Consider the following 57471-nt stretch of genomic DNA (forward strand, 5'->3'; position numbering starts at 1 on the left):
ACGGCGGCTTCGACCACAGTGTGGGAGATCGCGCCGATGCCGTCGGCCGTGATCTTGATGGCTACGGGGGCGGCGTAGATGATGCCGGCGATGATCGCGGTGAAGCGGGTGGCGCCGAAGAGTCCCAGGAACGGAACCAGGTACACAAAGGCCGGCATGGTCTGGCCTGCGTCCAGCACGGGCCGCATGATCTGGTCCACCCGCTCGGACCGGCCCATGGCCACTCCGAAGATGACGCCCAGGACCATGACCACTACTGTGGCCACCAGGGTTCCGGCCAGGGTGACCATGGAGTCGCTCCAGAGGCCGAGGTAGATGATCACGCCCAGGCAGGCCGTGGTCAGGGCCGCGAGCTTCCAGCCGCCGAGGGCGTAGGCGGCAATGGCTATGACGGCGCCGAGGATATAGAAGGGGGTGTCCGTGAGTAGAGACTGGAACGGGTTAAGGATCCCCGTGGTGACGGCTTCCCGGAAGGACACGGTGAACAGCGACAGGTTGGCCTGCATCCATTGGCTGGCCGAGCCGACGGCTTGGACGATCGCCGGGCCGATGTTGAGCTCTTTCGGGAACGCCGCAGCCCACAGCAGGGTCCGGGAGAACTGCACCATGACCAGTGCAAGCACCAGCGTGGCGCCCAGGAGGATGTACCTCGTCCTGCGGGAAACCCTGCGGTTCCGGGCCGCCCCCGGTTCCGCACGGCGGCTGGCGGCGGTGGTCACCCGGTCCAGCACGATCGCGAGCAGGACAATGGAGAGCCCGGCGTTGACGGCCGTGCCGACGTCGAGCGATTGCAGTGCCCGGACTACCACCTGGCCAAGGCCGGGTGCTGCGATGAGTGCCGCGATGGTGACCATGGACAGTGCCGCCATGGTGCTCTGGTTGATTCCCATGACGATGGTGCGGCGGGCCATGGGCAGCTGCAGGGTGACGAGCCGTTGCAGGCCCGTTGTGCCCAGCGAATCCGAGGCCTCGCGGGTGTTCTCCGGGATGCAGCGGATGCCGTGGGCCGTCAGGCGGATAACGGGCGGTGCCGCGTAGATGACGGTGGCGATGACGGCCGACGCCGGGCCGATCAGGAAGACCAGGGCAAGCGGGGCCAGGTACACGAACGTGGGCAGCGTCTGCATGAAGTCCAGCACCGGCGTGATCACCTTGGCAACCCGGCCGGACACGCCGGACACGACGCCGAGCGGGATACCGACCAGCAGGGTCAGCAGCACGGCGGTGAGGACGAGGGCGAACGTGTAGGTGGCCTCGAGGAACAGGCCCTGAAGTCCGAAGAACACGAAGACGGCGACGGTCAGCAGCGCGACCCGGGCGTTGCCGATCGCGAAGGCGATCCAGCCCAGCAGGCCCACGGTTCCGAGCCAGCCGATCTCCGGCAGGCGCAGGCCCGTGGAACTGGCGGCAAAGAGGGTGATGAACAGGTTGGCTACGGCGTCGACGGCGGCACGCAGGGGAGTGAAAACGTAGAGGAAGACAGGATTGTCCGCCCGGTTGGCTGCCACCCAGGCGTTGAACTGGTTTAGGGACCGGTGCAGGTCCGTCAGCTCTGAGGCGGGCAAGGTCAGGGTCGATGTTCCGCGCAGGACGAGGAACCCCAGGATCCAGACGACGGCGGCGCCCCCGAGCAGGATGGTGCGCCGGCTGGGCCTGCGGCGGGGTTCACGGGCGGGGGCAGGTGCGGGCTGCGCCGCTGCCCGATCCCGGACGAGTGTAGACATTAGGCCGCTGCTTCCGTGGGCTGCAGCACCGAAAGGATGCTGTCGCGGTCGATCTGCCCCGTGATCCTGCCGCCATCTTCCACCAGGACGGGGCAGGAGGAGTGCATGACCGCCGCAATGGCATCCCGGATTATCATCCGGGAGCTGAGGACCGGCGCATCGGCCGGTGTTCCGGCCGCCACGGGCCGGGTGATCCACTTCAGGGTCAGGACGTCTGCGCGGGGGACTTCGGACACGAAGTCCTCAATGTATTTGTCCGCCGGGGAGCCCACCAGTTCGTCTCCGGTGCCGCACTGGACCGTCTCGCCGTTGCGCATGATCAGGATGCGGTCGCCGAGCTTGAGCGCCTCGGAGAGGTCGTGGGTCACGAACACCATGGTTTTGCCCATTTCCTTGTGCAGCCGGATGACTTCGGCTTGCATGTCCCGTCGGATGAGCGGATCCAGTGCGGAGAAGGGCTCATCGAAGAGGATGGTGTCCGGATCGCCGGCCAGGGCCCGCCCGAGGCCGACGCGCTGCTGCATTCCTCCGGACAGCTGGTCCGGGTAGTGCTGTTCGTAGCCTTTGAGGCCAACGAGTTCGATGATTTCACGGGCCCTGGCGTAGCGTTCGTTCTTGGCAGTCCCGCGGATCTGCAGACCGTAGGAGACGTTGTCCAGCACGGTGCGGTGGGGGAGGAGGCCGAAATGCTGGAACACCATGGACATCTTGCGCCGGCGCAGTTCGCGGAGCTCGGCAACTCCTGCCTGCAGGACGTCCTTGCCGTCCACCAGGACTTGCCCGGAGGTGGGCTCGATCAGCCGGGTCAGGCAGCGGATCAGGGTGGATTTGCCGGATCCGGAAAGTCCCATGACCACGAAGACCTCGCCCTTGGCGACGTCGAAACTCAGGTTGCGGACGGCGGTCACGCAGCCGGTGCGCTCAAGCAGTTCCGCGGAGTTGAGGGCCGAGAGTTCCGGGTTGCCGGGGATCTTGTCACCCCCCGGGCCGAAGACCTTCCAAAGGTTGCGCACTGAGATATCGGGACTGTTCATTGCTGTACTCCTGCCTGTGGAGGCTTGAACCAGTGGCTGGGCTTAGGGTTGATGTTTTGCCAGATGTGCTTGGTTTCCCGGTACTCCGCCAGACCTTGGAGCCCCAGTTCGCGGCCGTTTCCGGACTTGCCGAAACCACCCCACTCTGCTTGCGGAACGTACGGGTGGTAATCGTTGATCCACACCGTGCCATGCCGGAGGGCCCCGGCCACGCGCTGCGCGCGCGACCCGTCCTGCGTCCAGACGGCGCCGGCCAGTCCATAAGCGGTGTCGTTGGCCAAAATGATGGCTTCGGCCTCAGTGTTGAAGGTCTCCACGGTCAGAACTGGTCCGAACGACTCATCCTGGACGACGTTCATCGAGGTGCGGCAACCGTCCAGGATGGTGGGAGGGTAGTAGCTGCCGAGTGCCATCGCCCCGGTGTCGGGGATATAGCCGCCGCACAGAAGCTTGGCACCTTCGTTTACGCCGGCCAGGACGTGGGCATGGACCTTGTCCCGGTGCGCGGCGGAGATCAACGGTCCGGTCTCGGCGAACTCGTCGAAGGGGCCGCCAAGCCGGATGGCCTGCGCACGTCGCACCAGTTCCGCCACGAATTCGTCGTGAATCGACTCTTCGATGATGAGCCTGGTTCCGGCCGAGCACACCTGACCCGAATGCAGGAACACGGCGGTGAGGGCGTTGTCCACGGCGGACTCGCGGTCGGCATCGGCGAAGACGATGTTCGGATTCTTCCCGCCCAGTTCCAAGGCGACCCGTTTCACCGTGGTGGCTGCTGCCTTCATGATGCTGATCCCGGTGGCCAGTCCGCCCGTGAACGAGACCAGGTCAACGTCCGGGCTTTCACTCAGGACTGCGCCGACGACGGGACCGGTGCCCGTGACGAGGTTGGCTACCCCGGCCGGCAACCCGGCCTCGAGGAGGGTATCCATCAGCAGGATGGAGGTGGAGGGCGTCAGTTCACTGGGCTTCAGGATGAAGGTATTGCCGGCCAGCAGGGCCGGGGCCACCTTCCAGGACGCCTGCAGGAGGGGGTAGTTCCATGGCGTGATGAGCCCGCACACACCCACAGGGGCGTGGACCACGCGGCTGATCGTTTCCGGTACCCCGGTATCGATCACGCGGCCGGCGTCCGTTCCGGCGACGCCGCCGTAGTACCTGAAGCATGCGGCGATGTCGTCGATGTCGTATTCCGCTTCGACGTAGCGTTTGCCGGTGTCGAGGGCTTCGGTCCGGGCGTAAAGCGCTTTGTCGCGTTCCAGCAGTTCGGCGGTGCGGAGCAGAACCTGTCCACGTTGCTTCTCGCTGGTGCCGGGCCACGCGCCGCCGTCGAATGCCCTGCGGGCGCTGGCAACCGCGGCCTCGGCATCGGCGGCCGTGCATTCGGCAACCTCGGCGACTTTTTTGGCGTCCGCTGGGCACGTGATGATCCGCGTTCTCCCGGCGCTCGATTCGCTCCACCGGCCGTCCACGAACAGGCCCCGCGGGAAGGCCGCTTCCTGGTCCAGCACGGTCGGGCCTTCGATCCCGGCAACCTGAACGCCGCTCATGCGCGGTCCAGGCTCTGTGCGGCTTCGGGAGCCATAGCGGAACCGTGCCGGTAGAAGTCCGCGTACTCTGGTGCCAGCGGAGCCCGTCCCAGGATGAGGTCGGCGCCCTTTTCGGCGAGCATCATCACCGGGGCGTAGATGTTGCCGTTGGTCACGTAGGGCATTGCGGAGGCGTCCGCGACGCGGAGCCCCGAGGTGCCATGGACTTTCATGGTCAGCGGATCCACCACGGCCAGGGGGTCCGTGGCCGGGCCGAGCTTGGCTGTGCAGGAGGGGTGGAGCGCCGTTTCGGCATCCCGGGCCACCCAGTCGAGTATCTCCTCGTCGGTCTGGACGGAGGGTCCGGGGGAGAGTTCGCCGCCGCTGTAGGGCGCGAGGGCCGGTCGGGAGAGGATGTCGCGGGTGACCCGGATTGCTTCCACCCATTCGCGCCGGTCCTGGTCCGTGGACAGGTAGTTGAACTGCATGGACGGGTGCGCGGCGGGGTCCGTGGTGGTGATCTTAAGGCTCCCTCTGGCGTCGGAGTACATGGGGCCCACATGGACCTGGTAGCCGTGCTTGGCGTCGGCTTTCTGGCCGTCGTAACGCACAGCGACCGGCAGGAAGTGGAACATCAGGTTGGGGTAGGCGACGTCGTCGTTGGAGCGGACGAATCCGCCTCCTTCAAAGTGATTGGTGGCCGCGGGACCCTTGCGACCGAGCAGCCACTGGAGTCCGATCAGCGGGTAGCGCCAGAGGCTGAGGCTCGGCTGCATGGACACGGGCAGTTTGCAGGAGTGCTGGACGTACACTTCCAGGTGGTCCTGGAGATTTTCGCCGACTCCCGGCAGGTCCACCACCGGCTTGATGCCCAGCGACAAAAGGTGTGCGGATTCTCCGATGCCGGAGAGCTGCAGCAGCTGGGGCGTGTTGATGGCGCCGCCACAGAGCACCACTTCCTTCGCGTTGACCGTGTGCAGCCGGCCGTTCCGGCGGTACGTGACTCCCGTGGCCGTGGTGCCGTCGAAATTGACCTTGGCTGCAAGCGCCCGGGTTCGGATCGTCAGGTTTTTCTTGCCCTTATTGGGGCGCAGGTAGGCACGTGACGCCGAGAGCCGCTGGCCCTTGTGCACGTTTCGGTCGAACGGGCCGAAGCCCTCCTGGCGGTAGCCGTTGACGTCATCGGTGCGCTGGTGTCCCGCTTCCTCGGCGGCACGGAAGAAAGCCTGGAACAGGGGATTGCGGGCGGGCCCGCGCTCCAGAACCAGCGGCCCGTCATGACCGCGCAGGTCGTCGTCCGGAGCTGCGGCCAGCGTGGTTTCCATGCGCTTGAAGTAGGGCAGGCAGTGCGCAAAGTCCCAGGTTTCCATGCCGGCGTCCGCTCCCCACCTTTCGTAGTCCAGGGGATTGCCGCGCTGGAAGATCATGCCGTTGATGGAGCTGGAACCGCCCAGCACCTTGCCGCGGGCGTGGGCGATCCTGCGGCCGTGCATGCGGGGTTCAGGGTCGGACTCGTATCGCCAGTCGTAAAACCTGTTGCCGCTAGGAAAGGTCAGCGCCGCCGGCATCTGGATGAAAAGGTCCCACGGATAGTCGCTGCGGCCTGCTTCAAGGACCAGCACCGTGTGCGTTCCGTCGGCGCTTAGCCTGTCCGCCAGGACAGATCCGGCACTTCCGCCGCCGACAATCACGTAGTCGTAGCTCTCGTTCGTCATGAGGTAAATCTCCTTGGGCGTGGTCTGGGAGTCATTTCGAAGGGCCAGGTGGTCCGGTTCAGCCGCGCAGGCGTTCCATCCCCGGATCCACCAGCGGCTCCGCGGTGACGGTTGCGGCGACCCGGGTGCCGAAGTATTCAATCTCCACGGCATCGCCTTCCGAGGTCGTGGCCGGGAGCCAGGCGTAAGCGATCGGCTGCTTCACCGTGTAGCCGTAGGCCGCGCTGGTCACGTAACCGGCGGCTTCACCCTGGACATACACGGGTTCCTTGCCCAGCACCACCGAGGTGCCGTCGTCGATCGTCAGACAGCGCAGCTGCATGACAGGCGGCTGCGCCCGGCGTTCGGCGAGAGCTTCGGCACCCACGAAAGAATCCTTGTTCTTGGCGATCGAGAAGCCCAATCCTGCCTGGTAAGGCTCGTGTTCGGGCGTCATATCCGTACCCCAGAGCCGGTATCCCTTTTCCAGACGGAGGCTGTTGAAGGCGCCGCGCCCAGCGGCGATGATGCCCTGTTCCTGGCCGGCTTCGAAGAGGAGATCCCACAACTTCAGACCATGTTCAGCGGTGGTGTACAGCTCCCAGCCCAGCTCGCCCACATAGGACAGCCGCATGGCCGTTACGGGGAGGCCGCCGATCCGCACTTGCTTGGTTCGAAAGTAACGAAGACCGTCGTTGGTGAAATCATCGGTGCTGACCTTGGCAATAACTTCCCGTGCCTGCGGCCCCCAGAGTCCTATGCAGCAGGTGGATCCCGTAATGTCGCGGATCTGGACCCACTGGCTGACCTCATCAGCGCTCTGCCTGCGGGCCTCCCTGGTGAAGTAGTCGAGGTCAATGTTGCCGTTGGCGCCCACTTGGAACGTCTCCTCGTCCAGCCGTGCGATTGTGATGTCGCTGCGCACCCCGCCGTCGTCGTTCAGCAGCAGGCAATAGGTGACGGCGCCTGGCTTCTTGTCGATCTGGCCGGCGCTGAGCCGCTGCAGCAGCGCCAGTGCGCCGGGGCCCGAAACCTCCAACCGTTTCAGTGCCGTCATGTCGTAAAGTGCGACGGCGGTTCGCGTCTTCCACGCCTCGGCCGAGGAAATGGGGGAACTGAACATGGCCGCCCAGGGGCCGCGGTCCGGCGCCTGCCATTCCGGCGGCAGCTCGTCCAGGAGCGGGCGGTTTGCCTCAAACCAGTGCGGGCGCTCCCAGCCGCTGGCCTCGAGGAAGAAGGCTCCCAGTTCCTTCTGGCGGCAATTGAAAGGGCTGACGCGCAGGTTCCGGGGGGACTCGCGCGGCTGCAGGGGATGCAGAATGTCGTAGATTTCGACGAAGTTCTGTTGGGAGGTTTCGCTGACGTAGCTCTCAGCCGTTTGGAGGGCCTCGAACCGCGATACCTCGCATTCGTGGAGCGGGGTGCGGGACTGGCCTTCGATCAGCAATTCGGCTACCGCGCGGGCTACGCCGGCGGAGTGCGTGACCCAGACCGCTTCTGCGACGTAGAAGCCCTCAAGCTCCGGCGCCTGCCCGATCAATGGGCCGCCGTCCGGGGTGAAGGAGAAGATGCCGTTGAAGCCGTCGGCGATCTCCGCGCCGCGGAGGGCGGGCAACAGTAGCCGGCTGTCCTCCCAGCAGGGCAGGAAATCCTCCTCGGTGAATTCGAGGCGGGAAGGCATGCGGTGCTCGGACATCTGCCCTGGCGCCACTTCTGGTAGCTGGTCCAAGTCCACGGGCATTGGGCGGTGGGCATAGGAGCCGATTCCGATCCTGTCCCCGTGCTCACGGAAATAGAGGTCCTTGTCCTGGTGCCGGAGAATCGGCATGCGGGCGCCGTCGGAGGGGTCCATGGGGTTAGCGCTCAGGTTGGCGCCCACGAGTTTCGGCACAGAGGTGGTCTTGACATACTGGTGGGCCAGCGGCAGCAGCGGCACGGCCATGCCTGCCATGGCGCCTATCTTTGGGCCCCAGAAGCCGGCACAGGAAACGACGATGTCCGCCGCGACCACGCCGTCGGGAGTCTGAACCCCCGATACTTTGCCACCGGACTGTTCGATACCGGTCACCGGAGTTGATCCGATGAACCTGACGCCGGCTGCCGTAGCTTTGCGGATCAGCAGCTGAACGGCGCGGGCGGCGGAGGCGAGGCCATCGGAGGGGACATGGAGGCCGCCTAGGACCAAGTCCTGGTTCAGTAGCGGATAGTGCTTGCTGCACTCATCGGGATCGATGATCCTGCCCTCGATGCCCCATGAGGTTGCGTAGCCGAGCTTCCGTTTGAGGTCCTCCAGCCGTTCTGGAGTGGTGGCAAGCTCCAGGCCACCCACTTGGTTGAAGCAGCCGACACCCTCGTCGCTCAGGGAGAGCAGCTTGTCCACGGTGTAGGCGGCGAATTGCGTCATCGTCTTGGAGGGGTTGGTCTGGAACACCAGTCCGGGCGCGTGCGACGTGGAGCCGCCGGCGAGGTTGAGCGGTCCCTGTTCCAAAACGGTGACGCTGGTCCAGCCTCGGGTGGCCAATTCATCGGCCAGATTCGCACCGACAATGCCGGCGCCGATGATTACGACGCGGGGTGTAGCGCTCATACGGAAGCTCCTGTTCTTTGCTTGCTGCGTGGTGCGTGGGGCGCCCCGTTTGAGGGCTTACGGGGTGGCTCTAACGGAAGACGACGGTCCGGGTGCCGTTGAGGAGGACGCGGTGCTGGCAATGCCACTTCACCGCGCGGGAGAGCGCGATCGCTTCGGCGTCGCGGCCTGCCGTTACCAGGGCATCCGGGTCCACGCCGTGGTCCACCCGGAAGACTTCCTGCTCAATGATGGGACCTTCGTCGAGGTCGCCGGTGACGTAGTGGGCGGTGGCCCCGACCACCTTCACGCCGCGTTCATAGGCCTGGTGGTAGGGCTTGGCCCCTTTGAACCCGGGCAGGAAAGAATGGTGGATGTTGATGGCCCGGCCGTGGAGTGCACCGCAGAGGCCGTCGGACAGTACCTGCATGTAGCGGGCCAGCACCACAAGGTCCGCGTCGTATTCGTCCACTAGTTCCAGGAGCCGGGACTCCGCCAGCGGTTTGGTGGACGCCGTCACGGGTACGTGGATGAAGGGAAGCCCAGCATTTTCCGCCATCGGGCGCAGGTCCTCGTGGTTGGAGATGACCGCGGCGATGTCCGCCCCCAGGCTCCCGGCGCGCCAGCGGAAAATGAGGTCATTGAGGCAGTGGCCGAACTTGGAGACCATCACCAGGATGCGCTGCGGCTTCTCGTCATGAAAGCTATAGGACATGCCGAACTCGCCGGCGATCTCCGCGAAGTCGGCGGACAGGGAAGCGGCGGTGTTGTGCCCGCAGTCCGCACCGGTACCCGTGGGGCCGGCGGAGCCGGTCAACGTGCTGGTAAAGGCGGTGCGCAGGAAGAGTGTGTTGCTGACGTGGTCGTCGAATTGCTGATGTTCGGCAATGTCAAAGCCGCGCATGGCCAAAAAGCTGGACACGGCGTGGACGATTCCGCTTCGTTCGGGGCAGGCAACGGTGAGGACGAACGGCGCCGCCCGCTGCCTGGCTGCTGCCGGTGGCTGGCCGGCGTCGGATGCGGGATGTGTCCGGTCCTGCAGCTCGTTGCTCAGTTGTAGGGTCAAGAACTTCACCTCTTTGCTTGAAAGGGAGCACTGCCTGGTGGTCTCTAGACGTGGCCGTTAACCGTTAGGCCGGGTGGAAGGTTGGGTGCCTCGTCGGATTCGGTGATCATGATGTCGCCGTCGATCACGCTGACTTCGTGCCGGCGGACCGGCAGCTTGGCCGGCGGGGCGTCCACGCCGCCTGTGCGCAGGTTGAACCGGGAAGCGTGCAGCGGGCATTCGACCCAGCAGTCCTCCACCCAGCCGTCGGCCAGGGAGGCGTCCTGGTGGGTGCACGTGTCGTCGAGGGCAAAAAGCTCGCCGTCTTCCGTGTGGAACACCGCGATAGGCGGGGACGTGTTCAGGCGGAGCGCTTCCCCCGGTGCCAGTTCGCTGAGCGGACATGCCTTGTGCATGGATGGACCTCATTTCCGTGGGGGGACCCTGTGCAACCGCCGGAGGGTTGTTCCGCAGTGATCAACAGCAATCGCAATAAGCAACAGAGTGCGGTAGCTCACATCGGTTGTCAAGACTTTTCACCTCTATTGCGGACCCTTGTCTTCCGGCGGAAGACCCTTGACAGTGCGCGTGGCATGGATCACTCTGTTGCATATAGCGATTGTTGTTGCGTAAGAAGCAATTGAAAGGGGGCGTCGAGTGCAGACGCTTGCGATTGTCGGAGCCTCCCTGGCAGGCCTTTCGGCCGCACGGGCAGCCCGCGCCCAAGGCTTCGCCGGACGGCTGGTCATCATTGGCGATGAGCCGCACCGTCCGTATGACCGGCCGCCGCTGTCCAAGGACTTCCTGCTGGGTACTGTCACGGCGGAGGATCTGTTCCTGGAGGCCGACGCCGACGAGCTCCAGGCTGAATGGGTCCTGGGCACAGAGGCTGTGTCCCTGGATGCTTCCTCGCGGACTATCCTCCTTATGGACGGCCGCACCGTGCAGGCGGACGGCATTGTCATTGCCACCGGCGCGAGGGCCAGGCAGCTGCCCACCCTGGCCGGGCTATTCAACGTCTTCACCCTGCGTACCCTCGCCGACGCACAGAGCCTTGCGCCCGAGCTAGTGTCCGGGAGCAGGATGGCCGTGATAGGTGCCGGTTTCATCGGCGCGGAGGTTGCCTCGGCCGCCGCATCGCGAGGCATGGAAGTCACCATGATCGACACCAAGCCGGTCCCGTTCGCGGGCCAGCTCGGTACGGAGATGGGCGGCGTGGTGGCGGGGCTTCACGCCGCCAATGGCGTGGAACTCATTTCCTCCGCAGTAATCGAGGACTTCTACAGTGGCGAAGGCAACGTCACCGGACTCCGGCTGGCCGGCGGACGCTATGTGGGCGCCGACGTCGTGGTGGTCGGCATTGGAGCCGAGCCAAACACGGAGTGGCTGAAGGGTTCCGGCCTCGAGCTTCGGGGCGGCGTTCTGTGCGACGCCATGGGCCGCACCGGTGTCCCCGGAATCGCGGCCGTGGGGGACTGCGCCGCCTGGTTCGATCAGGTAGCGGGCACGCACCGCCGGGTGGAGCACTGGACCGGTGCCCTGGAGCGTGCCGCACTGGCCGTTGAGGCGCTGCTGGACCCTGACGCCGCGCCGAGGCCGGCCAAGCCGCACTATTTCTGGTCAGACCAGCACGGCGTCAAGCTGCAGTTCGCAGGCCACTGCGCCGGCTACGACCGGCTGGAGATCGAAGTGGGCGACGTCCTGACGCATAGCTGTCTTGCCGTGTACTACCGCGGGGACGTCCCGGTGGCGGTCCTCGGGATGAACCAGCCGCGGCTGTTCACCAAGTGGCGGCGCCTGCTCGCCTCACCCGCCAGGTCACTGGGCGAGCCCAGCGGGCAGGCTGCCTGTGCGGACGCCTCCGCGCTGGTGGGGGCCGCCGTCGCGTCCTGAAGCCTGTCCGTATACAACCCGTCCCTACAAGTTCCAGCTTTCGTTGATCTTTGTTCGTTAGGAGGACAAATTGTCTCTTGAGGTAAGTGCCCCGAGTCTGATTCCCACGCTGCCCGGTTATACATATGTGGATGAGGCCGTGTTCCGGGCCGAGCAGGAGCGGATCTTCGAGCAGATGTGGTTCTGCGCCGTGCGGTCTGCCGACCTGGACAAGGCAGGCGCCTGGCGGACAGTCCAGATCGGGCGGGAGAGCGTGCTGATCAGCCGCACCCGCAAGGGCGGAATCCGTGCCTTCTACAATATTTGTCGGCACCGGGGCGTCAAGCTGTGCATGGAAGAGCAGGGCGAAGCCGCACGCTCGTTCCAGTGCCCGTACCACGCCTGGACCTACGACTTCGAGGGCAAACTCATCGCGGCCCCCAACCTGACCAAGATGCCGGATATCGATAGGGACGAGTACGGCCTGGTGAAGGTCCATATCCGTGAATACCTGGGTTACGTCTGGGTGTGCCTGGCCGACGAGCCGCCATCATTCGAAGATGAGGTCATGGGTGCCATCGAGGAGCGGCTCGGCGACCTCAAGGCGATCGAAGGCTACGACGTTGCCAACCTCAGCCTGGGCCGCCGCATCCGGTATGACGTGAAGGCAAACTGGAAGCTCATCATCGAGAACTTCATGGAGTGCTACCACTGCGCCACGATCCACCCCGAACTCACCGAGGTGCTGCCTGAATTCGCTGACGGCCTGGCTGCGCAGTACTTCGTGGGCCATGGCGCCGAATTCGGCGAGGACGTCAAGGGTTTCACCATCGACGGCTCGGAAGGGCTGGACCTGATTCCGGGGGTGGGGGAGGACCAGGACCGCCGGTACTACGCCATCACCATCAAGCCCACAGTGTTCGTGAACCTGGTTCCGGACCACGTGATCATCCACCGCATGTTCCCTATGGCAGCGGACCGCACGATCGTGGAGTGCGACTGGCTGTATGTGCCCAGCGTTGTGGAGAGCGGCAAGGACGTCAGCGCTTCTGTGGAGCTGTTCCACCGCGTGAACCAGCAGGATTTCGACGCCTGTGAACGGTGCCAGCCGGCCATGGGCTCGAAGGTCTACGCCAAGGGCGGCGTGCTGGTGCCGAGCGAGCACCACATCGGCGCCTTCCACGACTGGGTCCAGGAGAAGGTTGGGGACGTTACCCCCACTGGTCGTTGAGGCTTCGCCGGGTTGCGGCCCTTCGCCGTCGCTTAGCGCGGAGGGCCCTTCCCGATTCGGCTTGAGGGCCAATCACCGGCCGCCGGTGTAGCCCATATTCGCGCTGATCTGCAGTCCCGCCTGTTTCAGCGCTTCGGGGAGTCCCGGCGCCGTCTCCGGATCAAAACGGAAGGCTGGTCCGGAGATGCTGACGGCGCCGATTACGGCCCCCACATGGTTGTACACCGGCACGGACATCGAGTTGAGCCCGATTTCGAATTCCTCCCGGACCACGCCGTAGCCGTCGCGGGCGACGTCGAGGAGCTGGGTTTCGAGCTTGTTCCTGTTGGTGATGGTCCGCGGCGTCCGGGCCGGAAGCCCGGTCTCCTTCAGGATGCGGTCCCGCTCGTCCGCGGACAGTGCTGCCAGCAGGACCTTTCCGCTGGAGGTCGCGTGCAGCGGCGTCAGGCTGCCCACCCAGTCGTAGGTGGCCAGTGTTGACGGGCCCATGGCCTGGTCCACGTTGACGGCGTAGTTGGAGCGCAGGACGGCGAGGTTCACTGTCTCTTTGAATTCCTCCGCCAGGCTTTCCAGAACTGGCCGCGCCTCGCGGACCAGGCTAAGCCGCCCGGGGATCGAGCTTGCCAGCCTCAGGATGCCGAAGCCCAGCTGGTACTTTCCGCGCTCGCTGTTCTGGTGGACCATTTCCCTGCTCACCAGCGAGCCCAGCAGCCGGGAAACGGTGGACTTGTGGATGCCCATCTCGTCGGCGATTTCGCTCACGCCCGCATGGCCGTCCCGCGCCAGGATCTCCAGGACCATCAGGGCCCGGTCCACCGACTGGACGCCGCCGTGCTGGCCAGACTCCGCATCGACGTCGGACTCGGGGTCATTTTTCGAAGCCATGATTCATACTCTCAAGTAGTTTCTGCGGCTTGCTTACCCGCCACAAGGCCGCCTGTAGCGTCCTCTCGGTTAGTTCCACAGTTTCGATCCTATGCCGTGAGGTGTAACGGGGCCGACATTAGGTTAAGTCGATTGACACGACCAGCAATCAACGCAGTTCCAGGCGCATCAGCACGCGGGGGAAGCCCTTGATCACGGAGTCGGTGTCGGCAGCCCTGGTGAACCCGGCCCGTTCGACGAGCTTCTGTGTGCCAACGTAGGCCATGGTCAGGTCGATGAGGCCGGCCCAGCCCACCACCTCGTCGCCGTCGTACGCCAGTACCCCGGGCGGCGGAATCTGCCTCACGAATTGTTCAACGAACGCGCCGCGCTCCGTGCCACGCACCTGAACGTTCTGCTTGGAAGGGATGCGGTAGCTCAGGCACCAGCACACGGTCGCATCGGGCCGCTTGGGTCCGACCATTGTCTTAACGTCCTCGAACTGCGTCGCCGGACGGATCTCAATCGCCTTCTCAGGAGTAGCGTTTGCCTTGGCAGACGAAGGCGGCAGACAAAGGGGTCCAATGAGCTACAAATATCGCACCGTCCGGGTTCGCGGCACAGAGCTGGTTGGCACCATCGCGCGAAAACACGGGAGCGCTCCCGAGATCTACGAAACCTCGAAGGACGCGAATACTTCAGTCGTACCCGTGTTTTTCGAGGCGACCGGCGAGATCCGATTCTTCGACCGGGCAATGCTGGAGGACGTGGTGGCGCCGGCCGGTTAGCAGCGGCGGCACATTCCCACCGGTGACAGGGCCGCCACTCGGCCTCTCCCACCAGCAAACTTTTGGCTCATTGCACCCATCCCTTCGACGTGGGGGGCGCCCCTGAAGGGCCTGATGCACGGGTCACCATCCACCGTTGACACTGTTCAGGGCCGCGAGGAGACTTTATTTTTGGGGGGTGCCTCTTCGAAAGGACGCCCAAAATGCCGTGGCATGTCGAGGGTACATATTTTGAGAATTGCAATTGCGATATGGTCTGCCCGTGTACGGCGACAGGACAGACGGCACCGGCGGACAATGACCGCTGCAACGTGGCCTTGGCCTTCCACGTGGAAACCGGCGAAGTCAACGGTGTCGACGTCGGCGGTCTGACAGTCTGCGTCCTCGCCGATACACCTGCCCTGATGAGTGAGGGGGGCTGGAAGGTCGGTCTCCTGATGGACGCCGCCGCTTCAGCCGAGCAGGCCGAATCGCTCGGTGCAGTCTTCGGCGGCCAGCTCGGCGGACCGATGGAGGGCCTCGCACCCCTGATCGGTGAAATGGCGGGCATGGAGTCCCTGGAGATGGCCTACGCCGACGACGGGCGTGTCCACCAGGTGCGTATTGGCAGTGCAGTCGAGATGGTGGTCGAGGACTTCTTGAATCCATTTGATTCCACAGGGCGAGGAGTGAAACTTAGCGGGGTCGGATTCCCGGCCGACACTCTGGCAGCCGGAACATCCAGCACCGCCCGCGTCGACGTGTTCGGGATGACCTGGGATAACGCCGGGAAGAACTCCTTCTCGGCCCCCTTCGCCTGGTCCGCCTAAGTGCCGGGCAGGAGCGGCCTGACAGTCAGCCACCATGCCGCAGAGTTGGCGTTGATCGGGTGCGCCGCACTGGCGTGGTATTTCACTTTCTCAGGCCTCGCCGACATGTCCACAGGCCCGGGAACCACGGGACTGGGGCTCTGGGGTTTCTTGGGCGTGTGGACACTGATGATGGCCGCCATGATGTTGCCCGCGCTGGCGCCGCTCACTTCGACCTACCTCAGATCCATCCGTGCCGTCCGCAGCCGCCGGGTCCGGGCCACCCGGACAACTGGCCTGGTGGGCGGTTACCTTTTGACGTGGATCGGATTCGGAGTCGTTGCCTACGCTGCCGCGGCGCTCTCTGCGCTGCTGGCTGAGGACGGGCCGGCTATCGCACCCTGGGTGGGAGCAGGAGTTCTGATGGTGGCTGGCGCCTACCAGCTGACCCCGCTGAAGGATTTCTGCCTCAGGCACTGCCGGTCGCCGGTAGCATTCCTGTTGCACGTCTCCGGATACAAGGGCCGCCTGCGGGATGTCCGCGTAGGCATGTATCACGGTGTGTATTGCGTGGGGTGCTGTTGGGGGCTCATGGTGGTGCTGATTGCCGTTGGCGTGATGAACCTGGCATGGATGGCGGTGCTCACGGTAGTCATCTTCCTGGAGAAGACGTGGAAATACGGGCCCGCCCTTAGCCGTGTCACTGGAGTCTCGCTGATTGTTTTCGCGTTCTTCGTCCCGGCCCACCCGGAGTTGCTGCCAGGGCTCCAAATGACCGCACCCATGTGAGGGACGGTAAGCGCCATCTTCGAATGACCCACGCGGGTTCCAGGAACGGCGACGGTGGCACTGGCAGTAGGACACCGGGAGGTCCAAGCTTTAACCAGTCGGTGCGGGACCGCATACTGGCGGCCCCGGCCGCGTGGGGTGGCACGTTGACTGCGAGGAGAGCGACCATGGTGGACACGGCGGCACCGACACTCCGGGCAGGCGCGCGGAACGACCTTGTGACGGAACTGCTGGGCATCTGGCTCCTCCTGGCCGTCTTCCTGGACGGCTGGGCCCACCTGCACATTCCCGAGCTGGAAACCTTCTTCACTCCCTGGCACGCCGCGCTTTATTCGGGCCTTGTGGCCACCGCCGCGTGGACGGCAGGCGTGATCTGGCGGAACCGTCAGCCCGGGCGGCCGTTGACCCGGGCGGTGCCGGCCGGCTACCAGGGCACGGTCATCGGACTCGTGCTCTTCGCCGTCGCCGGCGTTCTGGATCTGGCCTGGCACGAGGTCCTGGGGATCGAAGTCTCCCTCGATGCGCTGGTGAGCCCCACACACTTGCTGCTGGGGTTCAGCCTCTTCCTCATCCTCGGCACCGGCATCCGTAGTGCACGGGCCGCCGGCGGGCCGGGGGCTTTTAGATGGACGCCGCCCGCAGTGCTTTCTCTCGCCCTTATGACCGGACTGGGCTCCTTCTTCCTGATCTACTGCTCGGCGTTTGTCCGGACGCCGCCCGCCGTCCCATATCTCCAGACGCCGATCGGGAGCCCCGGGCACACCCAGGCGGAACTGCGTCCGGCCCTCGGGCTGGCCAGCTATCTGGTAACCACGGCGCTGATAGCCGGGCCCTTCCTTTACACCTTCGCCGGCACCCGACGGCCGCCTTACGGCATTGCCACCATCCTGGTCGCCGTGGTGGCGTGGCTGCCTTTGGCCATGTCGGGGCTGCGCCCGGCAGCGGTCGCCGGTGCGGCAGGAGCCACGATAGCCGCTGTGGCGGCTGACGTGCTGCTGGCAGGGCGGGAGGGACCGTGGCTGCGGCGCCGGCTGCCGGCTGTCACCGCAACACTCGCGGCACTTATCTGGGCGGGCCAACTGGCCGGCATCGCGCTGGGGTCATCGATTCAATGGCCCGTGTCGATGTGGCTGGGAGCCGTCGTGCTGAGTGCGGGATTGGCTGCGGCCCTGGCCTTCCTCAGCTCTTGGAACACCAGAAGCGTGCCGGTGCAGACACTGCCGCGATGAACGGCATACGGACCGCCCGGGCATCCCTGCCCGAGGACGTCCGATCTCCGCTGTTCCCGGCGCCCGGAGTGGGCTATTTTGGGGATAAGGCGAGTGCCCGGTAGCCGGTTCGTTGCCGACGGCTGCGTCCGGCCTCGCGTTTCGAGTAAGGAAGCCCGCCGTGGCCTACAACGTGGCGCAGAAGCTCATCGCATCGCATCTGGTCGCCGGAGAAATGATTCCCGGGCGTGAGATCGGTTTGCATATCGATCAGACCCTCACCCAGGACGCGACCGGGACGCTGGTCATGCTTGAACTTGAGGCCCTTGGGCTCGACCAGGTACAAACTGAAGTATCCGTGCAGTACGTGGACCACAACCTGTTGCAGGCCGACAGCAGGAACGCGGAAGACCATGATTTTCTCCGCTCGGCCTGCCGCCGGTTTGGCCTGTGGTTCTCGAAAGCGGGAAACGGGGTGTCGCATCCGACTCACATGCAGCGGTTTGGTGTTCCGGGCAAGACCATGGTCGGCTCCGACAGCCATACCCCGGCCGCAGGTTCACTGGGGATGCTGGCAATCGGCGTCGGCGGCACCGAAGTAGCCTTGGCAATCGCGGGGGAACCGCTCTACCTGAAGATGCCGGAGATCTGGGGCGTGAGGCTTACCGGCCAGCTGCCGCCGTGGACCAGTGCCAAGGACGTCATTCTCGAAATGCTGCGCCGGCACGGCGTCAAGGGCGGCAGGGACCGGATCATCGAGTACCACGGCCCCGGCCTGGCGACACTGAGCGCTATGGACCGCCACGTGATTGCCAACATGGGTGCCGAACTCGGTGCGACGAGCACGGTTTTCCCGGCCGACGACCAAGTCCGGGTCTTCTTGCGCTCCGAACGGCGCGAGGGCGACTTCGCCGAACTCCTCGCCGATTCCGATGCCTCCTACGACGTGACCGACGAGATCGACCTCGCCACGATCGAGCCGCTCATCGCCCTGCCCAGCTCGCCCGGCAACGTCGTTCCGGTGCGGGAGGTCGTGGGCAGGCCGGTGGCGCAGGTGGTGATTGGGTCCTCAGCGAACCCGGGCCTGCGCGACTTCGCCATTGTCGCGGCAATCATGAAGGGGCGGCAGTGCCACCCCGGGCTGTCCCTTGACGTCAATCCGAGTTCGCGACAGATTCTGCAGGACCTCACCAGGATGGGCGCCACCTTTGATCTGATCAGCGCCGGGGGCCGGTTGCATCAGACCGGATGCATGGGCTGTATCGGGATGGGCCAGGCCCCCGCCAACGGAAGCAACAGCCTGCGCACGATGCCCCGCAACTTTCCGGGCCGTTCGGGCACGCAGGAGGACTCGGTCTACCTGTGTTCACCGGAGACGGCCGCGGCTGCCGCACTCACCGGCACGATCACAGACCCGCGGGACCTGACAGAGCTCTTCGACCTGGAATACCCCGTGATCGAACTTCCCGAGGTGTCGAGCGTGAACGTGGCGATGCTGGAGGAGCCTTTGCCGCCGGAGGAAGCCGGCAAAGTGGCCCTGGTCAAGGGCGAAAACATCTCCTCTCTTCCGGTATTCGGCGCCCTGGCCGACCGCATCGAGGCGCCAGTCGCCTTGGTGGTGGGCAACGATGTCTCCACCGATGAGATTCTGCCGGCCGGTGCGCGCGTTCTGCCCTACCGCAGCAACATCCCCAAGCTCGCCGAATTTACCTTCGATCAGGTCGACCCTTCCTACCCCGCCCGCGCCGCACGGACCCGCGACGCGACAGGCCACATCCTGGTCGGCGGCACCAACTACGGCCAGGGATCCTCACGCGAACACGCAGCTATCACCCCACGCTTCCTCGGGCTGCGTGCAGTGGTGGCCGTCTCCTTCGCGCGGATCCATTGGCAGAATCTGGCCAATTTCGGGGTCCTCGCACTCGAGTTCACGAATGCCGCCGATCACGACCGGATCCAACAAGGCGATGTGCTCCTGCTGACAGGAATACACGACGCCCTCGTGGCAGGCAACGAGATCCTTGTGCAGAACGAGACCCGCGGCGAGGTCTACCCCGTGCGGCACAGCCTCTCCGGTCGCCAGGTGGACATGCTCCTGGCCGGTGGTCTCATCCCTTGGCTGCGTGAAAGGAGGGCGCGGGACGCGCGCGACTAAGCAACGGCGTGAGCGCCCGGCTCCCATTGCTTCGGTGCGGCTACCGGCGCGCAATTGATCCTCCGGGGGCTGTGCAGACGAAGGCCGAGAAATTAGGCTCAGCTCAACGATCAGATGATGGAGGAAACACATGAGACCGTTGCCGCTGCTGAATCTCGTTTCTCGACTGGAGGACAGTCCCTGGCTTGATCCTTTGGTCGCGGGAGTAAAAGGAACTGTGAACTCCATTGTCCGGTTCCCGTGGCTCCGTGATGTGCTCCACGGGGTGCCCCTGGGACATCCGGTTCACCCTGTTGGGGTCCAGATACCGATGGGGGCGTGGACATCGGCCGCCATTTTGGATGCCGTGCCCGGCAACGACCGGGCGGCCGGGGTCTTGATTGGCGTGGGGGTGATCAGCGCGGTTCCCTCCGCTGTGGCCGGCTTCACCGACTGGTCGGAACTTCATGAACAGCAGCAGCGCGTCGGCCTGGTCCACGCCGCGGGGAACCTCGCGGCCACTGGTTTGTACGTCGCGTCGCTGGTGGAGCGGTCCCGCGGGCGGCAGCCACGAGGCAAGCTGCTCGGATATCTCGGGTTTGCGACGCTTGCCGCCGCCGGTTTCCTCGGTGGCCATCTCACGTATCGTCAGGCTGCCGGCGTAAACCACAGCGAGGATGTTCCTCACCGCTTCCCCGTCGGTTGGCACGCCCTGGCGCCGCTGGACGAGCTCGTTGAGGGCAAACTGGAGCGGAGGATGGTGGCCGGGATGCCACTGCTCGTGTTCCGCCGGGGCGATGCCGTCCACGTCTTGTCGGATGTCTGCAGCCACTTGTCAGGGCCCCTCCACGAGGGCCGGGTTGAAGAACGCGGGGAGCCCTGCGTTGTCTGTCCGTGGCATGGGAGTGCCTTCTCGCTGCGTAGCGGAGAGGTTATGGGGGGACCCGCGACGGCGGCCCAGCCGCGGTTCAGCACACGCATCGAGAACGGTCTGGTTAAGGTGTCCCTCCCCGGGGCCGGGTAAGGGCGAACCGACCAGGAGCTCGGCGGCCGGCTCCCTCAGCGCTTCCTGCGGAGCCAGGACCCCAACAAAGATACTCACCATCTGCTTCCACCGGGGAGGAACAACCGTCTCGGGAACGCTGAGGCGGGCATCGCCGGGCTGAGCGCACCAGCCTTTAATGCCGGTGCGCCGCTCGACCTGCGTGCCTTCCACGAGGTCTGCCGCGCTGTCGATCGGGCCGCAACGCTCACGTCCGACGCGTGTCGGACCCGGTAGGACCCTCAGCCAGTACCGCCCGGCCCAAACGTGCTGAGGGTGTTGAGTGTCGCCCCGCGGAGGGGTACGGTGACTCCACCGTGTACTCGCATCACCCTGACCCCGGAGCGACCATGCTACCTGCGGGACGCCGACTCGCTGCCGTAACGGCGGTTCTGGCCTTGGGCATGGCCAGCGGCACCGTTAGCGCCCCCGCCTTCGCCGACGCGCGAGAGACCGAAAGAACCGCGACCGCCACGGGGTACGGCGGCGCGGTGAGCACCGTGGATCCCGAGGCCTCGGCTGCGGCAATTGACGTCCTCCGGAAGGGCGGAAACGCGGCGGACGCCGCCGTCGCCGCAGCCGCGACCCTAGGCGTGACCGAGCCGTACAGCGCCGGGATCGGCGGTGGTGGCTACTTCGTGTTCTACAACGCGGACTCCCGCAAGGTCGGCACCATCGACGGCCGTGAAACTGCACCGGCAGCGATGCGCCATGACGCGTTCATCGACCCGGCGACCGGTAAGCCGTACCCCTTCACGCCGGAGCTCGTCACTAGCGGCGTCTCCGTTGGTGTCCCCGGCACGGCGGCCACGTGGGAGCGCGCACTCGACCGATGGGGGACGTTGAGCCTCGCAGATGTTCTCAAACCTGCCATCAAGGTTGCCACGAGGGGCTTCGTCGTAGACGCCACGTTCCGGCTGCAGACCCTCGAGAACAAGCCCCGGTTCGCGGCGTTCACCTCGACCAGCAAGCTGTTCCTGCCGGGCGGCGACGCACCCGCCGTCGGCAGTGTCTTCCGGAATCCCGAACTCGCCGAAACCTACCGGCTTCTCGCCAAGCAAGGCGCGCGCGGCTTCTACCGCGGCACACTGGCCGCGGAAATCGCGGCCAGTGTGCAGGCTCCGCCGAAGGCCCCGGGCACTGCGCTGCCCGTTCCCGTGGGCCGCATGACGACGGCCGACCTCGCCGCCTATCAGGTCCTGGATCAGGCCCCCACGCACGTGGACTACCGGGGGCTGGACGTCTACGGCATGGCGCCGTCGAGTAGCGGGGGCACCACCGTCGCGGAGGCGCTGAACATCCTCGAGCCACTCAACCTCACCGAGATGTCCAAACCCGACGCCCTGCACCATTACCTCGAGGCAAGCGCCCTGGCTTTCGCGGACCGGGGCAAATACGTGGGCGACCCGGCGTTTGTCGACGTCCCCACCTCCGCGCTCACTGACCCGCGCTTCGGCAAGGAGCGCTGGTGCCAGATCGATCCGCGGCACGCGGCCACGAAGCCGGTCCCGCCGGGTGATGTGGCCTCGTACGACGGCGTGTGTCCCGCCGCCGCCGCGGCGCCTGCGGTCGAGAGGGACACCGAGAACATCTCGACCACCAACCTGACCGTCGCGGACAAGTGGGGGAACGTGGTTGAATACACGCTCACGATTGAGCAGACGGGCGGGTCCGGCATCGTGGTTCCCGGCCGCGGGTTCCTGCTCAACAACGAGCTGACCGACTTCTCGGCCGTCTATGACCCGACCGACCCCAACCGGATTGAGCCGAAGAAGCGTCCGCGCTCCTCGATGTCACCGACCATCATCCTCAAGGATGGCAAACCGTTCCTCGCGCTCGGCTCGCCGGGTGGATCGACGATCATCACAACCGTCCTGCAAACGATCTTGAACCGGGTGGATCTGGGCATGAGCATCTCGGAGGCGATCGCGGCGCCGCGTGCGTCGCAGCGGAACGCGGCAACAGTCACAGCGGAGTCGGAGTTCATCACCGCGTACGGCACCCAGCTGGCACCGTACGGTCATCAGCTCGTGCCGGCGGGTGCGCCGTCGACGTCCGCGGCGGAGATCGGCGCGGCGACAGCAATCGAGTTCAACTCCGACGGACGCATGGTCGCCGCCGCTGAGCCGGTGAGGCGCGGGGGCGGCTCTGCGATGGTGGTCAAACATTCGCGGTGATTGTCTGCCCGATCCGGGGACACCGGCTGAGCACTGGCGGAGGCTGGGCGGGGGGAACAATGGCCGCGCCCTGCCCGCCCGGAGGGAATGTTGTCAGTAAACATTGGAGCTGAGATGAGAGACCGACCGCAGCTGATGAGGGCGGGGTGATCCACGGTGAGCGGATGGCCGCGGCCGGACGAACCAATCGGTGAGGTCGCCCTCGTACTCGATCAGCGCAGCACCCTTGACCGGAAGGCAGACCTCCGCGACGGGTTGTCCGCCGTGGCCCGCCAGGGCTCCCACCTTTGGGTCGCCAATGACGAGACAACCAGCATCGAGCGGCTCACGCTGGAGTCCGGCGACCACGCGCGCGCCCATCGCAGCTTCGATCTCACCCACGTCCTCGAGCTGCCTGGGGACAGGGGCGAGATGGACATCGAAGGCCTGGATGTCGAAGGCGACACGCTGTGGCTGCTCGGATCGCACAGCCCGGCCCGCAAACAGGTCAAGAACAACGCCACGCCCGAAGAGGCACAGAAGTCCCTGGCGACAGTGGAGGTCAGCCCGCGCCGCCGGGTGTTGGCCCGCCTCTCCACTGAGTCCCTCCTCGATCCGGGCGGCGGCCGGACAGGGCAGCAGCAACGCCCGGCCGTGCTGGGCCTCGGCCGGGGCACGGACTTGGTGGATCTCCTGGCCGATGACCCTCACCTGGGGAGCTTCATCCGGTCCTCGAAGTCCGGGTCGCGGCCGATCCCGGGCAAGGACAACGGCATTGACTGCGAAGGCCTTGCCGTGGCGGGAGACCGGGTGTTCGTCGGTCTGCGCGGGCCGGTGCTGCGCGGGTGGGCCCTGATCATCGAGCTCCAGGTTGGTGACGGGCCCGGCATTGAGCCGCAGCCGATCGGTCCGGGTAATCGTCGCTACCGGAAGCACTTCCTTCGCCTGCATGGTTTGGGCGTGCGGGACCTGTGCCGTCACGGAGCGGACCTGCTCGTCCTGGCGGGACCCACCATGGAGCTTGCCGGGCGCACGGCCGCGTTTCGTTGGCGGAACGCGCTGACCTCGCAGGCCGAGGCCGTCCTGCAGAAGGACGACTTACCTTGCGAATTTGACGCGCCGTTTGGTGAGGGTGAGGACCATGCCGAGGGGATCACCGTACTCGACGACGGCAGGTCGGCACTGGTTTTGTATGGGACACCGGCTGGGAAGCGGAAAACCGGACGCCACGAGATCAAGGCCGATGTCTTCCGTCTCAGCACGTAGGTAACCAGCGCCGCCACAGCACCGCAGGTTGTCGGCGTTCTTAGTGCTCCCGTCCCACCTTTCCGAGCCAGGCCCTCAGGAGGGGAACCACCACGTCGCTATGCATCGCGCCCAGGTGATCGAGGGGCTGGGAGCACCTGCACGTCCCACCCGGCGTCGATGAGCTCGCGCTCGCGGGCAGCTAGCGGTTCGCCGATCCGCACCGTCACGTCTCCCCAACGGGGTCCGTACACGATTTGATCGGCGGAGCCGGCAAACGCAAGCCGGGGGAGGTTCCCGGCCAGCGCAACAGCTGAGTCGTCGAAGTCCTGGAGCGCCTCGTACAGCGTGAGGAACTGGCGGGTCTGGGCTTCGGTGGTCTGTATTGTCGCGGCATCCCAGTCGCCCGGTTCGACGGGCAGGTTTACCGCCGGAGATTGTCCCGAGGACGAGGAGCTGGCGGCCGCCGAGTGGGCCGCCTGCGTGAGCGCCAACATGCTCTTGTACGGGCCTTCGAGCGGCGGGAATCCGCCCATGACGAGCGCCCAGAGCCGGTGTGTGCGGACCGCCAACTGCAAACCGCACAGGGCCAGCCAGGAGTAGCCGTAGTACGCGAAGGTTTCTGCGTGCGCCGCATCCGCGATGGCCAGGAAATCGGCCGTGACGTTCTCCGGCGTGAGGGTGTCCGGTGCCGGGTGCGCCATCCGGTGGCCCTCGTAGTCGGCCGCCACCACGCGATAGGACTGCGAGAGGGCCGCAACGAGGTTGGGCCCGAGGCCGGGGTCGGCGCCCCAATCGCGCATTGTCTGGGCCTCCGACGCGGAATGCGGCTTCATATCCGCAGGGATCAGGAGCGCCCGGCCGTCACCGCTCACCAGCATCGGTATTGCCGTGCCGTCGTGCAAAAGGGCCTCAGCCATGCCCGCCACCGGGAACCTCCTATCGGCACAACTTGGTGAACAAAAGTCTGCCACCGCGGCGTTCCCTCCGGAACGCCCGGCAGCAACGGCGGCTGGACCGACCGCTCTGGCGCACACCGGCCAAGGAGACGAGAATGGGCTCGTGCCCGCCCCGGGTCAACCCCAAAGGAGGGATTTTCATGACGCTGTACCAGCCTGAACCGGTCGAAATCTCAACGAGGATCCGGCCGGGGGAGTGGACTGAGGAAAGCCTGGTTGCCCTGGCGGCGTCGTATCGCGAACAGCTGTTGGGCATGGGCGCGGCCGCCAGCGAGATCGACGTCGTGATTGACCGCGACGACGGCGGCGGCGTCAGCGTGGTGGCGTCCTGGCTCAAGCCTGACATCGCCCAGGAGCTGACAGAGGTGACGGACGACACCGGGCTTGTGGCAATGGACCCCGACGCCGAGACAGTGCGGCCAGCGGGCGACGATTCGCCCCAATAGCGGTCCTGGCGTGCTCTGGCACGCGTCCGTAGGGGAGACGAGAATGGGCTCGTGCTCCCTCCTCGCCCTCGCGGGGACGGCGCCGCGATGAACGCCGCCGCCCTAAAGATCCAGCGCATCTATTTGACGTTGACGCTGGGCAATACCCTTGCGGCCTCGTTCATTTGGGGGATCAACACCCTCTTCCTGTTGGATGCCGGACTCAGCAACCTTGAGGCGTTTGCCGCGAACGCCTTCTTCACAGCCGGTATGGTGGTCTTCGAGGTGCCCACGGGGGTGGTCGCCGACGGCTGGGGGCGCCGCGTTTCGTTCCTGCTCGGGACCGTGACCCTCGCCGTCTCCACTTACCTTTACTACCTGCTCTGGCAGTTTTCCGCGCCGTTCTGGTGGTGGGCAGTGGTGTCGGCCCTGCTCGGCCTGGGTTTCACGTTCTTCTCTGGGGCAGTCGAGGCCTGGCTTGTCGATGCGTTGCGCTTCTCCGGCTATGAGGGCGGGATGGAGACTGTGCTGGGGCGGGGCCAGATGGTGTCCGGCGTCGCGATGCTCGTCGGCTCCGTGGCCGGCGGCGTGATCGCGCAGGCCACCAATCTGGGCGTGCCGTTTCTGCTGCGTGTGGGTGTGCTGCTGGCCATGTTCGCTGTGGCCTTCGGGCTCATGCGCGACGTCGGGTTCACCCCTGAACGCTCTACTCATCCCCTTCAGGCGACCCGGGCTGTGCTCGCCGCCTCGATCGACAACGGCTTGAAGAATCCGCCCGTACGTTACGTGATGCTGGCCGCGCCATTCACCGCCGGCGTCGGGATCTATGTGTTCTACGCTCTGCAGCCGTTCCTGCTGGAGCTGTTCGGGGATCCACACGCGTATTCCGTTGCAGGCCTGGCCGCGGCCATCGTGGCCGGAGCGGAGGTGCTGGGTGGCTGGATTGCCCCCCGTATCCGGCGCCTCGTCCGCAGACGCACCAGCGTGCTGATCCTTAGCAGCATCGTGGACACGGTGATCCTGGTGGCGCTCGGGTTCACCCAAGTGTTCTGGGTGGCCTTGGTGCTGTTGGCGATCTGGGCGCTGGTGTGGTCGGCCGGCATCCCGGTCCGGCAGGCGTACTTGAACGACATGATCGCGTCGAAGCAGCGGGCAACAGTGCTCAGCTTCGACTCCCTCATGGGCTCAAGCGGCGGCGTCGTGGTGCAGCCGCTGCTCGGTCGGGCGGCCGATGTGTACAGCTACGCGGCCTCCCTGGCGATCGGCGGCGTGATCGAGCTGGTCGCGGTGCCGTTCCTGCTGGCGAGCCGCCGCCAACGCCACCATGCTGATCAGGCCAACGCCCCGACCAGCACGACGAACACCGGATCCGCGCCGGCGTAGGACGCCATCCGGTATAACACTTCGGCTGGGCGCCTTACTTGGCGGGGCCTTCCGGGCCTACAGTTGGGCGTGTAGAACCGTCGACAGGAGCGCCTCAGTGATTACCCTGCAGATCGAACACCAGGTCCGGGATTTTGCCATGTGGCGGACGGCTTTTGACAGTGATCCGCTGGACCGCGCCAAGTCGGGCGTGCGGTCATACCGCATCTCGCGCCCGATTGACCAGCAAGACTATGTGATGCTCGAGATGGATTTCGATACGCAGGCGGCTGCAGTGGACTTCCTGGGCCGGCTGCAGAACGATACGTGGAAAACCGGCGTGACGGCGCCGGCGCTGGTCGGTGAACCATCGACCAGAATCATCGAAACCGTGGCCATAGAGAACGTAGCCGCCCCCGAGGGCGGCCCTCGCTAACAAGGACCGCGCCGGGGAGGCCATCACAGGCCGGCACCCGGCAGTACCGGTGGAGTGACACCCTGCTGCTCGCGGTCCCAAAGGTACCGCAACAGGGCGGTTTCCGGGTCCCAGGGATTCTCGCTGAGATGAACCCGCAGACGGGCCCGATGCTCCTCCAGTTCCGGGTCCGCGCTGTTGAGGAGGCTGTCGATGATTTCGAGTACCTGCAGCCGCAGGGTGGTGCCTGCGGCGGCATCTGACGGGGTTCTTGAGGACGGTACCTGCGGCGCCACACCCTGTCCGTCGGAGGCAGTAAGCCCGGCACCACGGTCCCGGGGGACGGCCGGCCTGACGGCCGCCCCCCGGGCTCCGGCGGCAGGATGATTACTGGACACGGACTGCAAAGCCGGTTGCGGTGCCGCCCAGGGGAGACTCAACGCTCACGCTCTGGCCGGCCCGGCCGACAACAGCCGATGTAACTCGTATGGCAAACGATCCCGTGGCGTCCACCACGGCCGTACCAAGGACGGTTCCGTCCAAGCCGCCGAGGTGTACCGTTACCGCCTGACCGGACAGGATGGAGCTGGTGCCGTCCACCCGCCATTCGCGCTTGCTGGCCGTGTAGCGGGCGGAGGTAACCGCCACCGTGTCGGCCAGCGGGGTGACCGTCACCTGGGCATTGCTTGAGGACCCGTCAGAGCTTCCTACCGTCAGCTTGAAGGTCAGCGCGCCCGAACTCGCAGGGTACTTGTAGAGCGGGAAGGTAAACGAGGGACGGGCGGAATTGGCGCCGGTCAGGGTGACTTTAGGATCGCCCGGGCGCAGAATCTGCGTCCACGAATAGGTGGCGGCGCCGGTGGAACCGCTGCCATCCAAGGTGACCTTGGCTCCGCGTTGCGCGCCTTGCTGGTTTGGTCCGGCGTTTGCCGCCGCCGCCACGGTGGCTGTTACTGTCACGGTGACAGTTGCCGTGCTCGGGCCGCCGGGGCCGTTGACCGTGAGGGAAAAGACATAGTCTCCCGGTGCGGGGGCGGTGAAGCTGGGCCGGGCCGCGTTGGGATCGCTCAGTACCACTCCGGAAGGGCCGTTCCATGAGTAGGTGGAGACCGGACCGCTGGAGGCGGACCCGTCAAGGTCTACTTTTTGACCTTCCTGGACCGTTTGATCGGCTCCGGCTTGGGCGGTTACTGGAATCGGGGCGCGGGCGTTGCCCGTCACCTCGACAGGCAACACAACTTCGCCCTTGGCGTCGGATCGAACGGTGACAGAAACTGGGGGAGCCGCGAGGGGACCCCATGCCAGGGAGCCCGATGCCAGCTCCCCGAAGCCGAGGGCGGTCAGGGTCCGCGGGCCCGCCGTATCGCTGGACACCGCTTCGATCGATAGGACACCGCTGTCGGTGTTGAAGGTTGCCTTGCCGCTGACCCGGTCGACGACGGCGATCTTCTTCGCCGATGCCGGAACATCGCTCGAGTTCGTGACAGTGACCGTGGACGGCGGCTGGGGTCCGTCAAAAGCGATCCTGGCGAAATACTTGCCGCCGGATCCTTCCAGCGCCGTCGGGCTGAAGACCGCGCTGCCGGCGGACGAGTCAGAGAGCTGGATTGCTTGCGGTCCTGATTCGCTCGATGCGAAGACGTCCACCGTCCCTGAGTTAAGCGATGATCTGGAATACGTCGCGCGCTCTGCGGCCACACCGCTGTTGGTCGCAAGCTTTCCCTGCACCGTGAAGAGGTCTGTTTCTACACAGTCCGTCACCGGCCCTGGAACGGAAGGGCAGGCATCCGTGGCGCTCGGATTGATGCCCGGACCCTCGATCCGGAAGATATTGGTCCCGTAGGGGCTGCCGGTGATTTTGTGGGGGGTGGTGCCATCGCCGACGTACGTGTTCTTGCCGTTGGCGTCGGGCTTGAGGGCGGGATCGGTGGGGTAGGTGTCCCAGGTCAGGAACGGGCCGATCCTTCCACCCAAGGCGCCCGAGAAGTCTCCCTTTCCGCCGATGCCGATGTCCTCGGTATCGAAGACGATGCCCGGTTTCGATGTCCTGACGGTTTTGGTGCCCGCCGGCGTGGTGAACTTGTAGTCCACGCCATCCCTGACATTCGTGATTTTCAGCCGTAGCCGGGCAAAGGTGACCTGGTCGCCGGCGGCCACCGGCCCGCTGCCGAATGCCTGTTCCAGGGCAATCGCTGCGAGCGCTTTTCCACCCCCCGCTGTGTCCATGGTGCCGGAGGTAAGGGAGTAGAAGCCCTCATCCGGGTAGTTATCGGGGAAGGAAACCGCCGCGGCTTCATCGGGCAGCGGCCCGCGGGCCGGGCACATCGGATCGGCCTGCGCTATGCACTTCTCCAGCCTGAGCCCGGTACGGTCCCGGTACCAGACCGGGTAGCCGTCCGTCGCGTCGACCGGGCCGACTTCCGCGAGCCCGGGCCCGTTGACGCCCGGAGGGCCGACGGCGGCCGAGGCTAGGCCAGCCAACGAGACGACCGCGACATTTGCCATAAGGAACGCAAGTATTCGTTTCATGACGACATCCATCCTGTGCTTTTCTCGCCCCTCCACCCTGGCGGGAGGAACAGGGTGCGCCGGGCCGGCGCACTTGTGATCGTCACGGTATGGACGGCAACTTGTAACTAGCCTGTGATCAGGAGAACTTGTGGCCGCGGGCCGCTGCCCGCACGCAGGGCGTTCCAAGGGTTTTCCTAGGGCGCTCCGGGGATGCTGGCCTGCATGTCAAGGTCAGCCACGCTTCAGCGCGCGAAAATCCTCATTCCGGTCATCCTGCTCGTCCTTGTAGGGGCCCTGGTCGCCAGCGTCGTTACGGCTGCACCGCGAAAACCTCCTGCCCTGTTGGGTGCTTCGGCCGGCGTCACCGGGGGACTGGCACGCATTAACGGAGTGGTGCCGGAGGAGACCGACGGCGGGATCCCCACGGCCGCCGCTGCCGCGCTCGCCGATCCGCCAGCGGAGGGGCTCCACCGAGTACGCGTGCTCGTGGAGCTGACGGCGCTGGAAAAGGGCGGCCTCGCGTATGATCCCTCTGACTACTTCGTGTCAGGTCTCGGAACCGGGACGTGGAAAGCGCTCTGGTCTTCTCCCGCCCCCGCCGACGTCCCCCAAGGTCAAAGCCTCAACGCCACGCTCGTGTTCGATCTTCCGGACCGGGCCATCGATCTGGCACTGGAGCTCCCGGGCGGCCCGGGGCTGTCTTTGGGGGCGGCACACCACCGGGGACGGGGCTGACTACCCGGCGCAGATCGGCAGTGCCGCCCGGGAAAACGAGTATCGGGTACTCGTGTCGAGGGTGGCTCGATGGAAAAAACTTAGGGAGCATTAATTCCGTCCGAATTGCAGGTCTGCCATGCTTCCCAGCCCCACCCATGAGATTGACGGTCCATCAACCGCGGAGGGGGACGTGTTGCCACAGTGCGTCCTCGAGGTCCGAATTCTCGGCCCACTGCGAATTCGGCGAGGCGGCGAAGTCCTCGAAGCGGGTGAGCTTGGCGGTCCCAAACCCCGGCAAGTCCTCGAAATCCTCTTGCTCAATCTCGGCACGCCCATGTCAAAGGACCGCCTCAGCGACGTGCTGTGGGCCGGGCAGCCACCGGCAGAGGCTTTGCCGACGCTGGAAAGCTACGTCAGTGTCCTTCGGCGCCATTTGCAGCCAGGCCAAGGCAAATCCGGACCGCTGCGGACCGTCACCGGCGGCTATGTCATGGATCCTGCCCTCGTAGACCTGGATGTGAGCCGCTTCAGTGAGTTGCTGCGCCGGGCCTCGACGCGCGAGCCCGTCGAGGCCCTAGAGCTCCTGCAGGAAGCTCTGGGCCTGGCATTCGCGCCCCTGCTCGGGGATGAGCTGACGGCGCCCTGGGCCGAGGAAGCACGGGGCAATCATGAGCACCGGGTCTGCAGGGCCCGGGCGCAGGCCGCCGGACTGGCGCTGTCGCTGCATCAGCCCGAGCGCGCGGTCCACTGGGCGAGGGAAGCCCTGGCCGGCGATCTCCTTAACGAGAGTGCCTGGTCCTCCCTCGTCCTGGGGCTGGAGGACTCCGGGCAGCCGCTCGAAGCACTGAAGGCATTCGAGCAATGCCGGCGCACGCTGCACCGGGAAATGGGATGCACCCCGGGCGAGGCCCTGCGCGGCGCCCACGCCCGCCTCCTGCGGCTGACGGGCGGCGACGCAGGACCGGTAGCCGCCGTTTCGGCGGACCCGTCACCCGCCGTCGGCATCCCGAACAGCATGCCGAACCGTATCCCCACCAGCATCCCCACCAGCGAAGCAGGAGCTGGCGCCGCTACCCTGCGGATACTGACCGTCGATGACCACAGGACTTTTGCGGAGCTGCTGACGGGTGCGCTGGACCGGGAACCGGACCTTCGCAGCGTTGGCTCGGCGGCGTCCGTTGAGAGCGGCGTGCAGTTGTGCCGCGAACTGGAACCCGACGTTGTTGTCATGGATTATCACTTGCCTGATGGTGACGGGCTGTCGGCGGCGACCCGCATCTTGGAACAGAACCCGGATACCCGGATCATCATGCTGACAGGCGATCCGTCCCAGGATGTCCTGAGGCAGGCAGCGGCGATAGGGATATGCGGGTTCCTCCCCAAGGATGGCTCGCTGGCCACGATGCTTGACACTCTTCGGCACGCCCGGGCGGGAAACATGGTGGTGCACCCCTCCTTGGTGGCGCAGATCGGAGCCCCGCGCTCCGCTGCCGCCGTGTGCCCCCCTGGGCCACCCCTAAGCCCCCGCGAGCTGGACGTTCTGCGCTTGATGTCGGAGGGGCACGAGGTGCGGGTGATCGCCAACAGCCTGGGCATCTCGATCCACACCTGCCGCGGCTACGTCAAAACCATTTTTTCCAAACTGGGTTCGCACTCCCAGAGTGAAGCCATGGCGGAGGCTGAAGTCCGGGGAATCCTGCTCGTGAAGTCCGATGTCCAGGCCTTCTGAAGCTGAGGATGGCACGAAGCCGGAGGACTTTCCGGGCACGGCTGAACGCTTCGCCGTCCGGGCCGCCGTGGCGAAATTCCTGGTGATGGGATTTCTTGCGCTGCTGATTGTCGCGACTCCCGTCGCGTTTTGGATCCGTGCCGAGGCGGAGCGGCACGCTCTGGACAACGCCCTCCTCTTCACCCAACGCGTGGCGGACTTTGCTATCAAACCTCATGTGAACGAGGCGCTGCTCGCCGGCGACACAACGGCGCTGGACGCCCTGGACAAGGAATTGGAGCCATGGCGCAACAACGCCTCGGTACTGAGGATCAAGGTATGGGACAGCACTGGCCGGGTTGTGTATTCGGACATTCGCTCGCTCGTGGGGCAACGCTTCGATTTGCCCGACTGGGGCAAGGCCCTCCTGGCCGGAGGGCCGGGGACGGCGTCGCTGGAAAGCCAGCACGAACTTGAGAATGAGTACGAGCTGGCGTCGGGAGAACTCGTGGAAGTCTACGTCAGCTCCTCGGCCACCGACGGTACGCCGCTGATCTTTGAGGCCTACTACGACGACGACCCAGTGCGTGACGAGCAGCAGGCAGTCCTGTACAGCATGGTCCCGCCTCTTCTTCTCGCCCTGGCGGCACTTCAGCTGGCCCAGCTTCCCCCCGCCGTCCGGCTGGCCCGTGGGATCCAGGCCCATCAGGCGACCCGGAACCGCTTGCTTAAGCGCGCTGTTGAGGCCTCCGACCTGGAACGCCGCAGGATTGCCCGGGACCTGCACGATGAAGTAATCCAGGACCTCTCCGGGCTGGGCTATGCCCTCGAATCAGAAGAGCTCCACGGCCCACCGGAGCAGCGGCCGGTGCTGGGCGGGGCCAGAACAATTCTGCAACAGAGCGTCCGCGCCCTGCGGACCATGACGCAGGAGCTGTATCCGCCCGACCTTGAACAGCTGGGGCTCAGGACGTCTCTGGAACGGCTCGTCGAACCGCACCAGGAACGCGGCCTCGCGGTGCATCTGCTGATCCCGGACGATGTCGCGCTTGGCCGTGGTTCGTCCGCGCTGTTGTACCGCGTGGCCCGGGAAGCCCTCTCAAACAGCGCAAAGCACTCCGGTGCAACCACTGTGGTCCTCTCGCTGCGGACAGACCAGCACGGCGCCGAAATCAGCATTGCGGACAACGGCAAGGGCTTCGACACCTCACATGGCGCCGCCGAGGGCCACCTTGGCCTGCGGATACTCAAGGACACCATCCGGGAAGCGGGTGGAGCATTGCAGATTCTCAGCGTCCCCGGCACAGGCACCACCGTGACAGCGCGGCTGCAATCGCGTCTTGCCCCGGCCCGCTGACCCGCACGCGCCTCCTCAGGCTTCTTCCAAGGTCGGGAAAAAGGTCGCAGGTTATCTCCAAGCAGGGTCCTGCAAAGTCTGGTACCTGAACGCAAAGGAGACCGGCTATGTCCATTTCACGTCGTCAGGTTCTGTTGATCGGGGGCCTGGGTATTCTCGGAGCCGGTGGCGCCATGCTGCCGACCGGCTCGGTCGAAGCCAAATCGGCCAGCCGCATAAGTTCCAGCGAGATGCCCAAACCATTCCAGGCGGCTTTTGTCCAGGCGCCGGTTCTGCAGCCCTACGCCACAGGCACCGATCCCGCGGACGGCCTGCCCGTCAACTACTACCGGCTGACCGAGAAGGCCGCCATGGCCAACATTTTGCCCCGGCTTAGCACTCCCATCCTGGGTTATAACGGCACGTTCCCTGGGCCGACGATCAGCCTCGACCAAGGCACCAAAGCCGTACTGAGGATTCGGAACCAGCTGCCGGCCGAGCACGCGCTCGATGGGCACGCCCTGTCCACGTCAACCCACCTGCACGGTTCTGCTTCGAAGCCGCAATTCGACGGCTACGCCAGCGACATCACCCTTCCGGGTTTTTACAAGGACTACCACTACCCCAACTTCCAGCCGGCGCGCACGTTGTGGTACCACGACCACGGCGTCCACTTCACGGCCCTGAACGCCTATTCAGGGCTCGCCGCGCAGTACCACTTGCACGATCCTGTGGAACGGCAGCTCCTCCCGCAGGGCAACTTCGACGTCGCGCTGACGGTCACCGATGCAATGTTTGCCGCGGACGGTTCCCTGGGCTATGACGACAACAGCCACTCTGGACTGTGGGGGGACGTGATCCTGGTCAACGGCAGGCCCTGGCCGGTCATGAAGGTGCAGAAACGGGTCTACCGGTTCCGCATCCTGAACGGCTCCATCTCCCGGTCACTGCGGCCCACGCTCAGCACCGGTGATCCGGTGGTGGTGGTGGGTACCGACGGCGGCTTGATCCCCGTGGCGCAGTCCGTGGGAAGCTGGCGCCACGGCGGAGCAGAGCGGTACGAAATCCTCATCGACTTTCGGAACTACAAGACGGGGCAGCGGATTGAACTCCGCAATCTGTCCAACAAGAACAACGTGGACTACGACTTCACCAACAAGATCATGGCTTTCGACGTCACGGACGAGCCGGTGGACACCTCGGACCCCACCTGGAACCGGATCCCGACCAAGCTCGCCAACAGCGAGGCCATGTCGCTACAGCCAGGGCAATCCGTGAAGACGCGCAAATTCCGGGTCAAACGGAATGACTCTACGAACATGTGGACCATTAATGACGACAGCTGGCAGGACGTCATCGCCAGCGGCTACAAGAAAGTCATCGCCGATCCCGACCTCAACTCCGTGGAAATCTGGGAAATCGAGAATAAGTCCGGCGGCTGGTTCCATCCCCTCCACATTCACCTCGTGGACTTCCAGATCCTCAGCCGCAACGGGGCGCCCCCTATGGCCCACGAGCGCGGCCCCAAGGACGTTGTGTACGTCGGCGAGGACGAAACTGTCCGGCTGCTCATGAAGTTCACCCCGAACCGGGGCCTCTACATGATGCACTGCCACAACCTGCCCCACGAGGACCACGACATGATGGCCCAGTTCCGGGTGGGACTGAAGGAAAGCGACTGGGATTCGGACGACCCCATGACGGCGGCCAAGGCGGCCTGGGACGATGATCGGGATTGATAGCCGTGGGACAGGCCGGCCGTGGCAGCCGCTCGCGGCGCAGGCCCCTCATAGCGGCATTGATCCCGGTCCTGGCTGTGCTTGCCATCCGCGCCTGGCTCGTGGAGCCTGTGACAGTCTCCTCGGACAGCATGGCCCCCACGATCCCCTCGGGCGCCGTCGTGTTCCTGTACAAGCCGGCCGCGGCCGCGGGCTGGATCCGCAATGGCGTCGTTGTTGCCTTTGCCAGCCCGGTCGATGGCCGGACGGCGATCAAGCGCGTGATTGCGGGAGCGGGGCAAAGGGTAGCCATCCGGGATTCGGAACTATTCGTCGATGATGTTGCCGTCAAAGAGCCATTCATCGATCACAGCCGGATCGACGGCACCTACTTTGGGCCCGAGACGGTGCCTGCCGGCAGTGTCTTCCTTCTAGGGGACAACCGCGGCGTGTCAATTGATTCCAGGGACTTCGGAGCGGTGCCGTTGACAGCGATCCAAGGTACCTTGCTGACCGGCCAAAAGTAGACGCGTACCGGACCCCGCCGGAGGCGTCCGCTGCGGCCCGTGATTCACGTCCGCTGCCGTCATGCGGTTCCCTGCTGCTTGTGGGAGGGGTTCCGGGCCTTGAACGGGGCCAACGTGAGGGAGGCGACACATTCCAGCTCGGGATGCTGATGGTCGCCGCCGGCCACCACGCCGGTCTCCCACCATAGTTTCAGCCCTTCCGGCACCACCTCCAGATGGGCCAGGTTGTTTTGGAACCACGGCCCCTTGACCCCGGACCAGTGGAACGGCGGGTCCGGGACCTTTGCGGAGCGTGCAACCAAGGCGCCTACCGGCGTGGCCAGGCCGTAGGACATGACGGCTGCGAAGGACCTCATCACCCGGGGCAACGGGTTGCGGATGGGCGAGCAGACCGCCTGCACAATCCGGCTGCCCGAGTCACGGTCGACCTCCGCAACGTACGAGTAGTGGACGTCTCCGGAGAGGAAGGTGATAGTTTCCGGTGCCGGCCCGCGTCTGCCATCGGCGACCTCGCTCGCCAGGGCCGCCATCTCCCGGAAGCTGTTTTGGAATGCGCCCCAGTGTTCAAGGTCCAATGCCTGGCGCACCTTCTCCCCGGCCCGGGCGGCACGTTCTCCCCACGCACCTTCCGAGACGGCCTCATTCCACGACTCGACGTAGTGCAGGCCCATCGGCAGCAGAAAAGGCAGCGACGTCGCCATGAGCAGGTGGCGGAAGCCGCCACGCATCCGGCTATCGACCCAGGCCATTTCCGGTGTGTCAACCAATGCCCGGTCGTCCGGAGTCAGGTCCCGGGCTGCGCGGGAGTCAACCACGATCAGCCGGGTGTCGCCGAAATCGCGGCAGAAGCTCCACCGGTAGGATTTCGGGTCCCGGTCAGCCCGTTCCGCGAAGCCGTCCAGCTCCGCGCCGACGTCGATCTCGTCCTGGCCCGAGTGCCGTACGATCCGCTGCCAAACCGAGTCCTCGGCCCGTTCTTGCGGTGACAGGTTCCCCAGATGCTGGTAGACCCAGTAGGAGGCCAGCCCCGCGACAATCCGATCATGCCACCATGAGGTGGCTTCCATTTTCTTCTTCCAGCTCAGTGAGGTATTCCAGTCGTCGCGGATGTCGTGGTCATCGAAGATCATGGCGCTGGGCAGGGTGGACAGCAGCCACCTGTTCGCGGGGTCTGACCAGGCCAGATAGTAAAGGTGGGCGTATTCCTCGTAGTCTTTGAGCTCTTCGCCGGGGGGTGCCTCGATGTCGCGTCGGGCGCGGATGAACTCCTGCATCTGCTCGCTGGTCAAATCTGCGTACACCTGGTCTCCGACGAAGACCACCAGATCCGGCCACGACACCTCACCCCCGGAGGCCATCCTCAGCGCATAGGCGCGCAGCGCGTCGACGCCGTGGGTCCGGTTGCCGGAGGCATCGTGCGGGACGCTGGTCCTGCAGGAGCCATAGGCCATCCGCAGCGGCTTACCGGTCGCCAGGGTGGCGATCATGGACGGAGGGAAGCTGGTCGAGGAATCGGGCCAGACCTGCGTTCCGTTGATATCCAGGGCGTAGGGCGTGACCGTGCCGGGCTCCAGCCCGCCCAATTCCACCAGGGCGTAGTGGTGACCGTGAACTGCGAACGTTCGGGCGGACCAGTCCCTGCCGCCGGCACGGATGGAAACCCGGGCAGCGGATGGGGTCTCCACCCACACACTCGCCGAGGTCTCATCCACGTACCGCACCATGGGGCCGAGAACCAACGGGGAGGTGGTCATGAATCAGTTGTACCCGCTCCGGCCGGATGCGGCCATGGCGTCACGGAACAGACAGTGGCATGGAATAGACAGCGTCACCGAAACAGGCAGCGTTGATGCCACTAGCGCGGTTCCTTACGGCCCTCTCCCTCGGCAGGGTCGCTCTCCGATTCGCCCGGGGTCCGTGCCAGCTGCTCTTGGAGCCTGTTGATCTGGGCCGTGAGGCCGGCCAGCTCCTCGCTGCCGATGGGGATGTCCGCGTTCTTCCCGAGTTGGGTTGCGGCCGTCACACTTTCAACGAGCCACGAGGACACCGCCGCCGTGACCATGCTCAGGACCGCAAACCCGCCGACCATCAGCGCGGCCGCAGCCCACCGGCCGGGAGTTGTAACGGGGTAGTAGTCGCCGTAACCGATGGTTGTGATGGTGACCACCGCCCACCACAAAGAGTCGCCCATGGTGGTGATGTTCGCGTTGGGAGCGCCCCTTTCGAAATGGAGGACGCTCAGGGCAACTGTGTAGACCAGCAGGATGGCGGAGAAAATGACGTAGGCCATGAGGCGGGTCCGGATGGCAGTGCCCGGGGCCCGTTCCATGACTCGACGCAAAGTGAAGGGACGCAAGAGCCGCAATGGGCGCGCTACCGGGAGCACCACCATGAGCAGGTCCAGGGGATGGCGGACGAACCAACGGCCCGGCCGGGGGGCTAGGAGCAACTTCACGATGTAGTCGACGCCGAAAGCCAGCCACGTTGCCCCCACGACGAATAACAGAGCGGCGGCGTAGGGATCCGGCGGATCGACAATGACCAGGACGGAGTAGGCCGCCAAAAAGATAAAAGCCGCACCGACAAGGGGCCACTCGGAATACTTTTGCCACGTTTCTTGCCTCATGGCTGAATGCTAGGACTTTGCACAGCGGATGTCCGCACGAATTCGCAGGCCGGGCCTCCCGGATCCTCGAAGGGCCAGCCACCAACTAGCAACGAGCCAACGGCGCAGCGCTGACAACCACTCCCGGCAGCGGTACATTGAGGGTCTCAGGTGCCGGACCGCTCCGGGCAATAGATCGGCAAGGCACGAGTCAAGAACCGGCGGAGGCGACACGCCATGGCGGATGACCAGGGCAAAGACGGCGCGCGTGAGAGTCGGGCGCACAATCACAATCTCGCTAGCGAATTGGGAGTTGTCGAGCAGAACATCCTTTTGCGAGTCCAGGATTTTGATGATCCCCGGCAGGAATGGCGGCGTTTGTTCTCGGAGTTGTATGGCACATTCTTGCTGGTCATTGTTGCGGCCGGGGGTGGCATGATGAGCCAGGCCTTCCCCGGTGTCATCAGCCGCACGGCGGCCGTGGTGGCCCCCGGCCTCATGGTGATGGGGATCATCCTCTTCATGGGCAAGATCTCAGGAGCGCATCTGAACCCCGCGGTCAGCATCGCGTTCGCACTCCGCGGTGACTTCCCGTGGCGCCGGGTGCCGGGCTACATCGTTGTCCAGCTCATCGGAGCGACGCTTGCTTGTCTCCTGCTGCAAGGCGTGATCGGTGTCTCCGCCAGCTATGGTTCAAACTATCCGGCGGCGAATTATTCGGCCGTCGCCGCGTTCTGGATGGAGGCACTGCTGACGCTGGTGCTGGTCAGCGTCATCCTGGGAACCGCCTCCGGGGCCCAGAACGTCGGGCTGCTGGGGGCATTTGGCGTAGGCGCCTACATCGCCTTGGCGGGCTTGTGGGGCAGCCCCATCTCCGGCACGTCGATGAACCCGGCCCGGACGTTCGGGCCTGATCTCGCCAGCCTAAACTTCAGCGACTACTGGGTGTATGTCGCCGGGCCAATCACCGGCGCAGTGGTCGCCGTCGGTATTGCCTTCGTCTTGCGCGGCCCGGGCGGTGGCAAGTCCGGTTCCGGTGCTGCGCAGGGTGCCCTCTTCACCGAGGCCGCGAAGGACAAGAAGCCCTAGCGGCCTTGCAGCTCAAGCCACCCCTTGCGGGATATCTCTAGAAGCTGGATTATTTGCATTATTACGCACAGACGTGTCCCGCTCTTCGCTGGGTAAAGGTTGGACTCCGGCTCGAACCGGCGCTGCCGGTTCCTCGGTTGGGAGAGAAGATGGCAAGCACCGTTCCTTCAACAACTAAAGAGGCTGGCAGCAAGGGGCTGAAAAGCGGCGCGCTCGGTCTCGTATCGAGCGTCGTTGTGGGTGTCGCATCGACGGCCCCGGCCTATAGCCTCGCGGCCAGCCTGGGATTTATCGTCGTCGGTGGCACCATCTTCGCAGGGGTCAAGGCACCCGGAATCGTCCTTCTCGCGTTCATCCCGATGTACCTCATCGCGGTCGCTTACCAGGAGCTGAATAAGGCCGATCCTGACTGCGGAACAACTTTTACGTGGGCGTCCCGGGCGTTTGGTCCGGTCACCGGGTGGATGGGCGGCTGGGGGATAATCATCGCCGACATAGTCGTCATGGCCAATCTGGCTCAGATCGCTGGCGCGTATTCATTCATTTTTGTCGGAGGATTCGGGCTGCCGGAAGTCGCGCAGCTGGCGAGCAACGTCGTTGCGACAACGATTGCAGGTCTGGCATGGATCGCCGTGATGACCTGGATCTGCTATCGGGGCATCGAGCTCACGGCTCACGTGCAGTACGTGCTGCTCTCGTTTGAAATCGCAATCCTTATTTTCTTCGCCGGCTTCGCACTGGTCAGAGTGTATTCGGGAACCGCAGAGCCGTACTCCCTCGTCCCGCAGTTGGACTGGTTCAATCCGTTCACACTCGACTTTGGCGAGACTATTGCCCCGGCAATGCTCACTGCGATCTTCATTTACTGGGGCTGGGACACTGCCGTCTCGGTGAATGAGGAGACGAAGAACCCTGACAAGACCCCAGGGCGCGCGGCCATCATCAGCACGATTCTCCTGCTGGCAACCTATGCGATCGTGACCGTCGCCGCCGTGGCCTTTGCCGGCGTCGGCGACTCGGGAATCGGACTGGCAAATCCGGAAAACTCTGCCGACGTATTTTCGGCCATCGGACCTACACTGTTCGGCGAGGGCCCGGTTGGAGCGATCCTCATGACACTTCTCGGATTCTCCATCCTGACGTCGGCGTCAGCCTCGACGCAAACGACCATCCTTCCGACAGCACGCACCACGCTTTCGATGGCGGTCTACAAGGCGATCCCGGAAAAGTTCGCCCGAATCCACGCGAAATACCTCACTCCCACCTGGTCAACCATCGGCATGGGCCTCGCCTCCGCGTTCTTCTACCTCGTCTTCACGCTCATCAGCCCGGCACTCCTTCTGGCCCTGATCGGCTCGATCGGGCTGATGATCGCGTTCTACTACGGACTGACCGGCCTCGCCTGCGTATGGTTCTATCGCAAGACCCTCACGTCCTCGTTCCGGAACTTCATCATGCGCGGACTGTTCCCGTTGGCCGGCAGCCTCATGCTGGCGGCCGTGTTCATCTACGGTCTGTCGAACTTCGCCCAACCTGATTGGCTCCAAGACGCAGATGGTAACAACGTGACGATCTTCGGCATCGGGGCCGAGGCAGTCGTGGGCGTCGGCGGCCTGCTGATCGGGGCCGTGCTGATGGGGGTCTGGTGGATCCGGAAGCCGGACTTCTTCCGCGGGCACACACTGGCCCGGACTTCGGACGCATGAGGGGCGCCGCCATTGAAGTCACGGCCGGTGCTGTGGCTCCCACCTGAAGGACACCAATGAGGATCCTATGCATAGGCGCCGGCGGCGTCGGCGGGGCAGCGGCCGGCATTGCGGCGCGACGGAGCTTTTTCGAAGCATTCGTTGTCGCAGACTACGACTTGGCGCGTGCGGAATCTGTAGTCCAATCCGTTCCCCCCGAACTCAGGCAACGCTTTCAGGCAGTGTCCCTTGACGCGTCGAGCCAGGCGGCCGTGGCGGATGCCATACGTCGGCAGCGCATCACGCACGTCCTCAACGCCGTTGATCCGCGCTTTGTGATGCCGATTTTTGAAGGCGCGGCGGAGGCCGGCGCCACCTACCTCGACATGGCCATGTCGCTGTCGACGCCGCATCCTGAGGAGCCCTATCAGCTCCCCGGCGTGAAACTGGGTGATCTGCAATTTGAACGGTCCGGCGAATGGGAATCCGCCGGCCGCCTCGCCTTGGTCGGAATGGGCGTCGAGCCCGGCCTGTCGGATGTATTTGCCGCCTACGCCCGGGAATTCCTGTTCTCCCAGATCGACGAACTGGGCGTCCGGGACGGGGCCAACCTGGTGGTTGAAGGCTATGACTTTGCCCCGTCATTCTCGATTTGGACCACCATCGAGGAGTGCCTTAATCCGCCGGTCGTCTACTCGTCCGAGCACGGCTGGAGGACCACGGAGCCATTTAGCGAACCCGAAGTGTTTGACTTCCCCGAGGGCATTGGGCCGGTCGAATGCGTCAATGTGGAGCACGAAGAAGTGCTGCTCATGCCGCGATGGATCGATGCAAAAACCGTGAACTTCAAATACGGCCTTGGAAATGAATTTATCGATGTGCTCCGCGTCCTTCACAAACTCGGACTCGACTCCACCGAACCGGTGAACGTCAAAGGAACGTTGGTCAGTCCCCGTGACGTGGTCGCAGCGTGTCTGCCGGACCCTGCCACGCTCGGCCCCAAGATCACGGGCAAAACGTGCGCCGGGGTCTTGGTCCGGGGCAAAGACAGGGAAGGCAACCCGCGAAGTACGTATTTTTACCATGTGGCCGACAATGCGTGGACGATGGAAAACTACGCCAGTCAATGCGTCGTGTGGCAAACAGCCATTAACCCGGTCATTGCTCTCGAGCTGCTTGCCAGCGGGACATGGACAGGGGCAGGCGTCCTGGGGCCGGAGGCTTTCCCCTCCAAACCATTCCTGGACTTGATGGCCGCCCCCGAGCCGGAAGGTTACGGCTCTCCCTGGCACATCAGAGAGGAAACGCTGTGAGGACCCTCCGGCGGCTCCGGGTTTCGCCGTCGGGGCCGTGAACGCGATCTCGGAGAAGGAGAGTGCCGTGAAAATTTCGTCCCAGTTTCATCCACTGGATCCACTTAGCGCGGAAGAGTTCCTAGCAGCGGCTGCCTTGCTCGCCAGCGCACAGGGCGTCTCATTTCCTGCATGGCGACTGGCAGCCATTGAGCTGATCGAACCCGACAAGGCCTCCGTCGACGCCTTCGAGTCCGACGCCGACGCGCCGGCTCCGGAGCGGATCGTCGGTGTGAACTGCTTCGAACGTTCCTCAAACAAGACCTACCAGGCGCGGCTGTCCCTGGCTCGCGGGGACGTTGTCTCTTTCACCCATGTCCCGGGCGTGCAGGCGAACATGACCGTGGACGAGTGGGAAGAAGCTGACGCAGCGCTGCGCAGTGACCCGAGGGTGATCGCTGCGCTTGCCAAGCGCGGCATCACGGACCTGTCCCTGGTGTTCATGGACGTTTGGACTTACGGCCTGACACTGATCCCGGAAAAGTACCAGGGGCGCCGGATCGGCTGGTCCGATACCTGGGTCCGTGCCCGGCCGGGCGCAAACCCCTACGCAGGGCCGGTCAACGGCTTCCACTGCGTCATTGACCTGGCCTCCATGGAGCTGCTGGACATCGAGGACACCTTTGCGGTCGACACTCCCGAGATCATGGGGGAATATGTCCCGGCGCTGATCCCGGAGCGGCTCCGCAATGCAAGCACCCGGGAACCGCTGAAGCCGCTGGAGATTCTTCAGCCCGAGGGCGTTTCCTTCCGTTTTGATGGCAACAGGGTCAGCTGGCAGAACTGGTCCATGCGAATCGGGTTCAACTACCGCGAAGGCCTGACCATTCACCGGGTCAGCTATCGCGACGGAGGGCGCGAGCGGCCGATTGCGAACCGCCTGTCCTTCGCCGAAATGGCCGTTCCCTACCGGGACCCGAGTGACGACCACTACCGCCGCACCGCGTTCGATGTCGGTGAATGGGGTCTGGGATTCATGACGACGTCGCTTGAACTGGGCTGCGACTGTCTTGGCGAAGTCCGGTACTTCGATGCGGTCATGCACAATTCGGCGGGGGAGCCGTTCACCATCAAGAACGCGATCTGCTTCCACGAAGAGGACGCAGGGGTGTTGTGGAAGCACATCGATCACGACGGCGGCATGGAAGTGCGTCGCATGCGTCGACTGGTGATTTCGTTCCATGTCACCGTGGCCAACTACGAATACCTGGTCTACTGGCGCTTCTACCAAGACGGGAACATCGAGTGCGAGGTAAGAGCCACTGGAATCATGGTGGTCACCCATTTCGGCGAGGGCCAAGAGCATCCGAGCGGGACCCTTGTGGACCACCGGACCTACGCGCCCTTCCATCAGCACTTCCTGGTGGCCCGGCTCGACCTCGACATCGACGGAACGGCCAACACAGTTTACCGCTCGGAAACCGAGATGGTCCCGATGGGGCCGGAGAATCCGTACGGGCTCGCCCTGCTTCAGAAAAAGACCCCCATCACGACCGAGGGACACGACGACTATTCCTGGGAAACCCAGCGGGCCTGGACGGTGACAAACGATAATTCGGTCAACGGGCTCGGAACCCCGGTGTCCTACAAACTGGTGCCCGGCGCAGCGTTCCCCGCGTTCTTTGATCCGGCATCCCCGGTTTTTCAGCGCTCGGAGGTCATTGGGCACACAGTGTGGGTGACGCCGAACGATGCCAAGGAACGTTGGCCGGCCGGCGAATTTGTGAACCAGGGAGCAGGCGGACTGGGAATGCCCGAATGGGTGCAGCAGGGCCGGCCCGTGGAAAACACCGACGTCGTCCTTTGGTACGTTTTCGGCATACACCACATCCCGCGGCCGGAGGAATGGCCGGTAATGCCGGCGGACACTGTTGCGTTCTGGCTCAAGCCGGTGGGCTTCTTCGACCGGAATCCGACACTGGATGTTTAGGCGGTGCAGGCACGCCTAGGCGTGTCAATTCCCCGTGATCTAACCCGGAATCCGTCCCTCTCAGTCGCCCAGGAATTCCTCGGTCACCCGAACAACCTCGTCCGGATGCGTCCAGATGAGCGCGTGGTCAGCCGGGTCGATAAAGACTAGCCGCGACCCGGGAATTCCGTTGTGGAGCATATTCGCGTGATGGATCGGTACCGCCTGATCGTTCGCAGCGGCGACGACGAGCGTCGGACAGGCGATCTCGGCCAGCCGGCCCCTGCTGTCGAACGCCATCGCACCCCGCCAGGCGGACGCCATCACCCGGGCATCCTGACCCGCCATGAGCCCGACGAGCCAGTCGGTACGTTCCCTGCCCAGCTGCGGAGCGGACTGTGCGACTACCAGCTTCGACAGCCGCCGCATCCCGAGGACCCGGAGCGCAGGCGGCAGGGCGTGGCCTTCAACCCACTCGCGCCACGTCGCCATGTTGAAGGCATAGGCGCAAACGAGCACGAGGCGGTCGCATCGCCCGGGATAGTCCAGGGCCAGTTGCTGGGCGACCGCGCCACCATGCGAGTAGCCAAGCACGTCCGTAGCCTCGATGGCGAGATAGTCGAGCAAACGCGACAGGTCCGCTGCCAGCAGCGTGGCCGTGTAAGGCGGCGGAAGTCCCCGGCTTCGCCCGTGGCCGCGCAAATCCGGAATGATCAGGCGATGCCGGGCGGCGAGACGCTCGAGCACTGGGTCGAACATCTGGCCGGTGACCATCAGCCCGTGCACCAGCAGCAGGGGCTTACCCGATCCGCGTTCGGTGAAGTGGATGAGGTCTGAAGGTGTGGGGCTCATGTCACTAGTGCAGTGTCAACTGGCCCATTCCGCCAGACCCCTGGCGGTCAAGTAGATTATCGGAGTGTCAAAGCAGCTAGTGTCGAAGCAGCTTTTGGGACCTAAGAATCGGGAGAAGTGTGAGCCAGCTGATCGAGAGCCAGGGTGGAGCCGATGGAGACTTCGCGCCAAAGATCTTAAAGGGACCCGGGTATCCGCAGCTGCGGCTCGACGGCGATGCCCTTGACAACAATATCCAGGTCATGGCGGCGTGGTGCCGGGAGCGGGGCGTGGAACTCGCCCCGCACGTCAAGACGACGATGTCGGCGCCGATCATCAAGCGGCAGCTGGCTGCTGGCGCCGTCGGTGTCACCGTCGCCACCGTGGATCAAGTCGCCTCGGCATTGGCTTGGGGACATGACCGCGTTCTCGTGGCCAATGAAATCGTCGACAGGCTCGGACTAACGCGTGTCCGCACGTGGCTGGAGGAAGATCCCGGACGGGAGATCCGTTGCTTCGTTGATTCTGCGGCTGGGGTCAGGACGGCAGGGGAAATCTTCGACGGCGGGGCGATCGACCTTGAGGTGCTGATCGACGTCGGCACACCCGGCGGCCGCACAGGAGTACGCAGCCCGGATGAGGGTCTGCTGCTGGCTGAGCTGGTCCGGGCCACGCCGGGACTGAGGCTGGTGGGGGTTGCCGGGTACGAAGGCGTCGTGCCCAACAGCAGGGCGGAGGATACGGTCACCGCGGTCGACCGACACTGCCGGCTGGTGCGGGACGTGTATCTGGAGGCGGTGAAGTTTTTTGAGACTGCTGCCCCCATTTATTCAATGGGTGGGTCCGCGTTCCCGGACCGCGTGGTCGAGTTCCTTCCCGACGGCGGCCAGGTGCCTGGAACCCGGATCATTCTCAGATCAGGTTGCTACGTCACCCACGATCACGGCACGTATGCCGCCGTCAGCCCCGTTCCGGGACTCATTCCAGCGATATCCGTTCGCGCCGTTGTCCTGTCTACCCCGGAAGCGGGGATGGCCGTCGTCGGTGCAGGCAAACGGGATCTTCCCTACGACGCCGGACTGCCAATCTTCCTGTCGGCCCGGACGGCGGACGGTGCCGAAAAGAAGGGCGCAGCCGCAGAGGTGCGGAATCTCTTCGACCATCACGCAGTCCTTACCGGCGTCACCGGGCTGAATGTCACCGATACCGTGGATTTTGGGCTGTCCCATCCCTGCTCCGCGTTTGACCGCTGGCCAGAATACGTGCTCACCGACCGGGACGGGCGCGACAAAGACGTGTGGCACACCGACTTCCGCCGATCCTCCCTGGGGGCCACCCCCGGCGGCGACTGATTCTCGGCCGTCCTGGATTCTTGGCCCGCGCTCCTTCTGGGACTTACTCCTTGAGGTGCCGGGTCAGCACTTCGAATTCCTCGACGCCCAGGATCTGCATGTGCTGTTCCGCGCTGGTCTCGGAGCGGATCTTGCCGGCAGCCTGCCCGCTGCCGGCAAGGGCGGCCGCGTCCTCCCACAGCGTGATGGACAGTGACTTGTTGTCCTTCCCAAGCAAGTAATAGATGCCCAGGCATCCCGGCAGCTCGAGCACCCGGTTGACGGTCTCATCTGAGGGTGCCCCGGAGCTGCCCGGGCCGGGCTGGTAGGTGCTGACGCGAGCGAACATGACTGTCCTCCTAGATCCAGGTCCGACGTCGGAGCACCTGCCGCCCAGGCCGTTGAACCGGGAGCTGGATCCTTGGGATATCCCGTCCTGGTGGCGGACAGACTGGTCTCCTCCCACCAGTAAGGACCCGCCGGCGCAGAAGCACAAGGCTCCCGTTTCGGGGCCATCCGCCACAGTCCGCCACAGTCCGCCGTCCCGTAGCTCAGCTGCCCGCGCCGATGGCCGCCCGGGCGTTCCTCTTGAGCTCGGCGAGTTCCTTGCGGGCCACCAGGGCCTCGTCCAGGCTGATGGCCACGAACCTGGTGGACGTGCCGGGGGCGGCGCGGGCCACCAGATCCATATCGGCGCTGATGACCGTGCCCACCATGGCGTAACCCCCGCCGGAGACGGCATCACGGTGCAGGATGATCGGCTGGGTGCCGCCCGGAATCTGGATGGACCCGACGGCATAGCCGGCATCCACAATGTTGGACGGATCGGAGCCGGCGCCGAATGGCTGCTCCCGCTCCTTCCACTGCACTCCGGGACCTGAGTACCTCAACCCCATCCGGTCAGCCACGGGGGTCACTTTCCACTCGCTGTGGAGAAGACTGTCCAGCCCCTCGTCGGTGAGACGGTGGTCGTACAGGCCAAGGACAATCCGGACGGCCTGTTCCTTGGCGAAGACGGGACGGAATTCCTCCGGAACTGTATCGGCGTCGGGCAGGGCTCCGCCGTTGAGCGGGGCACCCACCGGAACCTGGTCACCGGTCTCCAGCTTGCGGCCTTGGAACCCGCCGATCGCGCCCAGGCTGTAGGTGGACCGGCTGCCGAGCACCTTGGGGACATCGATGCCGCCCTGGACCGCGATGTAGTAGCGCGTGCCGCCCCGGATGACCCCGAAACTGAGTTCATCGCCGGCCTTCAGCTGCAGCCGGGTCCACTGGGGCCGGGTTTCGCCGTTGACCTTGACGTCCACCGGTGCCCCGGTGACGGCGACGACGGCATCCTGGTCGGTGGTCAGCACCGGGCCCAGGTACGTGCATTCGAGGACGGCCTCCTTGGCGGTGTTGCCCACCAGGGCATTGCCTAGTTCCGCCGAGTATTGGTCCATGGAACCGCTCTGCGGGATGCCCACGTTGTAGTGGCCGGTGCGTCCCTGGTCCTGGACCGTGGTGGCCAGTCCGGGGTTCTTGATGTCAAACGCCATTGAGGGCCTCCATGAGTTCCTGGTTGTAGCCTTCGGGATCCGCCAGCGCCTTGGACAGATCAAATGTCACCGGCACTTGGCGGTAGCGGAACGTCCCGGCGGAGATCTCGGTCTGGATGTTGTTATATTCAGCCTCGGTGACCGGCTTGAACTTCACGATGTCGCCCGGCCTGAAGAACACCATGAAGTCCTTGAAATCGGCCAGGGACTGGGCAGGATCGAAGATGGGCGCGGCAGCCACCCCGAACATCTGGTAGCCGCCGGCACCCCGCACGGAGTAGATGCAGCCGAAGCAGCCGCCGTGGCCCACGGTGAGTTTGGGGGTATCGGTGCGGGGACTCAGGTACTTGGGGACTTCGAGTTGTTTTTCCCGCTCCACCAGCTGGAAGAGGAACGGCAGGCCGGCGACGAAGCCGACCATGGAGACAAGCCACGGCTGCTCATGGTGGCGCTGGATGAATTCGGCGGCATCCTTGAGGTTGTTGACCTTGGCTGCGTAGTCAATGTCGGTGCCGCCGGGCTCCTGATGGAAACCTTCGCGGAAACGTTCGGCCACTTCCGCCGTGAACGGGTCCTCGTACCAGACCGGAACCTCGATGATCCGGGTTTCCAGCGAATGGTCGTGATGGTGCGTTAGGTCCCCTTCAATGGTCCGGACGGTCTCTTCAAGGGTCGACGGCGGCAGGACGTCGGGATCGAACCTCACCAGCAGCGACGCGTTGGCGGGACAGACGTCCACGATGCCGGGCAGCTGCATGGCCGAGAGCTTCGCGGCGATGGACATCACCCTGAAGTTCGCTGCCAGGCCCATGGACTCCGAGACCTCAACGAACAGGAATTCGTCTCCGCCCCAGGTGTAGCGGGCCTCCAACACGGCGGGTTCCGGGCTGCTCATTGTGCCTCCATCAGATCGGGGACGGTTTCAAGGAATTTCGAATGGTGGGTGACGGCCGCAAATTCGGGCCGGCTCAGCAGCTTCTTATGCACCGGGATAGTGGTCTTGACCCCCTCGATGCGGGTCTCATCCAGGGCCGTCAGCATCGCCCCAATGGCCAATGCGCGGGTGTCTGCATGCACAATCAGCTTGGCCATCAGGGAGTCGTAGTACGGAGTGACCGTGGAACCGGTCTCCACCCCGGTGTCCACCCTGATGCCTGCGCCCGCGGGCCAGTCCATGGCCGTGATGATGCCCGGGCTGGGGAAGAAGTGGTGGTCGGGGTCCTCGGCGTTGATACGGCATTCGATAGAGTGGCCGTTGAATGTGATGTCGTCCTGGCTGAGGGACATCGCCCCGGTGAACGCGATCTGCAGCTGTTCGCGGATCAGATCGACGCCCGTGATTTGCTCGGTGATCGGGTGCTCAACCTGGATACGGGTGTTCATTTCGATGAACGCGGCCTCATGGTTGACCGGGTCGTAGAGGAATTCGACCGTTCCGGCGCCGCTGTAGCCGCACTCGCGGGCCAGTTCCACGGAGGATTCCCGGATCCTCTGGCGGACGTGGTCCGGGAGGTCCGGCGCCGGCGCCTCTTCGATGACCTTCTGGGAGCGCCGCTGCATGGAGCAGTCGCGGTCGCCGAGATGGATGAAGTTTGTGCCGTCGCCGAGGACCTGTACCTCCACGTGACGGGCATGCTGCACAAAGCGTTCCAGGTAAACGGTGGGATCGCCGAAGACGGCCCCCGCTTCGCCGCGGGTCTGCTCAATGGATCCAAGAAGCTCCCCTTCGCTGTGAACAAAGCGGATGCCCCGGCCGCCGCCGCCGGCGGAGGCTTTGATCACGAGGGGGTAGCCGATGCCACGGGCGATTTCTACGGCGTCGGCGGCCGGATCGAGGGGCCCGTCCGAGCCGCGGAGCACGGGGACACCAGCCTTCCGGGCCGATTCCCTCGCCAAGGACTTGTTGCCCATCATCGCGATGGCGTCCGCACGCGGCCCCACCCAAATCAGGCCCGCATCAGCGACCTTCCGGGCGAAGTCCGCATTCTCGGAGAGGAACCCGTAGCCCGGATGGACGGCATCGCAGCCGTTGTCCACGGCCGCGGCGACGATGGCGTCCTGGTTCAGGTAGCTGGCGGTGGCAGGCGCCGGACCCACCACGACGACGTGGTCAGCGGACCGGGCGGCCAAGGATTCGACGTCGGCTTCGCTGGCCACCACGAACGTCTCGACGCCCATTTCGCGGGCGGTCCTGGCGATGCGAACGGCAATCTCGCCGCGGTTGGCGATGAGCAGTTTCTTCATGGCTATCCTTCCCGGACGATGACGATTGCGTCGCCAGGGTTGACCATGTCGCCCTCGTTGACCTCAAACGACTCCAGGGTGCCGGCCACATCGGACTGGATTTCGGTGAACTGCTTCATGATTTCGATAATGCCCAGGGTCTGGCCGACCTCGATGGCGTCGCCTTCGTTGGCGAAAGGCGGCTTGCCAGGGCCGGGCTTGCGGTAGAAGACGCCGGGGAGCGGGGAAACGATGGTTGCCACGGGATGCTCGCTTTCAGATGGTTTGGATAGATCGGTTCAGCCCAGGACCGCACGCACTGCGGTGGCCACTGCAACAGAATTGGGTGCGTCGGAGTGGACGCAGATGCTTTGGAACTGGATGTCCAGTTCGGTGCCGTCAACAGCGAGGACGGGCTTGCCGGCCAGCGCCCTGCTGACTCGCTCGGCGGCGGCCTCGGGATCGGTGGGTGCCGGGCGGCGCTGGATCAGCAGCTCACCGGCCGGACCGTAGTTGAGGTCGACGTAAAGTTCGGGCACGAATTCCACCCCCATGGCCCGGCACACGCTTTCGTGGGCGGTCCCCGCGAGCCCGAAAAACGGAACGCCGAACTGCAAGGCGGCACCGGCGGCGGCCTGCATCAGGTCCTCGTCGCCGGCCAGCATCCCATAGAGGGAACCGTGGGGCTTGATGTGGTTCAGTTCCAGCCCGTGCTTGGCGAGGAACGCCGTCAGGGCTCCGGTCTGATAGAGGATGATCGATTCGACCTCCGCCGGGGTGAGCACCATTCGGCGGCGTCCGAACCCCACAATGTCGGGCAGGCCGGGATGCGCTCCGACCGCCACGCCGTGCTCTGCAGCCAACGCGACGGTCCGTTCCATGACGTCGGGATCGCCGGCGTGATATCCGCAGGCGACGTTGGCGACGTCGATGATGCGCATGAGTTCTTCGTCGTTGCCGAACTCGTGGAGGCCCAGGCCTTCGCCCATATCGGAGTTCAACAGTACTCTCCGTTGTGCGGGGGGAGCGGTGGAGGAAGAGGTGTCAGCAGAGGTGTCGGGGGTCACATTGGTTTGCATGGGTGCAACGCTACTCAGCAATTCACACGCCCGATATTGTGCAGGTCGCTGAATCTGCGGGCATCAATTATGGTTATTGCACTGTCCGGCGGGGGAGCCCCGCCGTAGTGGGAGGGTCCCGTGCGAATTTCAGATTTAGCAGACGACGCCGATCTCAACATCCGACTCCGGGTTGCGGGCGGCGAGGGCCGACTGGCCCGGCCCATCACGTGGTGCGCCCCCACGGAACACATGGACCCCACGCCCTTCCTCAGCGTGAACGCCCTGGTTCTGACCAACGGCATGGGCCTGAACGTCAAGGACTTCAGGACCTGGGACGCGTACGTGGAACGGCTGGTTTCCGTCCCCGTCTCTGGGCTGGCATTTGGCCTGGGCGCGGCCCACAGCGAGCTGCCGGCCGGCCTGCTCCGGGCCTGCGAGGCGCACGGCCTGCCGCTGTTGGAGCTCGCGCCGCAGGTCCCCTTTTTGCTGGTCATGCGGCACGTGGAGCGGGTCATCGCCGCCGAGCGTTATGAGGAGTTGCGGAAGGGGTGGGAACTGGCGGACCAATGCACCCGGTTGGCGGCCGACGGGCATTCCCTAGCGGAGGTGCTGGAGAGGGTGGCGGATGCCATCGATGCGAGGGTGGCCGTGATCGACCAGAACGCCTTCGAGCTCGTTTCCGCCGGTGCCGCCCACGGCGGGACCGCGCGGACCGCGCTGCGCCTGCCCAGCGGCGAATCCGAGCAATTCAGGCTCGCCATCACGGGGATCAGGAGCAACATTGTGCTGCAGCCCATTCTGGGCCCTGTGGCTGCCGTCATCGCCATGCAGCTGAGCTATACCCTCGGGTCCCATTCGCCCCTTCACTCCCGCGAAGCCGCACGCTTCATGGAGGCCCTCTATGAGGACCGCGGCGAGCCGTCCGCGCCCTTGCGCCGCTACGCCCTCGAATCAGGGTTCGATCCTGACGGCGACTGGGGTGCAGTGCTCATCGGCAGCTCAGCAGCGGTGGCCCCCGCCAAACTGCGCGCCATCGCATGGCGCGCCCGGGTGGGGCTGCAGGCCGGGTTCGGCACGGTGCGGTTCATGGAGGAAGCCGGGCTTACGACTCTTTTGCTGCAGCACCGGCACGCGGCGGCCGACTTGCTTGATGCCGCACGGGTATTCTTCACGGACGCCCCGGAGCTCTCCATCATCGTCTCGGAATCCGCGGGTCTCAGTGAACTGCCGCTGGCGCTTCAGCTTGCCCGCCGCCACCTGGGACAGCCCGGGGTGCACCAGGCGCCGCTGGCCGATCTCGCCGGCATTGTGCAGGGACTGCCCAGCCCAGGTCTGGTGGCAATGTGCCAGCGGTTGCTGGCTCCCTTGGCCTCCGACGGCGGCAGCTCGCTGCGGGAGACCTTCGACGCGTACCTGCGCCACAGCGGGAACTCCGCGAAGGTCTGCGATGAGCTCTTCATTCATCGGAATACGCTGAGCTACCGGCTGCGGAAAATCGAAGAGCTGCTGAAACTCGACCTGTCGGACGGCGAAGTCCGCGCCACGTGCATGCTTGCCCTCGGCATCGTTGCGGCCGCCCAATAGCATGTGCAGCTTGCACGAAAAGTAGCCTCAACCTTGGGCGAACTTCCGATATGACGCTGTGAAACGGATCACTAATCTCAACTCATGGGCTTGAGAGCCTGCCGTGTCGGGTCATTGATTGACGGACGAGGCGGGCCCGAATGGCCTTCAGATTCGACTCATTCGACTGAGAGGATCCCCTTGCCGTGTCACCACGCGTTGCCGAAGGCGCTGCTTTCCCGTACGCACAGGACCGGCTTCAGCCTGACGGATTCGACCTTCCGGCCGTCCAGGACGCCCTTAAGGAGCTGCACCGCAGTGCGCCCGATATCAAGCATGGGCGAGCGGACCGAAGAGAGCGGGATGGGAAGTTCCGCGGCCAGCGAGGTGTCATTGAACCCAACCACCGCTACGTCGCGGCCGACGCCGAGTCCATGGGAACGCAAGGCTCCCATGGCGCCAATGGCCGCGAAGTCATTGACGGCAAACAGCGCAGTCGGACGGGGGTTGCAGTGAGCCAGGATGGTCTCGGCCGCTTCCCGTCCGCCGGCGGTATCAAAACGGGACCACACCACGGCGCTCCGGGGAACCTTCCCGCCCAGCTCACGCCAGCGGTCCACAAAACCGGCCGTCCGGTCGACAGCCGTGCTGGCATAGGGCTCGCCGGCGATCACGGCGACGTTCCGATGCCCCCGGCTCCACAGGTGGTCGGCCACCAACTCGCCGCCAAGGACGTCGTCACATGTGGCCGACGGGAAGCCCTGGACGCGGCGGTTCATGAGCACAAACGGCACCTTCCGCGCGGCCAGCTCCCGCAACAGGCCGCTGTCCAGGTGCGCGTCGCCGATGATCAGCCCGTCCACGCGTCGGGCCAGCATGGAGTCGGTCTTGCGGCGCTGCTCCTCCGGGTCGTCGCGGGAATTCATGACAAAGGTGGAGTAGCCGAGTTCCGCCGCTGCCTCGTCAATGCCCTCGTACATGATCGCCAGAACGAGGTCCGAAAGCCGGGGAACGATCACGCCCATGAGGTGGGTGCGCCGCGTCCGCAGCCCGGCCGCCTGCGGATCGGGGGAGTAGCCGCGCTTCCGCGCCAGCTCCCGCACGCGCTCCGCCGTCGCCACGGAAGCGGCCCCTCGTGCCACGTCGGAGCCCGAATGCAGGATCCTGGACACAGTCGAGGGGTGGATGCCGAGCTCGCTCGCGAGATCCTTCAGCGTCACTGTGCGGCCGCCTGCCGTGCTCTCTTCCATACATTCCCCTGCCTCAGCCCAAACGGTCGTCATCCCCAAGAGTGCCTCATGCTGCGCGGATCTCCGGTCCAGGCACCCTTGACGTGTCGCACCTCACATTCTATAGTCAATCAAACGACATACCCAATCGATTGGGTAGAAGGAATCCCGGGAGCCGGCGGCGAAGTCTCTACCCCCTTGAAACTTCCGGGAGCATCTGCAGGAAACATGGCAGGGATAACTCTTAGTTAACAACCCAATCGATTGGGTAAGCATTGGGAAACGGATGCAAACAAACGGAGTGGACATGACAGTCACAGATTTGGTTGGTCCGCACGTGGTGCTGCTGGCCACCGGAGGAACCATTTCCTCCCGTGCGTCCGAGGCCGGGGGAGCCGCCGTGGCGTCCGACACGGGGGAGCAGGTGTTCGCCAGCCTGGGGGTGCCAGCGGCACATCCGGTCCGCGTCGTCGATGTCTTCCGGAAGGGTTCGTACCTGCTGACAGTCGACGACATGATCGCCATCTGCGCCAGGATCCGGCAAGCCCTGGCGGATCCGCAGGTTCTGGGCGTTGTGGTCACCCACGGTACGGACACGATGGAGGAAACGGCCTACCTCGTTGACCTCACCCACGACGATCCACGCCCGGTCGTGTTCACCGGAGCCCAGCAGGCGGCCGACGCCGACTTACCGGACGGTCCCGGCAATCTGTCCCGCGCCATCGCAGTCGCCGGTTCTCCGCAGGCACGGGGAAGCGGGGTGCTGCTGGCGTTTGCCGGGACCATCTTTCCCGCGGCCGGCGTCCGGAAGAGCCACACGACGAGCCTCGATGCGTTCGCCAACCCGGACTTCGGAACCGTCGGATCGGTGTCCGACTCCGGCGAGGTCGAGATCCAGGCGGCGCGGCGCGGCCGTTCCCCTTTGCCGTTGCCGGGCGTGGACTCCGGTTCTCCGCGCGTTGACCTTGTTGCTGCCTACCCCGGAGCAGACTCCACCCTCCTGCGGGCCGCTCTCCAGGCCGGCGCGGCCGGGATCGTGCTCCAGGGGACGGGAACGGGCAACGCCAACCGTGTGCTGTGCCAGGTTGTCGCCGAGGCCACGGCGGCCGGCGTCGTCGTGGTGACGAGCACTCGCGTGGAAGCCGGTGCCGTAGTACCCGTGTACGGCGACGGCGGCGGCGAGGATCTGCGCGCTGCCGGTGCCATCGCCTCCGGGCTGCTCAGGCCATCCCAATCGCTGGTCTTGCTAAACCTCCTGCTCAGGCTCGGCATGCCCGCCGCCCGGATTGCCGAGACTTTCGCCCGGCGCGGCACGCTCCCTGACTAGTTTTTCCCGCCCAAGTCTTCACCAAGAGCCTCGTCCAAACCTCAACAAAAAGCCAAGCCTCAACAAAAAGCGCAGTGAAAGGTTGATCTCATGACTAAGGACATCCAAGTCGCGTTCGGCGTCGACGTGGACGCAGTTGCCGGAATGCTCGGCTCCTACGGGGGTGAAGACTCGCCCTGCGATATCTCCCGCGGCTTGTTCAGCGGCGAGGTGGGCGGCCCGCGGATCATCCGGCTCTTCGAGAAGTACAGCCTGCCCGCCACCTGGTTCGTGCCCGGCCACTCGATCGAGACCTTCCCGGACCTGACGCGGATGATCGTCGACGCCGGGCACGAAATCGGCGTGCACGGGTACTCGCATGAAAACCCCATCGCCATGACCCGCGAGCAGGAGACCGCCATCCTGGACCGCTCGATCGAACTCATCGAAAAGGTCTCCGGCCGACGGCCCACCGGCTATGTCGCTCCCTGGTGGGAATTTTCGCCGGTCACCAACGAGATCCTGCTCGAACGCGGTATCAAATACGACCACTCCCTGATGCACAAGGATTTCGAGCCCTACTACGTCCGGGTCGGCGACAGCTGGAAGAAGATCGACTACACCAGGGCTGCCGAGACCTGGATGGAGCCGCTGGTCAGGGGCACGGAAACCGACCTCGTCGAGATCCCCGCCAACTGGTACCTGGATGATCTCCCTCCCATGATGTTCATCAAGGCGGCCCCGAACTCCCACGGATTCGTCAGCCCCCGGGACATCGAACAAATGTGGCGCGACCAGTTCGACTGGGTGTACCGGGAAATGGATCAGGCCGCGTTCACCATGACCATCCACCCGGACGTCTCGGGCCGCCCCCAGGTCCTGCTCATGCTTGAGCGCCTCATCGAACACATCAACTCCCACGAAGGCGTCAGCTGGCTGACGTTCGACCAGATCGCAGACTCCTTCCTCGCCCGCAGCCCCCGAAAGGAAAACCAGTAATGACCATCCAGCAGCCTGCCGTCGATCTTACGCAACCCGCACCGGACGAAAAACGCCGCTTCCCGGTATTCTCCAAGCACCACACAACCACCGCCACCGTGCTGGCGCTGTGTGCCTGGACCGTCGCCGTGTTCGACTTCGGACTTTTCGGCACCCTCCTGCCGGCCATGCAGCAGGAATTCGGCTGGACCGCGACCGAAGCCTACGCAATCAACACCTGGATCGCCGTCGGCACCGCGATCGTCTGCTTCGGAATCGGCCCTGTCATTGACCGGCTCGGCCGCCGCAAGGGCATGATGACCACGATCGGCGGGACCGCCGTTGTCTCCGGCCTGACGGCCCTGATCCCCACCGGAATCCCGTTCCTCAGCAATGGCTTGCTGGTGCTGATCCGTTCCTTCGGCGGGCTCGGATTCTCGGAGCAGGCCGTCAACGCGACCTACATGAACGAGGTCTACCAGGTCACCGAAGTCGCCGACAAGCGCAAGCGTCCCGGTTTCCACTACTCCTTCATCCAGGGCGGCTGGCCGCTGGGCTTCCTGCTCGCCAGCGCCCTCGCCCTCGTCTTCCTTCCGTCCCTTGGCTGGCGGGCCCTTTACCTGATGGCGTGCGTTCCGGCAGCAGTCATAGTGTGGCTCATTGCCAAGAAACTGAAGGAGACGCCGCAGTTCGAACTGCACCACAAGCTGACCCAACTTGAGAAGAGCGGCAAGACCGAGGAAGCCCACTCCCTGGCCCATGCATTCGGCGTCGAGCACTCCTCCGCGGCCCCGCTCAAGCGCATCTGGGAGCCGCACCTGCGCCGGAACACGATCGTCTTCTCCTTGGCCTGGATCTTCAACTTCTTCGGCATCCTGATCTTCAGCATTCTCGGCAGCTCCGTCCTGAAGAACGCCAAGGGTGTGGAACTTTCCGATGCCTTCTGGATGCTGATCGTCATCAACGGGCTGGCGTACTTTGGCTACGTCTTCCACGGGTGGCTCGGTGACAAGATCGGCCGGAAGCGGACCATCATCGGCGGCTGGATTCTCTCCGGCATTTCGTTCACCATTATGCTCAGCCCCATCGCCACGGACCCCTTCATGATCATCGTGACCTACGGTGCTGGACTGTTCTTCCTGGTCGGGCCGTACGCCGCGATCCAGTACTTCATGGCCGAGTGCTACCCGGTCAGCTGCCGTGCCACCGGCACCGCCTTCATCGGCGCCATGAGCCAGCCCGGCACCATTCTCGGCGGGTTCCTGTTCACGCTGGCGGCCGCGAGCATGGGGACCGGCGCTGCAGCCCTGTGGGTCGGCGCGGCGGGAACGCTGTTCTCCGGCCTTCTAATGATCGCCGCGAAGCCGCCGGCCGAGGCCCTGCT

At 64.9% G+C, this 57471-nt stretch carries 50 protein-coding genes (2 of these 50 cut by a window edge); 27 read left to right on the forward strand and 23 right to left on the reverse strand.

The window, feature by feature from the left end; translation table 11 throughout:
* The 7 genes from AC1DEM_RS05690 to AC1DEM_RS05720 all read right to left on the reverse strand — a co-directional run.
* Positions 1–1724, reverse strand: the 5' portion of a protein-coding gene (locus tag AC1DEM_RS05690) for an ABC transporter permease (protein ID WP_476883537.1). 310 nt of this gene lie to the left of the window's left edge; the window shows 1724 of its 2034 coding nt (coding positions 1–1724); it begins with the start codon at positions 1722–1724; its stop codon lies off the left edge, out of view.
* A complete protein-coding gene (locus AC1DEM_RS05695; RefSeq protein ID WP_476883538.1) occupies positions 1724–2758 on the reverse strand; it encodes a quaternary amine ABC transporter ATP-binding protein in 1035 nt (344 codons plus the stop codon). The genes AC1DEM_RS05690 and AC1DEM_RS05695 overlap by 1 nt, the downstream gene beginning before the upstream one ends.
* A complete protein-coding gene (locus AC1DEM_RS05700) occupies positions 2755–4308 on the reverse strand; it encodes an aldehyde dehydrogenase family protein (RefSeq protein ID WP_476883539.1) in 1554 nt (517 codons plus the stop codon). Before AC1DEM_RS05700 ends, AC1DEM_RS05695 begins: the two co-directional genes overlap by 4 nt.
* Positions 4305–6002 (reverse strand): choline dehydrogenase, encoded by a 1698-nt coding sequence (gene betA / locus AC1DEM_RS05705; RefSeq protein WP_476883540.1) that lies wholly within the window; start codon positions 6000–6002, stop codon positions 4305–4307. Before betA ends, AC1DEM_RS05700 begins: the two co-directional genes overlap by 4 nt.
* Before the next feature lie 58 nt (positions 6003–6060).
* On the reverse strand, positions 6061–8568 hold the full coding sequence (locus tag AC1DEM_RS05710; RefSeq protein ID WP_476883541.1) for a GcvT family protein: 2508 nt from the start codon (positions 8566–8568) through the stop codon (positions 6061–6063).
* Positions 8569–8638: 70 nt separating this feature from the next.
* Positions 8639–9613, reverse strand: a complete 975-nt coding sequence (gene purU, locus AC1DEM_RS05715; protein WP_476883542.1) for a formyltetrahydrofolate deformylase — start codon at positions 9611–9613, stop codon at positions 8639–8641.
* Positions 9614–9657: 44 nt separating this feature from the next.
* Positions 9658–10008 carry a bifunctional 3-phenylpropionate/cinnamic acid dioxygenase ferredoxin subunit gene (locus tag AC1DEM_RS05720; protein ID WP_476883543.1) on the reverse strand — a complete coding sequence of 117 codons (351 nt, stop codon included), beginning with the start codon at positions 10006–10008 and terminating at the stop codon, positions 9658–9660.
* A gap of 241 nt (positions 10009–10249) precedes the next feature.
* Here AC1DEM_RS05720 and AC1DEM_RS05725 point away from each other — a divergent pair, with 241 nt between their 5' ends.
* Both AC1DEM_RS05725 and AC1DEM_RS05730 read left to right on the forward strand, forming a co-directional pair.
* Positions 10250–11485, forward strand: coding sequence for an NAD(P)/FAD-dependent oxidoreductase (locus AC1DEM_RS05725; protein ID WP_476883544.1), 1236 nt, complete (start codon positions 10250–10252; stop codon positions 11483–11485).
* Positions 11486–11555: 70 nt separating this feature from the next.
* A complete protein-coding gene (locus AC1DEM_RS05730; RefSeq protein WP_476883545.1) occupies positions 11556–12695 on the forward strand; it encodes an aromatic ring-hydroxylating oxygenase subunit alpha in 1140 nt (379 codons plus the stop codon).
* 72 nt (positions 12696–12767) lie between these two features.
* Here the strand turns inward: AC1DEM_RS05730 and AC1DEM_RS05735 are convergent, their stop codons facing one another.
* The gene (locus AC1DEM_RS05735) at positions 12768–13580 is read right to left on the reverse strand and encodes an IclR family transcriptional regulator (RefSeq protein WP_476883546.1); all 813 of its coding nucleotides are present in this window, start codon (positions 13578–13580) and stop codon (positions 12768–12770) included.
* Positions 13581–13728: 148 nt separating this feature from the next.
* A complete protein-coding gene (locus AC1DEM_RS05740) occupies positions 13729–14043 on the reverse strand; it encodes a hypothetical protein (protein WP_476883547.1) in 315 nt (104 codons plus the stop codon).
* Between the two features lie 100 nt (positions 14044–14143).
* On the opposite strand from AC1DEM_RS05740, the gene AC1DEM_RS05745 reads away from it, so the two are divergent.
* From AC1DEM_RS05745 to AC1DEM_RS05780, 8 genes are all read left to right on the forward strand, one after another.
* Positions 14144–14347, forward strand: a complete 204-nt coding sequence (locus AC1DEM_RS05745; protein WP_476883548.1) for a hypothetical protein — start codon at positions 14144–14146, stop codon at positions 14345–14347.
* Positions 14348–14550: 203 nt separating this feature from the next.
* Positions 14551–15156 carry a DUF1326 domain-containing protein gene (locus tag AC1DEM_RS05750; RefSeq protein ID WP_476883549.1) on the forward strand — a complete coding sequence of 202 codons (606 nt, stop codon included), beginning with the start codon at positions 14551–14553 and terminating at the stop codon, positions 15154–15156.
* 105 nt (positions 15157–15261) lie between these two features.
* Positions 15262–15924 (forward strand): DUF2182 domain-containing protein, encoded by a 663-nt coding sequence (locus AC1DEM_RS05755; protein WP_476883550.1) that lies wholly within the window; start codon positions 15262–15264, stop codon positions 15922–15924.
* 167 nt (positions 15925–16091) lie between these two features.
* Positions 16092–17153, forward strand: coding sequence for a hypothetical protein (locus AC1DEM_RS05760; RefSeq protein ID WP_476883551.1), 1062 nt, complete (start codon positions 16092–16094; stop codon positions 17151–17153).
* 160 nt (positions 17154–17313) lie between these two features.
* On the forward strand, positions 17314–19287 hold the full coding sequence (locus tag AC1DEM_RS05765) for an aconitate hydratase (protein ID WP_476883552.1): 1974 nt from the start codon (positions 17314–17316) through the stop codon (positions 19285–19287).
* A 130-nt stretch (positions 19288–19417) separates the two neighbouring features.
* Entirely contained in the window at positions 19418–20290 is an 873-nt protein-coding gene (locus AC1DEM_RS05770) for a Rieske (2Fe-2S) protein (protein WP_476883553.1), read from the forward strand.
* Positions 20291–20658: 368 nt separating this feature from the next.
* The gene (ggt, locus tag AC1DEM_RS05775; protein ID WP_476883554.1) at positions 20659–22485 is read left to right on the forward strand and encodes a gamma-glutamyltransferase; all 1827 of its coding nucleotides are present in this window, start codon (positions 20659–20661) and stop codon (positions 22483–22485) included.
* 156 nt (positions 22486–22641) lie between these two features.
* The gene (locus tag AC1DEM_RS05780) at positions 22642–23730 is read left to right on the forward strand and encodes a DUF3616 domain-containing protein (RefSeq protein WP_476883555.1); all 1089 of its coding nucleotides are present in this window, start codon (positions 22642–22644) and stop codon (positions 23728–23730) included.
* Between the two features lie 98 nt (positions 23731–23828).
* Here the strand turns inward: AC1DEM_RS05780 and AC1DEM_RS05785 are convergent, their stop codons facing one another.
* Positions 23829–24629: an alpha/beta fold hydrolase gene (locus AC1DEM_RS05785; protein WP_476883556.1), complete on the reverse strand. Its 801-nt coding sequence runs from the start codon at positions 24627–24629 to the stop codon at positions 23829–23831.
* 179 nt (positions 24630–24808) lie between these two features.
* On the opposite strand from AC1DEM_RS05785, the gene AC1DEM_RS05790 reads away from it, so the two are divergent.
* The 3 genes from AC1DEM_RS05790 (at position 24809) to AC1DEM_RS05800 (ending at position 26891) form a co-directional block, all read left to right on the forward strand.
* Positions 24809–25114, forward strand: coding sequence for a hypothetical protein (locus tag AC1DEM_RS05790; protein WP_476883557.1), 306 nt, complete (start codon positions 24809–24811; stop codon positions 25112–25114).
* An 87-nt stretch (positions 25115–25201) separates the two neighbouring features.
* Entirely contained in the window at positions 25202–26476 is a 1275-nt protein-coding gene (locus tag AC1DEM_RS05795) for an MFS transporter (RefSeq protein ID WP_476883658.1), read from the forward strand.
* A 97-nt stretch (positions 26477–26573) separates the two neighbouring features.
* Positions 26574–26891, forward strand: a complete 318-nt coding sequence (locus tag AC1DEM_RS05800; RefSeq protein ID WP_476883558.1) for a hypothetical protein — start codon at positions 26574–26576, stop codon at positions 26889–26891.
* Between the two features lie 23 nt (positions 26892–26914).
* Here AC1DEM_RS05800 and AC1DEM_RS05805 read toward each other — a convergent pair whose 3' ends face one another.
* The gene (locus AC1DEM_RS05805; RefSeq protein WP_476883559.1) at positions 26915–27166 is read right to left on the reverse strand and encodes a hypothetical protein; all 252 of its coding nucleotides are present in this window, start codon (positions 27164–27166) and stop codon (positions 26915–26917) included.
* A 91-nt stretch (positions 27167–27257) separates the two neighbouring features.
* Complete coding sequence (locus AC1DEM_RS05810; RefSeq protein WP_476883560.1) at positions 27258–29399, reverse strand: PKD domain-containing protein; 2142 nt, start codon at positions 29397–29399, stop codon at positions 27258–27260.
* Positions 29400–29603: 204 nt separating this feature from the next.
* On the opposite strand from AC1DEM_RS05810, the gene AC1DEM_RS05815 reads away from it, so the two are divergent.
* Entirely contained in the window at positions 29604–30116 is a 513-nt protein-coding gene (locus AC1DEM_RS05815) for a hypothetical protein (RefSeq protein WP_476883561.1), read from the forward strand.
* Between the two features lie 154 nt (positions 30117–30270).
* Here AC1DEM_RS05815 and AC1DEM_RS05820 read toward each other — a convergent pair whose 3' ends face one another.
* Positions 30271–30396, reverse strand: a complete 126-nt coding sequence (locus AC1DEM_RS05820; protein WP_476883562.1) for a hypothetical protein — start codon at positions 30394–30396, stop codon at positions 30271–30273.
* 36 nt (positions 30397–30432) lie between these two features.
* Here AC1DEM_RS05820 and AC1DEM_RS05825 point away from each other — a divergent pair, with 36 nt between their 5' ends.
* From AC1DEM_RS05825 to lepB, 4 genes are all read left to right on the forward strand, one after another.
* The gene (locus tag AC1DEM_RS05825) at positions 30433–31827 is read left to right on the forward strand and encodes a response regulator (protein WP_476883563.1); all 1395 of its coding nucleotides are present in this window, start codon (positions 30433–30435) and stop codon (positions 31825–31827) included.
* On the forward strand, positions 31811–33163 hold the full coding sequence (locus AC1DEM_RS05830) for a sensor histidine kinase (RefSeq protein ID WP_476883564.1): 1353 nt from the start codon (positions 31811–31813) through the stop codon (positions 33161–33163). Before AC1DEM_RS05825 ends, AC1DEM_RS05830 begins: the two co-directional genes overlap by 17 nt.
* A gap of 107 nt (positions 33164–33270) precedes the next feature.
* Positions 33271–34881, forward strand: coding sequence for a multicopper oxidase family protein (locus tag AC1DEM_RS05835; RefSeq protein WP_476883565.1), 1611 nt, complete (start codon positions 33271–33273; stop codon positions 34879–34881).
* Between the two features lie 5 nt (positions 34882–34886).
* On the forward strand, positions 34887–35387 hold the full coding sequence (lepB, locus tag AC1DEM_RS05840) for a signal peptidase I (protein ID WP_476883566.1): 501 nt from the start codon (positions 34887–34889) through the stop codon (positions 35385–35387).
* Between the two features lie 59 nt (positions 35388–35446).
* On the opposite strand, the gene AC1DEM_RS05845 is transcribed toward lepB, so the two are convergent.
* Complete coding sequence (locus AC1DEM_RS05845; RefSeq protein ID WP_476883567.1) at positions 35447–37141, reverse strand: alkaline phosphatase D family protein; 1695 nt, start codon at positions 37139–37141, stop codon at positions 35447–35449.
* Between the two features lie 101 nt (positions 37142–37242).
* Positions 37243–38013: a potassium channel family protein gene (locus AC1DEM_RS05850; protein WP_476883568.1), complete on the reverse strand. Its 771-nt coding sequence runs from the start codon at positions 38011–38013 to the stop codon at positions 37243–37245.
* A 216-nt stretch (positions 38014–38229) separates the two neighbouring features.
* On the opposite strand from AC1DEM_RS05850, the gene AC1DEM_RS05855 reads away from it, so the two are divergent.
* From AC1DEM_RS05855 to AC1DEM_RS05870, 4 genes are all read left to right on the forward strand, one after another.
* Positions 38230–39081 carry an MIP/aquaporin family protein gene (locus AC1DEM_RS05855; protein WP_476883569.1) on the forward strand — a complete coding sequence of 284 codons (852 nt, stop codon included), beginning with the start codon at positions 38230–38232 and terminating at the stop codon, positions 39079–39081.
* Positions 39082–39230: 149 nt separating this feature from the next.
* The gene (locus AC1DEM_RS05860) at positions 39231–40787 is read left to right on the forward strand and encodes an APC family permease (protein WP_476883570.1); all 1557 of its coding nucleotides are present in this window, start codon (positions 39231–39233) and stop codon (positions 40785–40787) included.
* Between the two features lie 56 nt (positions 40788–40843).
* Positions 40844–42079, forward strand: a complete 1236-nt coding sequence (locus AC1DEM_RS05865; RefSeq protein WP_476883571.1) for a saccharopine dehydrogenase family protein — start codon at positions 40844–40846, stop codon at positions 42077–42079.
* Between the two features lie 67 nt (positions 42080–42146).
* Positions 42147–44048 (forward strand): primary-amine oxidase, encoded by a 1902-nt coding sequence (locus AC1DEM_RS05870; RefSeq protein ID WP_476883572.1) that lies wholly within the window; start codon positions 42147–42149, stop codon positions 44046–44048.
* 60 nt (positions 44049–44108) lie between these two features.
* On the opposite strand, the gene AC1DEM_RS05875 is transcribed toward AC1DEM_RS05870, so the two are convergent.
* Positions 44109–44879, reverse strand: coding sequence for an alpha/beta fold hydrolase (locus tag AC1DEM_RS05875; RefSeq protein ID WP_476883573.1), 771 nt, complete (start codon positions 44877–44879; stop codon positions 44109–44111).
* A gap of 119 nt (positions 44880–44998) precedes the next feature.
* On the opposite strand from AC1DEM_RS05875, the gene AC1DEM_RS05880 reads away from it, so the two are divergent.
* Entirely contained in the window at positions 44999–46210 is a 1212-nt protein-coding gene (locus AC1DEM_RS05880) for an alanine racemase (protein ID WP_476883574.1), read from the forward strand.
* Positions 46211–46253: 43 nt separating this feature from the next.
* On the opposite strand, the gene AC1DEM_RS05885 is transcribed toward AC1DEM_RS05880, so the two are convergent.
* From AC1DEM_RS05885 to pxpA, 6 genes are all read right to left on the reverse strand, one after another.
* Positions 46254–46538: a hypothetical protein gene (locus AC1DEM_RS05885; RefSeq protein WP_476883575.1), complete on the reverse strand. Its 285-nt coding sequence runs from the start codon at positions 46536–46538 to the stop codon at positions 46254–46256.
* A 202-nt stretch (positions 46539–46740) separates the two neighbouring features.
* Complete coding sequence (locus AC1DEM_RS05890; protein ID WP_476883576.1) at positions 46741–47727, reverse strand: 5-oxoprolinase subunit C family protein; 987 nt, start codon at positions 47725–47727, stop codon at positions 46741–46743.
* Positions 47717–48622, reverse strand: a complete 906-nt coding sequence (locus AC1DEM_RS05895) for a 5-oxoprolinase subunit B family protein (protein WP_476883577.1) — start codon at positions 48620–48622, stop codon at positions 47717–47719. Before AC1DEM_RS05895 ends, AC1DEM_RS05890 begins: the two co-directional genes overlap by 11 nt.
* Positions 48619–49971, reverse strand: a complete 1353-nt coding sequence (locus AC1DEM_RS05900; protein ID WP_476883578.1) for an acetyl-CoA carboxylase biotin carboxylase subunit — start codon at positions 49969–49971, stop codon at positions 48619–48621. Before AC1DEM_RS05900 ends, AC1DEM_RS05895 begins: the two co-directional genes overlap by 4 nt.
* Before the next feature lie 2 nt (positions 49972–49973).
* The gene (locus tag AC1DEM_RS05905; RefSeq protein ID WP_091561899.1) at positions 49974–50213 is read right to left on the reverse strand and encodes an acetyl-CoA carboxylase; all 240 of its coding nucleotides are present in this window, start codon (positions 50211–50213) and stop codon (positions 49974–49976) included.
* A gap of 36 nt (positions 50214–50249) precedes the next feature.
* Positions 50250–51029 (reverse strand): 5-oxoprolinase subunit PxpA, encoded by a 780-nt coding sequence (gene pxpA / locus AC1DEM_RS05910; RefSeq protein WP_476883579.1) that lies wholly within the window; start codon positions 51027–51029, stop codon positions 50250–50252.
* 120 nt (positions 51030–51149) lie between these two features.
* On the opposite strand from pxpA, the gene AC1DEM_RS05915 reads away from it, so the two are divergent.
* Positions 51150–52595, forward strand: a complete 1446-nt coding sequence (locus AC1DEM_RS05915; RefSeq protein WP_476883580.1) for a PucR family transcriptional regulator — start codon at positions 51150–51152, stop codon at positions 52593–52595.
* A 188-nt stretch (positions 52596–52783) separates the two neighbouring features.
* Here the strand turns inward: AC1DEM_RS05915 and AC1DEM_RS05920 are convergent, their stop codons facing one another.
* Positions 52784–53824: a LacI family DNA-binding transcriptional regulator gene (locus tag AC1DEM_RS05920; RefSeq protein WP_476883581.1), complete on the reverse strand. Its 1041-nt coding sequence runs from the start codon at positions 53822–53824 to the stop codon at positions 52784–52786.
* A gap of 286 nt (positions 53825–54110) precedes the next feature.
* Here AC1DEM_RS05920 and AC1DEM_RS05925 point away from each other — a divergent pair, with 286 nt between their 5' ends.
* The 3 genes from AC1DEM_RS05925 to AC1DEM_RS05935 all read left to right on the forward strand — a co-directional run.
* Complete coding sequence (locus tag AC1DEM_RS05925; RefSeq protein ID WP_476883582.1) at positions 54111–55130, forward strand: asparaginase; 1020 nt, start codon at positions 54111–54113, stop codon at positions 55128–55130.
* A gap of 90 nt (positions 55131–55220) precedes the next feature.
* Positions 55221–56108, forward strand: coding sequence for a polysaccharide deacetylase family protein (locus AC1DEM_RS05930; RefSeq protein ID WP_476883583.1), 888 nt, complete (start codon positions 55221–55223; stop codon positions 56106–56108).
* A protein-coding gene (locus AC1DEM_RS05935; RefSeq protein ID WP_476883584.1) for an MFS transporter crosses the window boundary here: on the forward strand, positions 56108–57471 show its 5' portion. Its footprint extends 25 nt past the window's final position; 1364 of the gene's 1389 nt are visible here — the first part of the coding sequence; its start codon is at positions 56108–56110; its stop codon lies off the right edge, out of view. The genes AC1DEM_RS05930 and AC1DEM_RS05935 overlap by 1 nt, the downstream gene beginning before the upstream one ends.

Source organism: Arthrobacter sp. 05T420 (genome assembly GCF_056396305.1).

Bases quoted from the DNA above. Each gene is read 5' to 3' on its own strand.
- AC1DEM_RS05790 (WP_476883557.1), top strand. From the start codon at position 24,809: ATGACGCTGTACCAGCCTGAACCGGTCGAAATCTCAACGAGGATCCGG.
- AC1DEM_RS05810 (WP_476883560.1), bottom strand. From the start codon at position 29,399: ATGAAACGAATACTTGCGTTCCTTATGGCAAATGTCGCGGTCGTCTCG.
- AC1DEM_RS05865 (WP_476883571.1), top strand. From the start codon at position 40,844: ATGAGGATCCTATGCATAGGCGCCGGCGGCGTCGGCGGGGCAGCGGCC.
- AC1DEM_RS05700 (WP_476883539.1), bottom strand. From the start codon at position 4,308: ATGAGCGGCGTTCAGGTTGCCGGGATCGAAGGCCCGACCGTGCTGGAC.
- betA (WP_476883540.1), bottom strand. From the start codon at position 6,002: ATGACGAACGAGAGCTACGACTACGTGATTGTCGGCGGCGGAAGTGCC.
- AC1DEM_RS05785 (WP_476883556.1), bottom strand. From the start codon at position 24,629: ATGGCTGAGGCCCTTTTGCACGACGGCACGGCAATACCGATGCTGGTG.
- AC1DEM_RS05825 (WP_476883563.1), top strand. From the start codon at position 30,433: ATGTCAAAGGACCGCCTCAGCGACGTGCTGTGGGCCGGGCAGCCACCG.
- AC1DEM_RS05770 (WP_476883553.1), top strand. From the start codon at position 19,418: ATGAGACCGTTGCCGCTGCTGAATCTCGTTTCTCGACTGGAGGACAGT.
- AC1DEM_RS05750 (WP_476883549.1), top strand. From the start codon at position 14,551: ATGCCGTGGCATGTCGAGGGTACATATTTTGAGAATTGCAATTGCGAT.
- AC1DEM_RS05850 (WP_476883568.1), bottom strand. From the start codon at position 38,013: ATGAGGCAAGAAACGTGGCAAAAGTATTCCGAGTGGCCCCTTGTCGGT.
- AC1DEM_RS05755 (WP_476883550.1), top strand. From the start codon at position 15,262: ATGTCCACAGGCCCGGGAACCACGGGACTGGGGCTCTGGGGTTTCTTG.
- AC1DEM_RS05745 (WP_476883548.1), top strand. From the start codon at position 14,144: ATGAGCTACAAATATCGCACCGTCCGGGTTCGCGGCACAGAGCTGGTT.
- AC1DEM_RS05815 (WP_476883561.1), top strand. From the start codon at position 29,604: ATGTCAAGGTCAGCCACGCTTCAGCGCGCGAAAATCCTCATTCCGGTC.
- AC1DEM_RS05735 (WP_476883546.1), bottom strand. From the start codon at position 13,580: ATGGCTTCGAAAAATGACCCCGAGTCCGACGTCGATGCGGAGTCTGGC.
- AC1DEM_RS05900 (WP_476883578.1), bottom strand. From the start codon at position 49,971: ATGAAGAAACTGCTCATCGCCAACCGCGGCGAGATTGCCGTTCGCATC.
- AC1DEM_RS05795 (WP_476883658.1), top strand. From the start codon at position 25,202: ATGAACGCCGCCGCCCTAAAGATCCAGCGCATCTATTTGACGTTGACG.
- AC1DEM_RS05925 (WP_476883582.1), top strand. From the start codon at position 54,111: ATGACAGTCACAGATTTGGTTGGTCCGCACGTGGTGCTGCTGGCCACC.
- AC1DEM_RS05740 (WP_476883547.1), bottom strand. From the start codon at position 14,043: ATGGTCGGACCCAAGCGGCCCGATGCGACCGTGTGCTGGTGCCTGAGC.
- AC1DEM_RS05760 (WP_476883551.1), top strand. From the start codon at position 16,092: ATGGTGGACACGGCGGCACCGACACTCCGGGCAGGCGCGCGGAACGAC.
- AC1DEM_RS05885 (WP_476883575.1), bottom strand. From the start codon at position 46,538: ATGTTCGCTCGCGTCAGCACCTACCAGCCCGGCCCGGGCAGCTCCGGG.
- AC1DEM_RS05855 (WP_476883569.1), top strand. From the start codon at position 38,230: ATGGCGGATGACCAGGGCAAAGACGGCGCGCGTGAGAGTCGGGCGCAC.
- AC1DEM_RS05895 (WP_476883577.1), bottom strand. From the start codon at position 48,622: ATGAGCAGCCCGGAACCCGCCGTGTTGGAGGCCCGCTACACCTGGGGC.
- AC1DEM_RS05930 (WP_476883583.1), top strand. From the start codon at position 55,221: ATGACTAAGGACATCCAAGTCGCGTTCGGCGTCGACGTGGACGCAGTT.
- AC1DEM_RS05860 (WP_476883570.1), top strand. From the start codon at position 39,231: ATGGCAAGCACCGTTCCTTCAACAACTAAAGAGGCTGGCAGCAAGGGG.
- ggt (WP_476883554.1), top strand. From the start codon at position 20,659: ATGCTACCTGCGGGACGCCGACTCGCTGCCGTAACGGCGGTTCTGGCC.
- AC1DEM_RS05835 (WP_476883565.1), top strand. From the start codon at position 33,271: ATGTCCATTTCACGTCGTCAGGTTCTGTTGATCGGGGGCCTGGGTATT.
- AC1DEM_RS05720 (WP_476883543.1), bottom strand. From the start codon at position 10,008: ATGCACAAGGCATGTCCGCTCAGCGAACTGGCACCGGGGGAAGCGCTC.
- pxpA (WP_476883579.1), bottom strand. From the start codon at position 51,029: ATGCAAACCAATGTGACCCCCGACACCTCTGCTGACACCTCTTCCTCC.
- AC1DEM_RS05875 (WP_476883573.1), bottom strand. From the start codon at position 44,879: ATGAGCCCCACACCTTCAGACCTCATCCACTTCACCGAACGCGGATCG.
- AC1DEM_RS05695 (WP_476883538.1), bottom strand. From the start codon at position 2,758: ATGAACAGTCCCGATATCTCAGTGCGCAACCTTTGGAAGGTCTTCGGC.
- AC1DEM_RS05710 (WP_476883541.1), bottom strand. From the start codon at position 8,568: ATGAGCGCTACACCCCGCGTCGTAATCATCGGCGCCGGCATTGTCGGT.
- AC1DEM_RS05890 (WP_476883576.1), bottom strand. From the start codon at position 47,727: ATGGCGTTTGACATCAAGAACCCCGGACTGGCCACCACGGTCCAGGAC.
- AC1DEM_RS05920 (WP_476883581.1), bottom strand. From the start codon at position 53,824: ATGGAAGAGAGCACGGCAGGCGGCCGCACAGTGACGCTGAAGGATCTC.
- AC1DEM_RS05830 (WP_476883564.1), top strand. From the start codon at position 31,811: ATGTCCAGGCCTTCTGAAGCTGAGGATGGCACGAAGCCGGAGGACTTT.
- AC1DEM_RS05845 (WP_476883567.1), bottom strand. From the start codon at position 37,141: ATGACCACCTCCCCGTTGGTTCTCGGCCCCATGGTGCGGTACGTGGAT.